The sequence below is a fragment of the Nocardia sp. NPDC059764 genome (assembly GCF_042732555.1).
Lineage (GTDB): Bacteria > Actinomycetota > Actinomycetes > Mycobacteriales > Mycobacteriaceae > Nocardia.
Genome location: NZ_JBHWHH010000004.1, coordinates 1 through 57671 on the forward strand (window position 1 = coordinate 1; position 57671 = coordinate 57671).

A 57671-nucleotide genomic window follows, 5' to 3' on the forward strand; every position below is an offset into this window, starting at 1 on the left:
CCCGCTCCCCCGCCGCCGCGCGCGGGGTCGGCCCCGGCGCGGCGGCGGACAACATCCCCATGGTGCTGCGGGTGACCGGCCCGCTGGCCGCGGCCGCCCTGCACGCCGCGCTGCGGGATGTGGTGGCGCGCCACGAGACCCTGCGCACCGTCTACCCCGACGGGCCGGACGGTCCCGTGCAGCGGGTGCTGGCGGAGGGCGATGCCCGCCTGGTCACCGCCCCGATCACCGCGGACGAACTGACCGCCCGGGTGGCCGAGGTCGTCGCCCGCCCGTTCGACCTGACCACCGAAACCCCGGTGCGCGCGGCCGTTTTCAGCCTGTCGCCCACCGATCACGTGCTGGTGCTGGTGGTCCACCACATCAGCTCGGACGGTTTCTCGATGGGCCCGCTGGCCGCGGACTTCATGACCGCCTACCAGGCCCACCGCGCCGGTGTGGCGCCCGCCTGGGCCCCGCTGCCGGTGCAGTACGCCGACTACACCCTGTGGCAGGCCGAGCGCCGCGGTGACGAGACCGATCCGGATTCGCTCGCGCACCGGCAGCTGGCGTTCTGGCGGCAGCGCCTGTCCGGGCTGCCCGAGCAGCTGGAGCTGCCCGCGGACCGCCCGCGTCCGGCGGTGGCCTCGCTGCGCGGCGGCACCCACCGCATGAGCGTGGACGCCGAATTGCACGGCGGCCTGGTCGATCTGGCGCGCGCCCACGACACCACCCTGTTCAGCACCGTGCACGCGGCGCTGGCCGTGCTGCTGGCCCGGATCTCGGGCAGCACCGACATCGCGATCGGCACCCCGGTCGCGGGCCGCGGCGAGCAGCAGCTCGACGCCCTGGTCGGCATGTTCGTCAACACCCTGGTGCTGCGCAGCGAGATCGATCCGCGCGCCGGCTTCGACACCGTGCTGAACGCGGTGCGCGCCGACGACATCGCGGCCCTCTCGCACGCCGAGGTGCCCTTCGAGCGCCTGGTCGAGGTGCTGTCCCCGGCCCGCTCGCAGGCCCGCCACCCGCTGTTCCAGGTGGCGCTGACCTTCCACAACTACGCGCTGCCCGCGGTGGAACTGCCGGAGCTGACGGTGCGCCCGGAGGCCCTGGACGCCGGGGTGTCGAAGTTCGATCTCCAGTTCACCGTGCTCGAGCAGCACGGCCCGGACGGCCGCCCGAACGGCATGGACATCGAGATCAGCTACGCCAGTGAGCTGTTCGACGCCGACACCATCGCCGCCCTCGCCGGTCGCTTCGACCGGGTGCTGGCGTCGGTGGCCGCCGACGACACCGTGGTGGTCGGCGACATCCCGCTGCTGACCATCGAGGAGAGCGCCCGCGTCCTGCACGAGTGGGCCGGCACCGGACCCGACATCGCCGAATTCACCACGCTGGCGGACCGTTTCGCCACCGCGGCGGCCATCGACCCGGCCGCCCCGGCGGTGCGCTCCGGCGACGTCACGCTCAGCTACGCCGAGCTCGACGCCCGCTCCAACCGCCTGGCCCGCTGCCTGATCGCGGCCGGCGTCGGACCGGAATCCCTGGTGGCCGTGGCCCTGCCGCGCACCGAGGAGCTGGCGGTGGCGCTGCTGGCCGTGGTCAAGGCGGGCGGCGGCTACCTGCCGATCGACCCCAACTACCCGGCCGACCGCATCGAGTACGTGATCGACGACGCCCGCCCGGTGTGCGCCATCAGCAGCGGTGCGGCCCAGCTGCCCGCCGGCTGGTTCGGCGGCCCGGTGGTCTGCCTCGACACCATCGACCTGGACGGCTACGACGCCGCCCCGGTCACCGACCGCGACCGGCGCGCCCCGCTGCGCCCGGCCGACACCGCCTACGTCATCTACACCTCGGGCTCCACCGGCCGCCCCAAGGGCGTGGTGATCCCGCACCGCAATGTGATCCGGCTGTTCGACAATGCCCAGGGCCACTACGGTTTCGGGCCCGGCGACGTGTGGACCATGTTCCACTCCTACGCCTTCGACTTCTCGGTGTGGGAGCTGTGGGGCGCGCTGCTGTACGGCGGCAGCGTCGTGGTGGTCGACTACTTCACCTCGCGGTCGCCGCAGCAGTTCCGGGAACTGCTGTCCACCGCGGGCGTGACCGTGCTCAACCAGACCCCGTCGGCCTTCTACCAGCTGATCACCGCCGACGCCGAGAGCGACTCCGAGCTCGCGCTGCGCTACGTGATCTTCGGCGGCGAAGCGCTGGAGCCGCAGCGGCTCTCGGGCTGGTTCGCCCGGCACCCGCAGGGCCCGGCCCTGATCAACATGTACGGCATCACCGAGACCACGGTGCACGTGTCCTACCGCCCGATCACCCCGGACACCGGTTCGGCCAGCGTGATCGGCGGCGCGCTCCCGGGTCTGACCGTGCGCGTGCTGGATTCGCGGCTGCGCCCGGTCCCGGTCGGCGTCCCCGGCGAGATCTACGTCTCCGGCGGTCAGCTGGCGCGCGGCTACCTGAACCGCGCGGCGCTCACCTCGGGCCGCTTCGTGGCCGATCCGTACGGCGCTCCCGGCGAATCCGCCTACCGCACCGGCGATCTGGCGCGTTGGACCGCCACCGGCGACCTCGAGTACCTGGGCCGCATCGACCAGCAGGTGAACCTGCACGGCTTCCGCGTGGAGCTGGGCGAGATCGAGGCGGCGCTGCTGCTGGATCCGGCGGTGCGCGAGGCCGCGGTCATCGTGCGCCACGACGAGGCCGCCGAGGTCTCCCGCATCATCGGCTACGTGGTGCCCGCGGCCGGTTCCGTGGTGTCCACCACCGACCTGCGCACCGCCCTGGCCCGGGAACTGCCTGAGCACATGGTCCCCGCCGCCGTGGTGGTCGTGGACCGGATCCCGTTGACCGTCAACGGCAAACTGGATCGCGCGGCGCTGCCCGCACCGGTCTTCGAGGGCACCGAGTACCGCCAGCCCGCCACCGTGGCCGAGGAACTCATCGCCAACGTGTACGCGGACCTGCTGGGCATCGAGCGGGTCGGCGCGGACGACGACTTCTTCGCCCTGGGCGGCAGCTCGCTGCTCGCGGCCAAGGCGGTCGCCCGCATCGGCGCGCTGTTCGACACCACCGTCGGCGTGCGCGCGCTGTTCGAGGCTCCGACCGTGACGGCGCTGGCCGCGCGGGTGCAGGCCGAGGCCGAGGGTCCGAAGCGGCCGGTGCTGGCCGCGGGCGCCCGTCCCGAGCACCTGCCGCTCTCGCCCGCCCAGCAGCGCATGTGGTTCCTGAACCGCTTCGACCGCTCGTCGACGGCCTACAACATCCCGGTGGCGTTGCGCCTGACCGGCGAGCTGGACGCCCCGGCGCTGGAGGCCGCGTTCGCGGCGGTGATCGAACGCCACGAGACCCTGCGCACCGTCTACCCGGAGCTGGCCGCGGGCCCCGCGCAGGTGATCCTGCCCGCCGCGGAGGTGATCTCGGAGCTCAAGCCGGTCGACCTCACCGAGGCCGAACTGGTCGGCAAGGTCACCGAGTTCGCCACGACCACCTTCGACGTGACGGTGGACGTGCCGGTGCGGGTGCTGCTGCTGCGCATCGTGGACGCCGACGGCGTGCCGACCGGTGATCACGTGCTCGCCGGTGTGCTGCACCACATCTCGGCCGACGGCTCCTCGGTGGTGCCGTTCGTGCGCGACCTGATGATCGCCTACAACGCCTGCCTGGGCGGCGCCAGGCCGTCCTGGACGCCGCTGGTCGTGCAGTACGCCGACTACGCGCTGTGGCAGCGCGCGCTGCTGGGCTCGGAGGACGATCCGGAGTCGGTGGCCGCGGGCCAGCTCGCCTACTGGCGCGAGACCCTGGCCGGGCTGCCCGATCAGCTGGACCTGCCCGCCGACCACCCGCGTCCGGCGCGACAGAGCCTGCGCGGCAGCTATATCCGGCTCCCGCTGGACGCCGAGCTGCATGCCGGCCTGACCGAACTGGGCCGCCGCCACGGCGCGACCCTGTTCATGGTGGTGCACGCGGCCTGGGCCGCCCTGCTGTCGCGGCTGTCGGGCACCTCCGACATCGCGGTCGGCACCCCGATCGCGGGCCGCGGCGACGCCGCCCTCGACGACGTGATCGGCATGTTCGTCAACACCCTGGTGCTGCGCACCGGAACCGATGGCGCCGAGCCGTTCACCGATCTGCTGGCCCGGGTCCGCACCGGCGACATCGCCGCCTTCGGCAATGCCGACGTGCCGTTCGAGCGCCTGGTCGAGGTGCTGAACCCGGCCCGGTCCACCGCCCGGCACCCGCTGGTCCAGGTGGGCCTGTCCTTCCAGAACCACGAGCGCGCGAGCCTCGAGCTGCCCGGTCTGACCGTGTCGGAGGTCGAATTCGACACCCACGTCGCGCAATTCGATCTGCACCTGTTCGCGGTGGACCACTACGCCGAGTCCGGCGCGCCCGCCGGTCTGGAGCTGACCCTCGGCTACGCCCACGACCTGTTCACCGAGGCCACCGCGCAGCGCTTCACCGCCGCGCTGGCCCGGCTGCTGGAAACCGTGGTGGCGCAGCCGGAGACGGCCATCGGCGATGTCGATCTGCTGGGCGCGGGCCTGCGTCAGCGCATCCTGCACGACTGGAACGCCACCGCGCGCCAGCTGGCCCCGGCCACCCTGGCCGACCTGGTGGACGAGCGGGCGGCCGTCGCCCCCGGCGCGGTCGCGCTGCTGGACGGCGCCGGAACCTCGCTCACCTACGGCGAATTCGACGCCCGGGTGAACCGCCTGGCGCGTCGCCTGATCGCCGCGGGCGTCGGCCCGGAGACCGGCGTGGTGCTGGCCATGCGCCGCGGCATCGACCTCGTGGTCGCCATGTACGCGGTGGTGAAGGCGGGCGGCGCGTACGTGCCGATCGACCCCGACCACCCGGCCGACCGCATCGCCTACATCGTCGAGACCGCCGCTCCCGCGGTGGTTCTCACCACCTCGGCGGACGGCGTGCCGTTCACCACCGAGGCGCCGGTGTTCGAGGTGGACCGGCTCGACCTGTCCGCGCTGTCCGCCGCCCCGGTCACCGACGCCGAGCGGGTGCGCCCGCTGCGCGAGCAGCACCCGGCCTACGTCATCTTCACCTCCGGCTCGACCGGCCTGCCCAAGGGCGTGGCGGTGCCGCACGCGGCCATCGTCAACCAGTTGCGCTGGCTGCGGGCCACATTCGAGCTGGGCGCGGGCGACCGCGCGCTGCTGAAGACCCCCGCCACCTTCGACCTGTCGGTCTGGGAGTTCTGGTCCACCCTGACCACCGGCGGCAGCCTGCTGGTCTCGGCCGCGGGCGAGGAGCGCGATCCGGACCGCCTGCGCGCCCTGATCGAGGGCCACGGCGTCACCGTCCTGCACCCGGTGCCCTCCCTGCTGGGCATGCTGCTGGCCGGCGGCCCGCTGCCCGAATCGGTGCGCGCGGTGCTGGCCATCGGTGAGGCGCTGCCCGCCGCCACGGCCGCCGAGTTCCTCGACCACCACGCCGAGAACGGTTCCGGCGCACGGCTGTTCAACCTGTACGGCCCGACCGAGGCGGCCGTCTCGATCACCGCCTTCGAGGTGACCGAGCGCCACCGGCAGGCCGTGCCGATCGGCTCGCCCGCCTGGAACAGCCGCGCGTACGTGCTCGACGCCCGGCTCTCGCCGGTCCCGGTCGGCGTGCCCGGCGAGCTGTACCTGTCGGGTGCGCAGCTGGCCCGCGGCTACTTCGGCCGCCCGGCCCTGACCGCCGACCGCTTCGTGGCCGACCCGTTCGCGGGCGGCCGCATGTACCGCACCGGCGACATCGTCCGCTGGCGTGAGGACGGGGCGCTCGAGTACATCGATCGCGCCGACTTCCAGGTCAAGATCGGCGGTTTCCGGATCGAGCTCGGTGAGGTCGAGACCGCGCTGCGCCGCCAGCCCGGCGTCACCGCCGCGGTCGCCGTCGCCCGCACCGCGGGTGACGCGGGATCGCGCCTGGTCGCCTACGCCGCGGTGCCCGGCACCGCCGACGAGAACCGCGACGAGGTGTCGGCCGCGCTGCGCGCCGCCCTGGGCGCGGAGCTGCCGAAGTACATGGTCCCGGCCGCGCTCGTGATCCTGGACGCCCTGCCGCTGAACGCCAACGGCAAGGTGGACCGGGCCCGGCTGCCGGAGCCGGTCTTCGCGGTCGCGGCCTACCGCGAGCCGACCACGGCCGTCGAGCAGGCGGTCGCGGCGGGCTTCGCCGAGGTGATCGGCGCGGCCGAGGACGTCCTCATCGGCCTGGACACCGACTTCTTCGCCCTCGGCGGCAACTCGCTGATGGCGACCCGCCTGGCCGCCCGGCTCGGCGCGGATCTCGGTGTGCGGGTGCCGGTCTCGGCCCTGTTCGAGGCGCCGACCGTGGACGGCCTGGCGACCTGGATCGCCACCGCCGACCACGCCGACGCGCTGCCGCCGCTGGTGCGCCGCACCGACGCGGGCCCGGCCCCGCTGTCGCTGGCGCAGCAGCGGATGTGGGTGCTCAACCGCCTGCAGCCGGAGTCGGGCGCCTACAACGTGCCGACCGCCATCCGGCTCACCGGACATCTCGATCGGGCCGCGCTGACGGCGGCCCTGCGGGATGTGCTGGAGCGCCACGAGATCCTGCGCACCCGCTACCCCGAGGTGGACGGCGAGGCCGTGCAGGTGGTGCTGGAGATCGGCGAGCTCGACGGTGAGCTGACCCCGGTTCCGGTGTCGGAGAACGACCTCCAGGCCGCGCTGGTCGAGGTGGCCGCGGCGGGCTTCGATGTGACCCTGGCCCCGCCGGTGCGGGTCGTGCTGTTCGAACTGGCTCCGGACGAGCACGTCCTCATGGTGGTGCTGCACCACATCAGCGCCGACGGCTACTCGGTGCTGCCCATGACCCGGGACCTGGTGCTGGCGTACACCTCCCGTACGTCCGGCGCCGCTCCCGCCTGGACCCCCCTCGAGGTCCAGTACGGCGATTACGCCGCCTGGCAGCGCACTGTGCTCGGCTCCGACGCCGATCCGCAGAGCCTGCTCTCGCGCCAGCTGGCCTTCTGGGTGGACGAACTGTCCTCCGCCCCGGACCAGCTGGAGCTGCCCACCGACCGGCCCCGGCCGGCGCGGCGGGAAATGCTGGGCAAGACGATCGATTTCGCGGTGGACTCCGACACCGTCGAACGACTGTCGACCCTGGCCCGCGCGCACGGCGCCACCCTGTTCGGGGTCGTGCACGCCGCCTTCACCGTGTTGCTGGCCAAACTGTCCGGCCAGCGCGACATCTCGATCGGCGTTCCCGTCGCCGGTCGCGGTGAGCGGGCACTGGACGACCTGATCGGCATGTTCGTCAACACCGTGGTGCTGCGCACCGAGGTGGACGGAAAACTGACCTTCACCGACCTGCTGAAGCAGGTGCGCGATCGCGATCTGGCCGCGTTCGACCACGGTGACGTCCCGTTCGAGCGGGTGGTGGAGGCCGTGCTGGCCGCCACCGGCCGGGGCCGTTCGGCCTCGGTGAACCCGTTGTTCCAGGTGGCCTTCGCCTTCCAGAACATGGCCCCGGTGTCGGTCGAACTGCCCGGGCTGACCGTGGCGGCGCTCGAACCCGAGCTGATCGAGGCCAAGTTCGACCTCCAGCTCACCGGCATCGAGCAGCACGACGCGGCCGGGAAGGTGACCGGCCTGGACATGCGATTCGGGTACGCGACAGACATTTTCGAGGCCGACTCCGTGCGTCTGCTGGCTCAGCGCCTGGGGACGGTCCTCGACACCGTCGTCGCGAACCCGGACGTGTCCTTGCGCGCCATCGACATCCGGACCGAGGCGGAGCGCACGCGCCGCCCCGGCGCCGGTGCTCCGAAGGCCGAATCGGTCGCACCGCAGCAGCATTCCTCCACCTCTGCCGCGGCCGACCTGCCGACCCTGATCGCCGCCGCCGCGGCCGCCGCTCCCGCGGCGGTCGCCGTCACGCACGGCGAGCACACGGTGACGTACCGGGATCTCGCCGAGAAGATCGCCGTCACCGCCCGCGCCATGGGCGCCGCCGCGAAGCCGGAGGCGCTGGTCAACGTGGCACTCGCCGGGCTGGTGCCCGGCATTCTGGCCGCCCTCGGCGCGGCCGGACTCCGTCAGGTCCTGAGCACGCTCACCGCGGACGCGCAGGCCCTGGTCCTCAGCACGGAAAGCACGTCGGAAGGAAGCCTCTGATGCACTACGCAGAGTCGATCGCCACCAACCGGACCGGACGGGTCACGGCCTTGCGCCGGGCCTACGGCGTGGGCGACCTACCATGTCTGATCGCCGTCGTGGCCGAGCTGGACGCCGACCGCGTCGCGCTGCGCTACGCGGGCGACACCGTCGCCTACGGTGTCCTGGCCGCCGAGATCGCCATGCTGAGCGAGGCCATGGGCGGCGCGCTCGAGCCCGAGGCGCTGATCCAGGTGGTGGTCTCCGGCCAGCTGCCCGGCCTCATGGACGGCGAGGCCGGCGGCCTGACCGCGGCGCTCGAAGCCCTGGTCGACGACGCCGTGCTCGCGGCGTCCGATGTCCTGGACCCCAAGCTGGCCCCGGTCGAGACGCTCAGCACCCAGTTCCGGGCGCAGGTCCAGCGCACCCCGGACGCCATCGCCGTGGACTACGAGGGCGAGACCCTCACCTACGCCGAATTCGCCACGCGCGTCACCGTTCTCGCGCGCCACCTGCGCACCCTGGGCGTCGGTCCGGACGTGCTGGTGGGCCTGGCGGTGCGCCGCTCCTTCGAACTGCTGGTCGGCATGTTCGCCATCCTGGAGGCGGGCGGCGCGTACGTGCCGATCGATCCGGACCACCCGGCCGAGCGCACCTCCTACGTGCTCGAGGTGGCCAAGCCCGCCGTCGTGCTCACCACCACCGCCGACCACCCGCCGTTCGAGATCGCCGCGCCGGTGCTGCGCATCGACGAATTCGAGGACAACGCACGGGAACTGGGCATCAACGGCGACCGGCTGCTGTCCCCGGCCGACGACCCGGAGCTGTCCCAGCCGGGCCCGGACAATCTGGCCTACGTCATCTTCACCTCCGGCTCCACCGGCCGCCCCAAGGGCGTGGCCATTCCGCACCGCGCGGTGATCGCCTTCCTGCGCTGGCAGCAGCGGCAGTTCCGGATCACCGACCAGGACGCGCTGCTGTTCAAGACCTCCACCACCTTCGACGCCTCGGTGTGGGAGATCTTCTGGCCCCTGACCACCGGCGCGCGGATCGCGATGACCCGCCCCGACGGTCACCTGGACCCGGCCTACCTGGTGCGGGTGATCCGCGAATCCCGGGTCACCACCGCGTTCTTCGTGACCTCCATGCTGGCCGCGCTGGTGGGCGAGGTGATGCGCAGCGGCGAGGAGATGCCCGACTCGCTGCGCTACCTGCTCACCGGTGGCGAGACCGTCCCCGTCGGAACCGCCGCTGACTTCCGCAGCGTCAGTGGCGCGACCCTCTTCGACGTGTACGGCCCGACCGAGTCCACCGTGCTGGCCACCTCGCACGAGGTCACCGCCGCCGACGTCGACTCCATCCCGATCGGCAGCCCCGGCGACGACGTGGAAGTGCTGGTCCTGGACGAGGATCTGCGTCCCGTGCCGGTCGGCGTGGTCGGCGAGCTCTACATCGCCGGCCCGCAGCTGGCCCGCGGCTACGCCGGTCGCTCCGGCCTGACCGCCGAGCGTTTCGTGGCCAACCCGGAAGGTCCCGCCGGCGATCGCATGTACCGCACCGGCGACCTGGTGCGCTGGGTGTCCAACCCCGACAACGGCCCCGACGAGCTGGAATACGTGGGCCGCAGCGACTTCCAGGTGAAGATGCGCGGTCTGCGCATCGAGCTCGGCGAGGTCGAGACCGCGCTGCGCCGCGACGCCGCCGTCGCGCAGGCGGCGGTGCTCATGCACACCCGCGCCGACGGCGAGCAGAACCTGGTCGGCTACGTGGTGGCCGCCGACGGACACGAGATCGACAGTGCCGCCGTGCTTTCCACCGCGCGCACCCACGTGCCCGAGTACATGGTGCCGTCGCTGCTGGTGCCGATGGAGCGGCTGCCGCTCAATGTGAACGGCAAGGTGGACCGCCGGGCGCTGCCCGAACCGGACTTCGCCGACGCCGTCACCGCCTACCGCGCCCCGGAGACCGCCGCGGAGGAGGCGGTCGCGGCCATCTTCGCCGACCTGCTCGACCTCGAGGTGGTCGGCGCGGACGACGACTTCTTCACCATCGGCGGCAACTCCCTGATCGCCACCCGTGCCATCGCCCGCATCCGCGAGACCCTCGGCGTCACCGTGGACGTGCGCGACTTCTTCGAGCGGCCGACGGTGTCCGCGCTGGCCGCGCTGGGCGACAATCCGGGCCCGGCCCGGCCGCCGCTGACCGCGGGCCCGCGCCCGGACCACATCCCGCTCTCGCCCGCCCAGCAGCGCATGTGGTTCCTCAACCACTACGCGCGCAGCGAATACGATCCGGCCGCCGACGAATTCGATCCGGCCGCGGTGGACAACATGCCGTTCGCGCTGCGGCTGCGCGGCGACCTCGACACCGCGGCGCTGGCGGCCGCCTTCGCCGATGTGGTGGAGCGCCACGAGTCGCTGCGCACCTACTACCCGGCCGCCGAGCAGGGCCCGGCCCAGATGGTGCTGCCCGCCGCCGCGGTCGACCTGACCCCGCGCGACGTGCCCGAGGACCAGCTGGTCGGCACCGTACTGGGTTTGGCCGCACAGGGTTTCGACGTCACCGCCGAGGTGCCGCTGCGGGCCCGGCTGCTGCGCTCGGGCCCCGGCGACCACACCCTGGTCGTGGTGGCCCACCACATCGCCGCCGACGGCGCCTCCATCGGCCCGCTGGTGCGCGACCTGGTGCTGGCCTACGTGGCCCGCCAGGCCGGGCAGCGCCCGCAGTTCGCGCCGCTGGCCGTGCAGTACGCCGACTACGCGCTGTGGCAGCGCGCCTGGATGGGCGACGAGTCCGACCCGGACTCGGTGTCCGCCCGCCAGATCTCCTTCTGGACGGACGAACTCGCCGAGCTGCCCGCCCAGCTGGACCTGCCCGCCGACCGCCCACGACCCGCCGCCTCCAGCGGCCGCGGCGCGACCTTCGAGACCGTGCTGGCCGCCGACCTGCGGGCCGCGGTGGACAAGCTGGCCGCCGCGCACCGCGCCACCCCGTTCATGGTGCTGCACGCCGCGCTGGCCGCCGTGCTGGCCCGGCTGTCCAACACCACCGACATCGCCATCGGCACCCCGGTGGCCGGACGCGGCGATCAGGCCCTCGACGACCTGGTCGGCATGTTCGTCAACACCCTGGTGCTGCGCACCGAGGTCCGCGGCGCGGACTCCTTCGGCGACCTCATCGCCCATGTGCGCGACCGCGATCTGCGCGCCTTCGCCCACCGCGACGTGCCGTTCGAGCGTCTGGTCGAGGTGCTCAACCCGCCGCGCGCCCGCAACCGCCACCCGTTGTTCCAGGTGGCCCTGTTCATGCAGAACCTGGGCGAGCTGACCGCCGGGCTGCCCGGCCTCACGGCCGAGGAACTGGACTTCGATCCGGGCATCGCCAAGTTCGACCTGCAGCTCACGGTGAACACCGCCGGTGACGGCTACCGGGTCGAATACACTTACGCCACCGACCTTTTCGACGACCACACGGTGCGCGAGCTGGCCGCCAAGTTCACCCGTCTGCTGACCGCCGTCACCGCGGACGCCACCGTCGCCGTCGGCGATATCGAACTGCTCGACGCCGGGGAGTACGACTACGTCACCTCCAGCTGGAACGCCACCGGCGCCCGCGTCCCGGATCTGTTCCTGCACCAGGGTTTCGACTCCCAGGTCGCGCGCACCCCGAAGAACCGCGCGCTGGTCTTCGGCGACACCGAGCTGACCTACACGGAGTTCTCCGAGCGGGCCAACCGCCTGGCGCGGCACCTCATCGCCGCCGGTGTCGGCCCGGAATCGCTGGTCGTGCTGGCCATGGCGCGCTCGGTGGAACTGGTCGTGGCCATGTACGCCGTGCTGCGCGCGGGCGGCGCCTACGTGCCGGTCGACCCCGCGCACCCGGCCGAGCGGATCGGCCACATCCTGGCCACCGCGGGCCCGCACTCGGTGCTCACCACCCGCCGTGATGGTTTCACGCTGCCCGCGACCATCGGCGTGCCCCTGCACCACCTCGACGAACTGAACCTCGAGGACTACTCCGCCGCCAAGATCGGCGACAAGGAGCGGCACGGGGTCCTGCACCCCGACCACCCCGCCTACGTGCTGTTCACCTCCGGCTCCACCGGCAAGCCCAAGGGCGTCGCGATCACCCACCGCGCCATCGCCAACCAGCTGGCCTGGATGCAGGCCGAGTACGGCGTCCGCGCCCAGGACGTCTACCTGCAGAAGACCGCCACCACCTTCGACGTCTCGCTGTGGGGCTACTTCCTGCCGCTGCGCGCGGGCGCGACCCTGGTGGTCGCCACCCCCGACGGCCACCGCGACCCGCGCTACATCGCGGAAACCATTGCCCGGCATCAGGTCACGCTGACCGACTTCGTGCCGTCCATGCTGTCGGTGTTCGCCGCGCACGCCGAGGCGGGCGAACTCGACTCGCTGCGCGACATCTTCGTCATCGGCGAGGCGCTGCCGCCCGAGACCGTGACCGCCTTCTGGGCGGTCAGCGACGCCGGCGTGCACAACCTGTACGGCCCCACCGAGGCCGCGGTGTCCATCACCTTCCGGGAGGCGCACCGCTCCGACACCCTCGCCGTCCCGATCGGCGAGCCGGAGTGGAACTCCCAGGTGTTCGTGCTGGATTCGCGTCTGCACCCGGTCGCCATCGGCGTGCCGGGCGAGCTGTACCTGGCCGGCGCCCAGCTGGCCCGCGGCTACCACAGCCGCTTCGACCTGACCTCGGATCGGTTCGTGGCCAACCCCTTCGGCCGGCCAGGCGAGCGCATGTACCGCACCGGCGACCTGGTGAAGTGGACCGAGGACGGCGAGCTGGTCTACCTCGAGCGCCTCGACTTCCAGATCAAGTTCCGCGGCCAGCGCATCGAACTGGCCGAGATCGAGAGCGCCCTGCTGCTGGCCCCCGAGGTGGCCCAGGCCGCGGTGCGCCTGGTCGGCGCCGACTCCGGCGACTTCCTGGCCGGATACGTGGTGCCCGCCCCCGGCGTCGAACTGGACCCGGAGACCCTGCGCGAGGGCCTGACCCGGGTGCTGCCGCCCTACATGGTGCCCACCGCCCTGATGGCGCTGCCCGAACTGCCGCTCAACTCCAGCGGCAAGCTGGACCGCAAGGCGCTGCCCGTTCCGCAGTTGCGCGCCAAGGCCTTCCGTGAGCCGGTCGACCCGGCCCAGCGCCTGGTGGCGGCCGTGTTCGCCGAGGTGCTGAACGCCGAGCGCGCCGGTCTCGACGACGACTTCTTCGCCCTGGGCGGCAGCTCCCTGGACGCCGCCCGGGTCACCTCCCGCATCGGCGCCGAGCTCGGCTCCCGGGTGCCGGTGCGCCTGCTGTTCGAGTTCTCCACCGTCGAGGGCCTGGCCGCCGCGCTGGTGGCCGCGAACCCCGATGCCGCCCGGCCGGTGCTGGCCGCGCGTCCGCGCCCGGAGCGCATTCCGCTCTCGCCCGCCCAGCAGCGCCTGTGGTTCCTCAACCGCATCGAGGCCGAGGACGGCGAGCACAGCGTCTACAACCTGCCGATCGTGCTGCGCCTGCGCGGCACCCTGGACATCGCCGCCCTCGAGCAGGCCACCCTGGACGTGCTGGCCCGCCACGAGTCGCTGCGCACCAGCTACCCGGACTCGGAAGCCGGTCCGTACCAGCAGATCCTGGACATCGCCGACATCGGCCTGAGCCTGAGCCCGGTGCCGGTCACCGCGGCCGAGGTGACCGGGGCGATCACCGCCTTCGCCACCGCCGGATTCGACGTCACCGCCGAACTGCCCTCCCGCATCGCGCTGTTCGTCCTCGACGACGAGGCCGCCGCGGAGACCGAGTACGTGCTGGCCGTGGTCGTGCACCACATCGCCGCCGACGCGCTGTCGCTGCAGCCCCTCATCGGCGACCTGATGCGCTCCTACCTGGCCCGGGTCGCGGGCCAGGAGCCCGGCTGGGAACCGCTGGCCGTGCAGTACGCCGACTACAGCCTCTGGCAGCACGAACTGCTCGGCGACGCCGAGGTCCCCGGCACCGTCGCCCACCAGCAGATCGAGTTCTGGCGCGAGACCCTGGCCGGCCTGCCGCCGCAGCTCGCCCTGCCGGCCGACCGCCCCCGCCCCGCCGTGGCCACCAATGCCGGTGCGGCCGTGCCGTTCTCGGTCGACGAGACCGTGGCCGCCGGACTGCGCGAGCTGGCGCGCGCGCACGGCGTCACCCTGTTCATGGTCGTGCACGCCGCCTTCGCGGCCCTGCTGGCCCGTGCCTCCGGCACCGCCGACATCCCGGTCGCCTCCCCGATCGGCGGCCGCGGCGAACGCGAACTCGACGCCCTCATCGGCATGTTCGTCAACACCCTGGTGCTGCGCACCCAGGTCGAGGCCGACCGGAGCTTCGCCGATCTGCTGGGCACGGTGCGCACCGCCGACCTGGCCGCCTTCGGCCACGCCGAACTGCCCTTCGAGCGCATCGTGGACGTGCTGGCCGTGGACCGCGCCACCGGCGCGCCGCCGTTGGCCCAGGTCATGCTGTCGTTCAACGACGCCCGGATGAGCGGCGGCACGGGCGCCTTCGAGCTGCCCGAACTGGCCGTCACCCCCGTCGAGATCGACGACCCCACAGTCAAGTTCGACCTGCACCTGGTCGTCGGCGAACTCGGCGAGCAGTCCGGTCTGACCGGCAACCTGCGCTACGCCACCGAGATGTTCGACGCCGCCACCGCGGCCTCGCTCACCGAGCAGTTCGGCCGCCTGCTGGCCGCCGTGGCCGCCGACGCCTCCGTCCTGGTCGGCGACATCGACCTGCTCGGCGAGGCCGAGCGCGACCTGGTCGTGCGCGGCTGGAACGACACCGCCTTCGACGTGGACGCCGCGCTGGGCCTGACCCCGGGCGCCGCCGCGGACGCCAAGACCCTGATCTCGCTGTTCGAGGACCAGGTCGCCCGCACCCCCGACGCGATCGCCGTCACCTTCGAGCACGCCGATACCTCCCAACCGGCTACCAGTCTGTCCTACGCCGAGTTCGCGGGCCGCGTCCGCCAGCTCGCGCGCTGGCTGATCAGCGAGGGCGTCGGCCCGGAATCGCTGGTCGCACTGGGCATGCGGCGCTCTCTGGACCTGGTGATCGGCATGTACGCGGTGTCCGCCGCCGGCGCCGGTTACCTGCCCCTGGACCCCGACCACCCGGCCGACCGCCTCGAGTACATCCTCGAGACCGCCGACCCGGTGACCGTGCTGACCTCCGGCGCGGACCTGCCGCTCGACACCGCCCAGGTGCGCATCGACCTGCTCGACCTGACCGGCATCGCCGACGCGCCGATCACCGACGCGGATCGCATTGCCCCGCTGCGGGATTCCAACACCGCGTACGTCATCTTCACCTCCGGCTCCACCGGCCGCCCCAAGGGCGTCGCGGTCAGCCACGCCGCGATCGTCAACCGCCTGGTCTGGGGCCGGTCGGCGCACGGCCTGACCGCCGCCGACGTGGTGCTGCAGAAGACCCCGATGACCTTCGACGTGTCGGTCCCGGAGTTCTTCCTGCCCTTGCAGATCGGCGCGCGCCTGGTGATCGCCAAGCCCGAGGGCCACAGCGATCCGGTGTACCTCGCCGAACTCATCGCCCGCGAGGGCATCACGGCCGCGCACTTCGTGCCGTCCATGATGACCGTCTTCGTCGCCGAGGAGGCCGCCGCGCGCTGCAGCTCGCTGCGGATCGTCTTCGCCTCCGGTGAGGCGCTGTCCTCGAAGCCCGCGCACCGGCTGCGCGAGCTGACCGGCGCGGAACTGCACAACCTCTACGGCCCGACCGAGGCCGCGGTCGAGGTGGCCTATCACCAGGTCACCGATGCCGACGTGGACGCCGTGCCGATCGGCCGGCCCACCTTCAACACCGAGCTCTATGTGCTGGACGCGCGCCTGCACCCGGTCCCGGTGGGCGTCGCGGGCGAGCTGTACCTCGCCGGTGACCAGCTGGCGGTCGGCTACGTGGCCCGCCCGGGCCTGACCGCGGATCGCTTCGTGGCCAACCCGTTCGGCGGGTCGGAGCGCATGTACCGCACCGGTGACCTGGTCAAGTGGAACCGGGACGGTGAGCTGGAGTACCTGGGCCGCACCGACTTCCAGGTGAAGCTGCGCGGTCTGCGCATCGAGCTGGGGGAGATCGAGGCCGCGCTGACCGCGCACCCCGAGGTCGCCCAGTCCGTGGTCGTGGTGCACGGCTCCGGCGCCGACGCGCAGCTGGTCGGCTACCTGGTGCCCGCGGCGGGTGCGGAGATCTCGGTGGCGGCGCTGAAAGCCGAACTGGCACAGCGACTACCGGTCTACATGGTGCCCGCCGTCCTGATGAGCCTGGACTCCTTCCCGGTCAACAGCTCCGGCAAGCTGGACCGCGGCGCGCTGCCCGCCCCGGCCGCCGCCACCACCGCCTTCCGCGCAGCCACCGGCCCCGAGGAGCGGATCGTCGCGGAGGTCTTCGCCTCTCTGCTCGGCGCGGCCCGGGTCGGCGCGGACGACGACTTCTTCTCCCTCGGCGGCAACTCGCTCATCGCCACCCAGCTGGTGGCGCGCTTGGGCAAGGCCGCGGGCGTGCGGATTCCGCTGCGCGCGGTGTTCGAGGACGCCACCGTCGCGGGCCTGGCCGCCAAGATCCGCGCGGCCGACGCCGAGACGCTGGTCGAGCTGCCGCCCGTGGTCGCGCAGGAACGCGGCGACCACATCCCGCTGTCCATCGCCCAGCAGCGGCTGTGGTTCCTCAACCGCTTCGACATTCGCGACGGCTACACCATTCCGTTCGCGCTGCGCCTCACCGGCGCGCTGAACATCGAGGCCCTGCGCGCGGCCGTGTCCGACGTGGTGGACCGTCACGAGACCCTGCGCACCATCTACCCCGAGCATGACGGCCAGGCGAGCCAGCTCATCCTGCCCACCGGCACCCGCCTGATCGACCTGGTCCCCGAGTCCGTCACCGCCGCGGAACTGCCCGGACTGGTGGAATCGGTGGCGCGCACCGCCTTCGACGTGACCGCCGAGGTGCCGTTCCGCATCCGGCTGCTCGAACTCGCCGACGAGCCGGGCGTCCACCTGCTGGTCCTGGTGGTGCACCACATCGCCGCCGACGGCTGGTCCTTCGGCCCGCTCACCCGCGACATCGCCACCGCCTACGTGGCGCGTTGCGCCGGTGAGGTCCCCAACCTGGCGCCGCTGCCGGTGCAGTACGCCGACTTCGCGCTGTGGCAGCGCGCCGCCCTCGGCGGCCCCGAAGACCCGGAATCCATACTGGCCCAGCAGCTCACGCACTGGACCCGCCGCCTGCACGGCGTCCCGGACGTGCTGCCCCTGCCCACCGACCGTCCCCGTCCCGCCGTGGCCAGCGGCCGCGGCGCGGGCTTCAGCGGCCGCTTCGACGCCGAATTGCACTCGGCCGTCCTGGCTTTCGCGGCCGAGCGCCGGGTCACCCCGTTCATGGTGCTGCACACCGCGCTGTCGGTGACGCTGGCCCGCCTGTCCGGCACCGCCGACATCGTGATCGGCACCCCGGTCGCGGGCCGCGGCGACGAGGCCCTCGACGACCTGGTCGGCATGTTCGTCAACACCCTGGTGCTGCGCACCGAGGTACGCCCGGACGCCGCCCTGGCCGAGCTGCTCACCCAGGTCCGCGACACCGACCTGACCGCCTTCGACCACGCCGTGGTGCCGTTCGAGATGCTGGTCGAAGCGGTGAATCCGGTGCGCTCCCAGGCGCACGCGCCGCTGGCCCAGGTGACGCTGACCCTGCAGAACCACGCCCGGCCCAGCATCAAGCTGAACCGCCTGGCCATCGAGGTGCTCACCGTGGACGCCACCGCCACCCAGTTCGATCTGGACTGGACGCTGGCCGAGACCACCGGCGCCGACGGCGCGCCCGGCGGCATCGACGTCTACATCACCTACGCCACCGACCTTTTCGACGCCGCCACCATCGGCGGCTTCCAGGAGACCTTCGAACGCGTGCTGCGGGCGCTGCTCGCCGATCCCCGCGTCGCCGCCGGTGACGTGGAGATCATGTCGCGCGCCGAACGCGGTGCGCTGCTGGTGGATCGCAATGCCACCACCCGGCCGCTGCCGGTCGAGACCCTGGCCGAACTGCTCGACGCGCGGGCCGCGCTGGATCCCGACGTGGACGCGCTGGTCTTCGAGGGCGAGCGGGTCGGCTACGCGGACCTGGCCCGGCGCGTGAACCGCCTGGGCCGCCTGCTGATCGCGCAGGGCGTCGGCCCGGACGCGATCGTCGGCGTCACCGCCCAGCGGTCGGTCGACATGGTGGTCGCGCTGTACGCGGTGGTGGCCGCCGGCGCCGCCTACGTGCCGGTCGACCCCTCCCATCCGGCCGACCGCATCGCGCATGTGCTCGGCACTTCGGACAGCACCCTGGTGCTGACCGTCGGCGGGGCCACGCTGCCCGAACTCGCGGGCGTGCGCGTGCTCGACCTCACCGCGCTGGCGGAATCCGCTGCGCTGGAGGAGTTCTCGGACGCGCCGATCACCGACGCGGACCGGCTCGGCGTCCTGCATCCGGACAACCTCGCCTACGTGCTGTACACCTCCGGCTCCACCGGCCTGCCCAAGGGCGTGGCCACCAGCCACCGCGCCATCATGAACCAGCTGCGCTGGCTCGAGGAGCGCTACGGCGTCACCCGCGAGGACAGCATCATGCAGCGGGCACCGCTGGCCTTCGACGTCTCGGTGTGGGAGTGCTTCCTGCCCGCCATGGTCGGTGCGCCCCTGGTGATTCCGCGTCCGGGCCCGCTGGACCTGGACTACCTGGCCGACCTGATGCGCGAATTCGGCGTCACCATCGCCGAACACGTGCCGTCGGTGCTGGCCGCGCTGATCGCCGAGGGCCACGGCGACGCCCTGAAGTCGTTCCGCCACCTGCACACCGGTGGCGAGGCGCTGCCCGTCGAACTGCTCGGCCGGCTGCGTGAGCTGGTCGGCGGTTCGGTGCACAACGCCTACGGTCCGACCGAGGCCGCGATCTCGACCATCTACCACGAGTTCTCCGACGCCGACCCGGATTTCGAGGTCGCCATCGGCCGCCCGAACTGGAACACCCGCGCCTACGTGCTCGACGCCCGCATGCGCCCGGTGCCGATGGGCGTCATCGGCGAGCTCTACCTGGCCGGCGCCCAGCTGGCCCGCGGCTATCAGGGCCGCGGCGCGCTCACCGCCGACCGGTTCGTGGCCGACCCGTTCGGCGTGCCCGGCGCGCGCATGTACCGCACCGGCGACCTGGTGCGCTGGAATCGGTCCGGCGACCTGGTCTACATGGGCCGCAACGACTTCCAGATCAAGCTGCGCGGTCAGCGCATCGAGCTCGGCGAGATCGAGGCCGCCCTGCTGTCCGCGCCCGGCGTGGCCAACGCGGTGGTGCTGCTGGCCCAGGACACCACCGGGGCGGACTGCCTGGTCGGCTACGTGTCCGGCGAGCAGCTCGACGCCGAGGCGGTGCTGGCCCACGCGCGCACCCAGCTGCCCTCGTACATGGTGCCCGCCCACGTGGCGGTGCTGGACACGATGCCGCTCACCACCGTCGGCAAGCTGGACCGGGCGGCCCTGCCCGCCATCGAGTTCACCGCGACCACCGTCGCCTTCCGGGCGCCCGCGCCCGGCGCGGAGGCCACCCTGGCCGCTCTCGCCGGGGACCTGCTCGGCGGCGTCACCCTCGGCGCGGACGACGACTTCTTCGCTCGCGGCGGCAACTCGCTGCTCGGTATGCGCCTGATCGCCCGCGCCAACGCGGCTCTCGGCGTGGAGCTCAGCGTGCGTCAGCTGTTCGAGGCCCCGACGGTCGCGGGCCTGGCCGCGCTGGCCACCGCGGCGGGCACCGGCCTGGCGCTGCGGCGCATGATCCGGCCGGAGCGAATCCCGTTGTCCCCGGTGCAGACCCGCATGTGGCTGCTCAACCGGCTGGACCCAGAATCCGCGGCCTACAACCTGCCCTCGGCGGTCCGGATCACCGGCGAGATCGACACCAGCGTCCTGCTGGCGGCCTTCGGTGACGTCGTCACCCGTCACGAGGCGCTGCGCACCATCTACCCGTCGGACGCGGACGGCGTCGGCTACCAGCTGATCCTGCCCGCCGAGACCGCGCCGCTCCCGCTCGAGATCCACACTGGCGCGAACGCCGTCGACCCGGCCTGGATCGCGGCCTTCGCGAACACCGGATTCGACGTCACCACCACCGTGCCGATCCGCGCCGCGCTGCTGCGCGAATCCGAGGACAGCCATGTGCTGGTCGTGGTGCAGCACCACATCGCGGGCGACGGCCAGTCGATGAACCCGCTGCTGCGCGACACCGTCACCGCCTACCTGTCCCGGGCGGCCGGACACGCGCCGGAGTGGACCGACCTGCCCGTGCAGTACGCCGACTTCGCGCTCTGGCAGCGGGCCACCCTCGAGCTCATCGGGGACCGCGAACTCGCGTTCTGGACCGAGACGCTGCGCGACCTGCCCGAGGAACTGTCCCTGCCCACCGACCGGCCCCGCCCGGAGGTGGCGTCCGGCCGCGGCGCGTACCTGCACACCAAGGTCGACGGCGAGCTGGCCGCCGCGATCAAGCGAATCGCGGAGGCGCACAACGTCACCCCGTTCATGGTGTGGCACGCCGCGCTGGCGCTGCTGCTGGCCCGCCTGTCGGCGAGCACCGACATCGCCATCGGCACCCCGATCGAGGGCCGCGGCAATGCCGCCCTCGACGACCTGGTCGGCATGTTCGTCAACACCCTGGTGCTGCGGACCCAGCCCGAGCTCGGCCGCGGTTTCGACGCGCTGCTGGCGCAGACCCGCGACGCCGACCTGGCCGCGTTCGACCACGCGACCGTGCCCTTCGATCAGGTCGTGGACGCGCTCGGGGTGTCCCGCACCCAGGCGCGGAACCCGCTGTTCACCGTGGCCCTGGCGTACATGAACCTGGACACCCCGACCTACTCGGCGCCCGGCCTGACCCTGGCCGGCGTCGACTACGAGGCCCCGGTGTCCCGCTTCGACCTCCAGGTCACCGTCTCCGACGAGCCGGACGCCGAGGGGCGGCTGGCGCTCGAATGGAACTACGCCACCGACCTTTTCGATGCCGGGACCATCGCGTCCTTCGCCGAACGCCTGGAGCGCGTGCTGCGCGCCGTGGCCGCCGACGCGACCGCGCCGATCGGTGACATCGAGCTGATGGAGGCGGCCGAGCGCCGCGATGTGCTCGAGCTGTGGAGCGATCCGGGCGCGGGCATCGGCGAGACCGGCGACACCATCACGAGCCTGTTCGAGAACGCGGTGGCACGCCACCCCGAGCGGATCGCCGTCGGTTTCGGCGACGAGCAGCTCACCTACGCCGAACTGGATCGGCGCGCGAACATGCTGGCGCGCAGGCTGATCAGCCAGGGCGCGGGCCCGGAATCCCTGGTCGCGGTGCTGCTGCCGCGCACCGCGGAGCTGGTCGTCGCCCTGCTGGCCGTGCTCAAGGCCGGCGCGGGCTACGTGCCGCTGGACCCGGCCTACCCGGCCGACCGCATCGGCTACGTGCTCGAGCACGCGAAGCCGACCAGCGTCATCACCGACTCCACCGTCGGCGTCGAACAAGCGCTGGGAGGTGCGGCGACCGCCGCGCTGAACATCATTCGCCTGGACGAGGATGCGCAGGACTGGCCGGGCACGCCGGTCACCGATGCCGACCGTCCCGCCCCGCTGCACCCGGACAACCTGGCCTACGTGCTCTACACCTCCGGCTCCACCGGCCGCCCCAAGGGCGTCGGCGTGACGCACCGGAACGTGGTGCAGCTCATGGAGAACATCGTTCCCGAGTTCGAGTTCAGCCAGGACGATGTGTGGGTTCTGTTCCACTCCTACGCCTTCGACTTCTCGGTGTGGGAGCTGTGGGGCCCGCTCTTCCACGGCGGCAAGGTCGTGGTGGTCGACTTCCTGCTCTCGCGCTCCCCGGAGCAGTTCCTCGAACTGCTCAGCCGGGAGCGGGTCACCGTGCTCAACCAGACCCCCTCGGCCTTCTACCAGCTCGACGAGGCGGACCGCCTCGCGGCGGCGGCCGGCACCGCGCACGACTTGTCGCTGCGATACCTGATCCTCGCCGGTGAGGCCCTGGAACTGCGCCGCCTCTCGGATTGGGTCGCCCGCCGCGGCGACGCCGAGCCGCGCCTGGTGAACATCTACGGCATCACCGAGACCACGGTGCACGTCACCCACCGGTCCCTGGACGCCGGAACCATCGCCGCCGCAACCGGTTCGGTGATCGGTGAGGCCATCCGCGGGCTGCGCACCTACGTGCTCGACGAGCGCCTGCGCCCGGTACCGGTCGGCGTCTCCGGCGAGCTCTACGTGGCCGGTGCGCAGTTGGCGCGCGGCTACATGAACCGCCCGGACCTGTCCGCGACCCGCTTCGTGGCCAGCCCCTTCGGCGCGCCGGGCGAGCGGCTCTACCGCTCCGGTGACGTGGCCCGCTGGAACCGCGACGGCGAACTCGAATACCTGGGCCGCGCCGATGATCAGGTCCAGGTGCGCGGCTTCCGCATCGAACTCGGCGAGATCGAAGCGGCCGTGCTCGCACAGCCGGGCGTCGCGCAGGCGGCGGTCATCGTGCGCGAGGACCAGCCGGGCGATCAGCGCATCGTGGCCTACCTGGTGCCGGAGGACGGCATCACGCCCGCCGTGGATGCCGTCCGCGACGGGGCCGCCGAGCGGCTGCCGTCCTACATGATCCCGTCGGCCTTCGTGGTGGTGGACGGAATCCCGTTGACCGTCAACGGCAAACTGGACCGCCGCGCCCTGCCCAAGCCCGAACTCCGCACCGCCGAGTTCGTCGCCCCGCGCACCGACGCCGAGCGCACCGTCGCCGGCATCGTGGCCGCGGTGCTGGGCATCGAGGACGCGGAGCGGGTCGGTCTGGCCGACGAGTTCTTCGCCCTCGGCGGCAACTCGCTGACCGCCACCCAGGTGGCCGTGCGGCTGTCCGCCGCGTTCGGCGCGCAGGTGCCGGTGCGCGCGGTGTTCGAGGCCCCGAACCTGGAGGCGCTGGCCGCCGCCGCGGTCGCGGCCGACCTGAACGCCGCGGTCCGCCCGCCGCTGCTTCCGCGCACCGGCGACGAGCCGGTGCCGGTATCGCCCGCGCAGCAGCGCATCTGGTTCCTCAACCGACTGGATCCGGATTCGACCGCCTACAACATCCCGCTCCCGATCCGCCTGACCGGACCGCTGGACGTGGCGGCGCTGCAGGCCGCGATCGCCGACGTGGTGGTCCGGCACGAGGTGCTGCGCACGGTCTACCCGGAGACGGCGACCGGCCCGGTGCAGGTCGTGCTGCCCGCCGCCGCGGTCGCGGAACTGCCCGCGCTGGAAGCGATTCCGGTGACCGAGGAGACCGTCGTCGCGGCGGTCACCGAACTGATCGGCCAGGGTTTCGACGTCACCGCGTCGGTGCCGCTGCGGGCCGCGCTGTACCGGCTGGCCCCCGAGGACCACGTGTTCGTGGTGGTCATGCACCACATCGCGGGTGACGGCGCCTCGCTGGCCCCGCTGGCCGGCGATGTCATGACCGCCTACGCGGCCCGCAAGTCCGGCGTCGCCCCGGCGTGGACGCCGCTGCCGGTGCAGTACTCGGACTTCGCGGTCTGGCAGCGCGATCTGCTGGGCGCCGAGGACGATCCGGATTCGCTGATCTCCCGTCAGCTGGGCTTCTGGACCGAGCGTCTGGCCGGGCTGCCCCCGCAGCTCGAGCTGCCGACCGACCGGCCGCGCCCGGTGGTGCTGGAGACCGCGGGCCGTCGCGTCGATTTCACCGTCGACGCCGAAACCCACGCCGCCCTCACCGATCTGGGCCGCGCGAACGGGGCCACCCTGTTCATGACGGTGCACGCCGCGTTCGCGACCCTGCTGTCGCGGCTCACCGGGTCGGCCGACATCGCGGTCGGCACCCCGATCGCGGGCCGCGAGGACGCCGCGCTCGACAACCTGGTCGGCATGTTCGTCAATACGCTGGTGCTGCGCACCGGCATCGACCCGGCCGAGGGCTTCGACGCGCTGCTGCGCCGGATCAAGACCGAGGACGTCGCCGCCTTCGGCAACCCGGACGTGCCGTTCGAGCGCCTGGTCGAGGTGCTGAAGCCGGAGCGCTCGACCGCGCGCCACCCGCTGGTGCAGGTCGGCTTCTCCTTCAACAACCAGCGTCCGGCCGCCTTCGACCTGGACGGGCTCACCGTCGCCGCCGTCGAATTCGACAGCGACGTCACACAGTTCGACCTGCACCTGGTCATCGTGGACAGCTACGACGCCGACGGAACTCCCGCCGGACTGACCGCCACCATGACCTACGCGACCGCCCTGTTCGACGCCGCCACCGTGGAGTCGTTCGTGCGCCGCTTCCAGCGGGTGCTCGACACGGTCATCGCCGACGCGTCGGTGCGGACCGGTGACATCGAGCTCCTCGACGCGGACGAGCGCACGCTCCTCCTCGAGGAGTGGAACGACTCGGCGGCGGTCTTCGGGGTCGAACCCGAACCCACCCTGGTCTCGCTGTTCGACGCGGCCGTGGCCGCCAACCCCTGGAACATCGCCCTGGTGGCCGAGGGCCTGGCGCTCACCTATGCCGACCTGGACGCGCGGGTGAACCGCCTGGCGCGCTTCCTCATCGAGCACGGCGTCGGCGCCCACGACACCGTGGCCCTGGCGCTGCCGCGCTCCGCCGACCTGGTGGTGGCCATCTACGCGGTGATCAAGACCGGCGCCGCCTACGTGCCCGTCGACCCGGCCCAGCCGGAGGAGCGGATCGCTCACATCCTCGACACCGCGCGGCCCGTCCTGGTGCTGACCGCCGCGGATCTCGAGCTGGACGAAGCGATTCCGGCCGTGCGACTGGACCGGCTCGAGCTCGGCGGCTACCCGTCCGAGCCGATCACCGCGCGGGAACGCCGGCACGGCCTGGTCGCGGGGAACACCGCGTACGTCATCTTCACCTCCGGCTCCACCGGCCGCCCCAAGGGCGTCGCGGTGTCGCATCAGGCGATCGTCAACCGCCTGGTGTGGATGCAGTCCGAGTACCGGCTCACCGCCGCGGACGTGGTGCTGCAGAAGACGCCCGCCACCTTCGACGTGTCGGTGTGGGAGTTCTTCTGGCCCTTGCAGGTCGGCGCACGCCTGGTGGTGGCCGCCCCCGAAGGCCATCGCGATCCGGCCTACCTGGCCCGCGTCATCGACGCCGAGGGCGTCACCACCGCGCACTTCGTGCCCTCGATGCTGGCGGCCTTCGTGGCCGAGCCGGCCGCGGCCGGATGCACCGGGCTGCGCCAGGTGTTCGCCTCCGGTGAGGCGCTGCCCGGTGGCGTGGCCCAGCGGCTGCGGGCGCTCACGGGCGCGGAGCTGCACAACCTGTACGGTCCCACCGAGGCCGCCGTCGATGTCACCTACCACCGGGTCGTCGACGCCGACGCGGACACCGTCCCGATCGGCCGCCCGGTGTTCAACACCCGGGTCTACGTGCTGGATTCGCGCCTGCGGCCGGTTCCGGCGGGTGTCGCCGGTGAGCTCTACCTGGCCGGCGACCAGCTCGCCACCGGGTACGTGGAACGCCCCGACCTGACCGCGGATCGCTTCGTGGCCAACCCGTTCGGCGGGTCGGAGCGCATGTACCGCACCGGTGACCTGGTCAAGTGGAACCGGGACGGTGAGCTGGAGTACCTGGGCCGCACCGACTTCCAGGTGAAGCTGCGCGGCCTGCGCATCGAGCTCGGCGAGGTCGAGACGGCGCTGACCGCGCTGCCCGAGATCGACCAGGCCGTGGTCGTGGTCTGGCCGGGTCAGGACAGCGGCGGCGAGCACCTGGTCGCCTACCTGGTGCCGGCGGACTCCGGCGCCCCGGACACCGACGCCGTCCGCCGCGCGCTGGCGCAGCGCCTGCCGTCGTACATGGTGCCCTCGGCCTTCGTGACCCTGGACGCCCTGCCGCTCAACACCTCCGGCAAGCTCGACCGCCGGGCGCTCCCGGCTCCCGAGTTCGCCGCCCGCGAATTCCGGGCTCCGGCAACGGAGCTGGAGACCACCGTGTGCGCCGCCTTCGCCGAGGTGCTCGGCCTCGAGCGGGTCGGCCTGGACGACAGCTTCTTCGAGCTCGGCGGCACCTCGCTGGTCGCGGCCCGGCTGGCGTCGCGACTGGGCGAACTGCTCGGCACCACGGTCCCGGTGCTGCTGCTGTTCACCGCGTTCACCCCGGGCGAGCTGGCCCGGGAACTGGAGGCGGCGAGCGGCGCCGACCCGGAGGCCGCGCTGGACGTGCTGCTGCCGCTGCGCCGCGAGGGCAGCGCGGAACCGCTGTTCTGCATCCACCCGGTCGGCGGCATCTCCTGGTCCTTCGCGGGCCTGGCCGCCCACCTGGACGCCGACCGGCCGATCTACGGTCTGCAGTCACCGGCCCTGAAAGCCGATGGCGTGCTGCCGGATTCGATCGAGGACTGGGCCGCCGACTACGTGGCCGCGATCCGGTCGGTGCAGCCGTCCGGGCCGTACCACCTGCTCGGCTGGTCGCTCGGCGGCGTCCTCGCCCACGCGGTCGCGGTGCGACTGCAGGGCGAGGGCGAGCAGGTCGTCACCCTGGCCATGCTCGACAGCCACCTGGCTCCGGCCGGGGCCGGGCCGGTGTCCGCCGACGCCGCCCTGGCGGAGGTGCGGGAACTGCTGGGCAGCCTGCTCGGTGACCGCGCCGGCGACCTGGACCTCGAGGCCGTCACCACGCCCGCCGACCTCGCGGCCCGTCTGGTCGCGCTGCCGGATCAGGGCGACGGCTGGAGCCTGGCCTCGCTCGGCGAGGACCGGATCGCCCGCATCCTCGCGTCGAGCCTGCGCTCGATGGAGCTGGCCCAGGCCTACCGTCCCGGCCGTTTCCACGGCGACCTCACGTATTTCACCGCAGCCCTGGAGGAACCGGCCGCCGCCGGCGCCGCCGGGTGGACCGCCGCCGTCGACGGCGCGGTGCGCGATCACGCGGTACCCGAAACCCATTGGCAGATGACATCGCCGACGGCGCTCGCGCTCATCGCGCGCTCGCTGAACGCACTGTGGCACTGAACTTCGCACTGTGGCACCGAACTTCCCAGGTGAGAAAGGCTGATCCACCATGAGCAATCCATTCGATGACGAGAATGCCCAGTTCTACGTGCTCGTCAACGAGGAGGCCCAGCATTCGCTGTGGCCGGTGTTCGCCGCCATCCCCGGTGGCTGGACCGCCGCGCACGGCCCGGCCCTGCGGCAGAGCTGCCTGGACTACGTCGAGGCGCACTGGACCGATATGCGACCGGCGTCACTGGTCCAGGCCATGGCGGTCGAGCCCGAATAGACCCGCGGAACACCGAGTTCCGCATCCCAGACCCGGGGTCACAACGACCCCGTGCGGCGGTCCCGAGAAAAAACACACATCGAGGGGGTCTGTCCGCGTCGTGAAAGAAAGGGAATCATCATGACCACCACTCCTCCGGATCCCGGCACCGCGCCCTCCGTCGACATCGGCGCCGTCGTGTCCCAGGTGCTGAAGTTCCTGGGCGCCGGTTCCACCGCGAGCTACAACCCCAAGGGCCCGAAGCTCAAGAACCACAGCGCGAAGTAATTCGCGCCGCACTCACAAAATTCTCGAAAGGAAATCGCTGTGGATTTCTACACTGGCAGCGGTATGACCGACCTGCTCATCGCGATCGCGAAGGTCGTCGGCTCCGGCTCCTCGACCTCGGTCACCCAGCCGGGCGGCACCACTACCCCTACCCCGACTCCGGTCGTCTAGGAGGCCTGCATGTTCAGCGGTAGTGCTGTGAACGACTTTTTCAGCTTCCTGGCGAAGTCGCTGGGCTCCGGCTCCTCCTTCACCTGGCCGCCGGCGACTACGTAGCAGCTTTCGGGCAGGTGTGTGAAGGCCGCCAGGACAACCCGTCCTGGCGGCCCCCGGGGCTCAGCGCCGCAACCGGTCCAGGACCCAGTTCGCGGTCTCGGCGCTGGATCGGATCAGTGAGTGGTCCACCGGCGCCGCGTCCGGGAACAGGTCCTCGTAGACCACGTTCTCGACGCCCGGTTCGTCGAGGGTCGAGCACTGCGGCGCGGGCGTGGCGAGCTGATCGCGGCGCGTCGCGATCACCGAATAGGTGACCCCGGGCTGGGTGACCCGCGTGTCGAAAATCGCCTTGTACACCGGCGAATCCGGTGTCATCTGCAGGGCTGTGGCCAGTTCCGGCGAGGCCGCGGCCAGCAGGGTGCTCAGCACGGGCAACTCGTGCAGCAGCTGCACGGGGGTGATGGGCGGATTCTGGATGCCGAGGACGCCCGCGCCGTCACAGCCGCGCACCTCGGGCGTGATGAACACGGCGTGGCTCACCGTCGGCGCTCCGCCCAGCAGCTTCAGGTAGTAGTTCGTCACGATGGTCCCCGCCGAGTGGGCCACGATCTCGATCTTCTCGGCCCCGGTGGTCTCCCGCACCTTCGCGATGAAATCCGCGATCTGCCCTGCCTCGGCGGGCATGTCGCCGTTCCACCGCTTCCCGTTCACCACACCGCCCTGGAACAGCAGCGCGCAGTATCCGGCCCCGCGCAGTGCGCCGACCATGGTCTCCCACTGCGCGGCGGTCTGATCCGTGGTGCCGTCCCCGCCGGGCAGCACCACCACGGGATACGGATGCGCGGCGGTCGGCCCGCAATCGATGACCGGTTCGATGGTGCTCCCGGCCGGCAGCGGCCGATCCGCGGACCCGGTTTCCGGCCCGGCGTGCGCGGGCGCGGCCGACCACAGGACGGCGGCGCTCACGGCGACCGCGACAGTGCTGATGATTCTCATGGGCAACAACGCCTTTCGGCCCTAGCCTTGCAATCCTCCCCGACCATGCGCTGTGCACGATACCGGCCGTCCGCGGGAATTCGGCGAAGCGAATTCGACTCGCGCGCGCCGCTTCCTGGGCGAGCGAACGATTGGCAAATATATTTGCTCCGAACGTAAACCCCGGTTACCGCGAAATAGTCCCGGAGCGCCCGCACTCGCGCAATCGCTGAAGATTAGCTATGAGAGGGAGATATGAGCCGGCCCGAGCCCCTGGAACCACACGTGATCGGTCTCTACTGGGACCGGGACGGCGATATCTGGCAGCGGGAGGACGGCGGCTGGCGGCTCATCCTGCAGAGCGGCGTGGCCGTCGACCCGGTCTCGCTGTGGGAGTGGGACAACGGGCACGTCTGCGACTACGCGCCGTTCGTCCCGCTGACCGCGCTGAAGGCCTAGCCCTCCGGCCGTCGAGGGTTCAGCGCTCCGGTGTGTCGGCGCCGAACAGGGTGACCTCCATCAGCCGGATCACCCTGGGCGGCGGGCAGATCGACGCGTGACCGCCGAACTCGCGCCCCAGATCCACCACCAGACCGAACCCGGCCTGCACCAGGATGCGAGCCTCGCTCTCGGACAGTTCCGGGCGCACCGCCACCAGCAGCCGCACCCACTCGGCCACGATGAGCCGCTGCACATTGCGCAGCATGGTGCGCTCCTCGGCCGAGACATGGCCGAACTCGGCGTAGTACACGAAGGTCAGCTCGCGCTCGGCGAACGATCCCGCGACATACAGATCCACCAGTTTGCGCAGCGCCTCGGCCGGAGTCGACGAGGTCGCCACCGCCGGGCCGATCGCCCCGGACACCCGGTCCGCCGCCCGGCGGAACGCGGCGGCCAGCAGATCGCCCTTGCTGCGGTAGTACCGGTACACCGCCGAGGCCGCCGACAGATCGGCCGCCGCCGCGATGTCCTCCACGCTCACATTGGGATACCCGCGCTGGTGGAACAGCTCCACCGCCTTCTTCAACAGCAGTTCGTGCTTGAAACTGCGCGGGATCTCCACCGCCCGCGGCGGCTCCGCCGCGGTGCCCTCCGGCGGCAGCTCGGTGTCGAGGATGGCATCGCAGGCCGAATGCAGCAGGGCCGTCAGCGATTTCGCGGGCAGCGTGGCGTGGTGGTCGCCGATGCTGGAGATGACGCTGAGCATCGACACCGCCCGCACCGCGCGGTCGTGCCCGTCGAGTTCGGGCCGCACGTCCGCGATGAGCGCGCGCAACGTGGTCAGCGCCACGATGAACTGCTCCTCCAGGATCTGCCGATCGGTGTCGTCGAGATAGCGGCGCTCCCAGCGCACCAGGGTGACGGTGGCGCGATTGGCGATGGTCTCGGCGATCATCCGATCCAGCACCCGGTTCAGCCGGGCGCGCGGGGACAGGCCCTCGGACTCGTCGGGCAGCGTGGCCGCCTCGGCGGTGAGCCGCGACAAGCGGAGCAGTTCCTCCCGGAACAGCGCGTACTTGCTCGGATAGTGCCGGTACAGGGCGGCCGACGAAATACCCAGCCGGGTGGCGATGTCCTCCATGCTCACGCCGTGGTAGCCGAGCGATCCGAAGGCGGCGGCCGAAGTGGCGGCGATCTGCGCGCGCCGATTCTTCGGGCGGCGGCGGATCACGCGCTGCGGCTGCTCCTCGACGGTCATATCGCAATGGTAATCACCAGGCATTTCGGCCGACGTCCCGCCGCCGATCTGGGTAGTCTGCCGGGATGCGCACGGTCGACGTCGAACGCACCATCGCCGCCCCGCCCGCGGATGTCTTCGATTGGCTCACCGATGTCGCGAATTATCAACGGGTTCCGTTCGTCCGCCGCGTCACCCTGGTCCGCCCCGGCAATACCGCGGGCAACGGCGTGGGCGCGGTGCGGCTGGTGGTGACCCCGCTCATGCGGCTCACCCAGGAGATCACCGAATACGATCCGCCCCGGCTGATGCGGTATCGCGGGCTGAAATCCGTTCCGCGCCTGCGGCATCAGGAGGGTTCCATCAGCTGCGACCCGGTCGGCGGCGGCACCCTGGTGCGCTGGTCGACGACCTTCGAGATCGCCGCGCCCGTGCTCGCGCCGATGTGGACCTTCCTGGCGGCCCCGGTGGTGAGCCTCAGCTTCGACATGGTGTTGCGGACCGCCGCGCGCGAACTGCGCGGTGCGTGAACGCGGCGCCCCGCGCGCCGTTACCATCTGGGGCCATGGCCGAGATCAAGGTGGAGCGCCTGAACTCCGTGGCGCTGGTGACGGTGCACGACCCCGACAAGCGGAATGCGTTGACGCTGGATCTGTCCGCTGATCTCGCGGACGCGGTGGCGGACGCGGAAGCCGACGAATCGGTGCACGCCCTGGTGGTCACCGGCACACCCCCCGCCTTCTGCGCGGGTGCCAATCTGACCGCCCTGGGCGAGGCGAAGGAAGAGGGCCTGCGGGCCATCTACGAAGGCTTCCTCGCCGTGGCCCGCTGCAAACTCCCGACCATCGCCGCTGTCGGCGGCCCAGCCGTCGGAGCGGGCCTGAACCTGGCCCTGGCCGCCGACCTGCGCTTCGCGAACCCCAACGCCCGCTTCGACGCCCGCTTCCTGCGCCTGGGCATCCACCCCGGCGGCGGCATGACCTGGATGCTGCAGCGCGCCGTCGGCCCCCAACAGGCAGCCGCCATGACCCTGTTCGGCGAAGTCCTCGACGCCCACGACGCAGCAGCCGCCGGCCTGGTACACCGAGTAGTCGACGGCGACCACGCCGCCCTGGTCGACGCCGCCGTCGAATACGCCTCCGCCACAGCAGAACTCCCCCGAGACCTACTCATCACCACCAAACGCACCATGCGCGCCACCCGCACCCTCCCCACCCACGCCGAAGCGGTCAGCACCGAGGTAATCCCGCAACTCGCGTCGCTGGAATCCCCAGAGTTCACCGCCCGCCTCACCGCCGCTCAAAACCGGATCAGCGGCTCTTCGAAGAACTGAAAATGCTTGGTCCGTACCGTGTTTCCGCGCCATTCGCATGATCCAGCCGGGTCTGCCGCGCGGATCCGCCACGTCGGCAACTTGTCGTACGGAACACACCCCCCATCACTTCTCGCTGCCCCGGCCTGAACCAGGCCGGGGCAGCGGCCTCGGCCGTGACTTGCTCAGTGAGCCACCGTGCGCCAACTTGTGCAACGCGGGGGCCCGCCGCGGTCGCACACGCTGATCCCGGTTGCATCGCTCCGCGTGAACTAGCCTGGGCGTGGTGAGTGGTCGTCCCGCGTGACTGCTGTAGGAGGGAAGATGCCGGCTGCGGATGCCCGCGGCGAACAGCGGCTGACGGCCGAGGAGTTCCTGGCCGCGGACCCCCGAGACCTTGCCGCGCGGTTCGGCGGGCCATTCGAGTTGGTGGATGGTCTCGTGGTGCGCTGTCAGGCGCAGAGCCGAGCCCATGACCGGGTGATCCACAGACTCCGCCGAGCGCTCGAGAACGCGCACACGCCGAACAATCCGTGCCTCGATACCGAGTCGGACACTCCTGTTCGCTTCCCCGACGCGGACAACGCGAGCGCGGATCGGCGAGTGAACTTCCGGTTCCCGGACCTCCTGGTGGTCGACTGCGGCCGATGGGATGCGACGACGGTCCTGCCGCATATCCGCATGGTCGTGGAAGTGGTCTCCCCCGACAGCATCGGCGACGACACCGAATACAAGCGGAAACTCTACGCCCGCACAGGGATTCCCGTGTATCTCGTCGTTCACTTCGCCGATGACTGGGAAGCCGTCGAGCGCATCGACGAGTTCCGTCTCGACTGGTCCAACAAGCGGTACGCGCTGCGCCGTGAGCATTGGGACGAGCTCGTCCTGGAGGAGCCGATCAAGATGCAGCTGTCGTTCACCGACCTCGATGGTGTGCGCCGCGAGAAATGATCCCGCTGCCCGAGGACCCAGAGGTGGGTGCCCGGCCGAGCTCGGTTGGCGGCGTCCGATGATCGCGGCCGCTCCACCTCCCAGCGGCAACGAATCAACTGCGGATCATGCGGTCGACTTATCGACAAAAGCTCCGGGCGGTGCTGGTCGACGGGCCGGACGTGATGATTCGGCCCGTGAATGCCCGGCAAGCAACGGGATCGCGACGGCTGGTCGGAGTACAATCTAGTCTGTCTAGACAGAGTAGCAATCAAAGGGAGCCGAACCGATGAGCTGGCAGATTCAGGAAGCCAAGCAGCGCTTCAGCGAGCTGCTCCGGAGTGTCACCACCGACGGCCCGCAGGTGGTGACGCGGCACGGCGAGGCGATCGCAGTGGTGATCGACATTGCCGAATACCGAAGGCTCCGTGGTGAAGTCACCGATTTCAAGGACTTCCTACGCGCCGGTCCGAGTCTCGAGGATCTCGATCTGACCCGTAGCCGCGAAACACCGCGCGAGATTGATTGGACGGCCTGAGTTGGGCTTTCTACTCGACACCAACATCGTGTCCGAACTGCGCAAGAAGAACCCCAACCACAAGGTGCTGGCCTGGTACGAAACCGTGCACTCCCATCAACTCCACCTCAGCGCCATCACCCTTGGCGAAATCCGGTTGGGTATCGAGCGTCTGCGCGTCCGGGACACGCCGCAGGCCGAGATCCTCGAATCGTGGCTCGGCACCCTGCGCACCACCTATCGCGATCGTATTGTCCCCGTCGACGCGGACATCGCCGAGGAATGGGCTCGAATGAACGTCCCCAAGACCGTTCCGATACTGGACGGCCTGCTCGCCGCGACCGCCAAGGTCCACGACTGGACCTTCGTCACCCGCAATGTCGCGGACGTGGCCGGCACCGGCATACCCGTACTCAACCCATTCGACTGATGCGAGATGGACTCGTACCGATCGCGCTGCGACCGAATCCAGCAACGCTGCAATCACACTCGGCTGCGGATGTCGGCGGTTCAGTCACCCTGCGGGCAGCACAGCGCACCCATCGGGTTCGCGCATTGCCGGGTTACAACAGAGCCGCAGGTTGATCACCTGCGGCTCTGTGATTCTGTGGAGCTGACGGACCAGCCTACGAACCGCACGGTGCTGGTCGACGGACCGGACATCGCGATCAGGGCCGCCCGGGGCCGAGGATGAACACCAGACGAGGTTATCACATCAATGTGATAACCTCGTCTGGTGCTGTATGCGATTGAGATCGAGCCAGAGGTACGCGAGTTCCTCGCCGGATTATCGCCTACCGACCTTGCCCGCGCCGACTTCGCGGCTGGCTTACTCGCCACCTACGGTCCTGAACTATCCGAACCCTATTGCCGATACCTCGGGGAAGGTGTCCGCGAACTCCGGTTCACACTCAGTCGCAACCGGGCTACACGCATCACATACTGGTTCCCCGGCGGTCGAAAAGCAGTGCTGCTGACCGTGTTCCACAAAACCCGCCAGCGTGAGACGGCCCAGATCGATCGCGCGAAAATGGCCCGAAAAGTCTGCGAAACCAACCACACCGACCCGGCCCACCTCACGTTCGACCCGATGGGAGACCCCGAATCATGAATGCGCAGAAAGATTTCGACACCACCCTGGCCGCCAAGCGTGCCACCCCCGAATACCAGGCAGCTATGAAGGCATACGCACTGGCACACGAACTGGGCCGCCAGGTACGCGCAGTCCGGGAAGCGCGGGGCTGGACACAAACCGAGCTAGCCCGGCGAACCGGACTGAAACCGCATGCGATCAGCCGCCTCGAAGCCGGAGACGTGGTACCGACGTTGACGACCCTCGAACGAGTTGCCGCCGCCCTCGATGCCGAACTGTCGGTATCTCTGGCCGCGTGACCGCGACACAGGGCATCAGACGCGAAAGGCCAGGTTCCGACAACATCGTCTCGACAACATAACTACGTCACGAGAGGTAGTGGTGAGTTTGAACAAGACCACCACGAGCGGTTCGCGCACCGTCACAAATGCCACAAAGCCGCCGGTCGATGACCGTCGGCTTTGCCATGAAGTGGAGCTAAGGGGAATCGAACCCCCACGCACCATACGGTCATGTTGCCGGAAAACTCAGCTCAAGGCCGCGAGGGCCATGCGGCGCAGGATCGGGCGCGCCTTGGTGGCGCTGGCCGGTGCGCTGTGCGGGGTCGAGTTGATCAGGCCGAAGGTGGCGTGCGCTTGGACGCGCGCGGCCTGCTCGGGTAAGTCGGGGCGTAGTTCGCGCAGCACCGCCACCCACACCTCCACGTACTGCCGCTGCGTGCGCCGCACCTGACGGCGCGCCGACTCCGGCAGATTCTCCAGGTCGCGATCCTGGATGCGGATCAGCTCGGGCTCGCCGAGCGCGAAGTCGAGGTGGAAGTCCACCAGGCCGCCGAGTGCCTCGCGTGGGGAACCCGCCGCGAGCGCCACGGACCGGCCGCCGTCGAGCAGCCGCTGACTGATGCCGACCAGCAGCTCGACCAGCAGCGCCTCCTTGTTGGGGAAGTGCCGGTACACGGCGGGCCCGCTGATGCCGGCCGCCGCGCCGAGATCGTCGAGCCGCATGCCGAGGAATCCGCGGTCCGCGATGAGTCGCGCACCCGCCTCCAGCAGCTGCTCGCGACGTTGCGCCTTGAGCTGCTCGCGCCGGGTCAGCCCCACGGGTTCCGTCGCACTGTTCACCGTGGCTCCTTTCAGCGGTGCTGGACAACTCAGTTAGTGAAGATTATCTTATTTTCCAGTTATTGGTGACTAACCGAGCGGACCGGATCGGACGCACGGGGAGGCGGAGCGGATGACGCTGAGCGAACAGACGCGGACCGGGAACCGGGACGCGCACCTGGCGTTGGTCGAGGAGCTGCGGGAGCGATTGGCCGTCAGTGCGCTGGGTGGGCCCGAGAAGTCCCGGGAACGGCACCTGGCCCGCGGCAAGCTGCTGCCACGTCAGCGGGTGGACCAGCTGCTCGACACCGGCAGCCCGTTCCTGGAGCTGTCGCCGCTGGCGGCCAACGGCATGTACGACGACGAATGCCCGGGTGCGGGCGTGATCGGCGGCATCGGCCGGGTCTCCGGGCGCGAGTGCGTGATCCTCGCCAACGACGCGACGGTCAAGGGCGGCACCTACTACCCGATGTCGGTCAAGAAGCATCTGCGCGCCCAGGAAGTCGCGCTGCAGAACAATCTGCCGTGCGTCTACCTGGTCGACTCCGGCGGCGCGTACCTGCCGCGCCAGGACGAGGTGTTCCCCGACCGCGAGCACTTCGGCCGCATCTTCTTCAATCAGGCGAACATGAGCGCCAAGGGGATCGCGCAGATCTCCGCGGTCATGGGCTCGTGCACGGCGGGCGGCGCGTACGTCCCGGCCATGAGCGACGAGACCGTCATCGTGCGCAATCAGGGCACCATCTTCCTGGGCGGCCCGCCGCTGGTGAAGGCGGCCACCGGCGAGGTGGTCACCGCCGAGGAGCTGGGCGGCGGCGACCTGCACTCGCGCACCTCCGGCGTCACCGACCACTTGGCCGAGAGCGATCAGGACGCGCTGCGCATCGTGCGCAATATCGTGGCCACGCTGGGCCCGAAGACGCCGACGCCGTGGGATGTCGCGCCGACCGTGGAACCGATCGCGCCGCAGGACGAGCTGTACGACGTGGTGCCGGTGGACCTGCGCACCCCCTACGACGTCCGCGAGGTCATCACCCGCGTCGTCGACGGCGGCGAATTCCAGGAATTCAAAGCCGAATACGGCAAGACCCTGGTCACCGGCTTCGCCCGGATCCACGGCCACCCGGTCGGCATCGTCGCCAACAATGGCGTGCTGTTCAGCGAATCCGCCATGAAGGGCGCGCATTTCATCGAACTGTGCGACAAGCGCAAGATCCCGCTGCTGTTCCTGCAGAACATCACCGGCTTCATGGTCGGGCGCGACTACGAGGCGGGCGGCATCGCCAAGCACGGCGCGAAGATGGTGACCGCGGTGGCGTGCGCCCGGGTGCCGAAGTTGACCGTGGTGATCGGCGGCTCCTACGGCGCGGGCAACTACTCCATGTGCGGGCGCGCGTATTCGCCGCGCTTCCTGTGGATGTGGCCGAACGCCCGCATCTCCGTCATGGGCGGCGAGCAGGCGGCCTCGGTGCTGGCCACCGTGCGCGGTGACCAGTCGGAGGAGGATCTGGAGAAGTTCAAGGCCCCGATCCGCGAGCAGTACGAGGCCCAGGGCAATCCGTACTACTCCACGGCCCGGCTCTGGGACGATGGCGTCATCGACCCCGCCGACACCAGAACCGTTGTCGGCCTGGCCCTCTCGGCCTGCGCGCAGGCCCCGCTCGAGCCCGTCTCCTACGGCGTCTTCCGGATGTGATGACCATGATGAACAAGACAACCCCCGTCGTCTTCGACACCGTGCTGGTGGCCAATCGCGGCGAGATCGCGGTCCGCGTCATCCGCACCCTGCGCGACATGGGAATTCGATCGGTCGCGGTCTACAGCGACGCCGACGCCGACGCCCGCCACGTGCGCGAGGCCGACACCGCGGTTCATCTCGGCCCGGCCGCCGCGCGTGAGTCGTACCTGAACATCGACAAGGTGGTCGCCGCCGCTGTGCGCTCCGGTGCGCAGGCCGTGCACCCGGGATACGGCTTCCTGTCGGAGAATTCGACCTTCGCGGCGGCGTTGGAGAAGGCGGGCATTGCGTTCCTGGGCCCGTCCGCCCGCGCCATCGAGATCATGGGCGACAAGATCACCGCCAAGAACGCGGTCGCCGAATACGGCGTGCCCGTGGTGCCCGGCATCGCCAAGCCCGGTCTCACCGACGCCGAATTGATCGACGCCGCAACCGAGATCGGCTACCCCGTGCTGGTGAAGCCGTCCGCCGGTGGCGGCGGCAAGGGCATGCGCCGCGTCGACGATCCCTCCGACCTGCCCGCCGCCCTGGTCAGCGCCCGCCGCGAGGCCGGGGCCGCCTTCGGCGACGACACCCTGTTCCTGGAGCGCTTCGTCACCAACCCCCGCCACATCGAGGTGCAGATCCTGGCCGACCAGTTCGGTCACGTCCTGCACCTGGGCGAACGCGAATGCAGCCTGCAACGCCGCCACCAGAAGGTGATCGAGGAAGCGCCCTCGCCACTGCTGGACGCGCAGACTCGCGCCCGCATCGGCGCGGCGGCCTGCAATACCGCGCGCAGTGTCGACTACGTCGGCGCGGGCACGGTCGAGTTCATCGTCTCCGCCGACCAGCCGGACGAGTTCTTCTTCATGGAGATGAACACCCGCCTGCAGGTGGAGCATCCGGTCACCGAACTGGTCACCGGCGTCGACCTGGTGGAATGCCAGGTCCGCATCGCGGCCGGACAGAAACTGTCCGCCGCGCAGGAGGACGTCCGGCTCACCGGGCACGCCATCGAGGCGCGCGTGTACGCCGAGGACCCGGGCCGCGACTTCCTGCCCACCGGCGGCACCGTGCTCGCCCTGTCCGAGCCGGAAGGCCCGGGCGTCCGGGTGGATTCGGGCCTGCGCACCGGCACCGTGGTCGGCTCCGACTACGACCCGATGCTGTCCAAGGTCATCGCGCACGCCGCCGACCGCGGCGCGGCCATCACCGCACTCGATGCGGCCCTGCGGGACACACAGATCCTCGGCGTCCGCACCAATACCGATTTCGCGCGCTTCCTGCTCGCCGACCCGGACGTCCTCGCCGGACGGCTCGACACCGGCCTGCTGGACCGCCGCGCCGCCGACTTCGCCCCCGCCGCCGTCACCGACGAGCAGTTCATCGCGGCCGCCGCGCGGCTGTGGCTGCGGCACTGGCCGGACGGCCCGGCCGATCCGTGGCAGCTGCCCACCGGCTGGCGGGTCGGCGCGCACGCGCCCTTCGGCATCCGCTTGATCGGCGGCGACCGCACCGCGCACGTGTTCTTCTCCGGCACCCCGGACCGGGCCACCACCTGGATCGAGGACGGCGAGCGGCGCACCCTCACCGTCGATTCCGGCGGCGACACGCTCACCCTCGCCATCGACGGCGTGCGCGGCCGCTACCGGGTCGCCACCGCGCCCGGGCACATCTGGGTCGCCGACGGCACCGGCACCGCCCTGCTGCGCGAGGTCGCCGAGGCCGACGTCCGCGGCGGCGACGCCCACGTCGGCGACGCCGAGATCCAGAGCCCCATGCCGGGTTCGGTCATCGCCACCCCCGCCGCCGACGGCGATGTCGTCGCGGCGGGCGCCCCCATCGTGGTCGTGGAGGCCATGAAGATGGAACACACCCTCACCGCCCCCATCGCCGGCCGCGTCGAACTGCTGGTCGAGCCGGGCGCGCAGGTGAAACTCGAACAGCCGTTGGCTCGCATCATCGCCGAGGAGAACACCCAGTCATGACCGATTTCCTGTCCACCGGAACGCTTCCGGACGAGTACCGCGAACTCGCCCTCACCGTCCGCGACTTCGCCAACCAGGTGGTGGCCCCGGTCGCCGCCAAGCACGACGCCGAGCACAGCTTCCCGTACGAGGTCGTCTCCGGCATGGCCGACATGGGCCTGTTCGGCCTGCCGTTCCCCGAGGAGTTCGGCGGCATGGGCGGCGACTACTTCGCGCTCTGCCTGGCGCTCGAGGAGCTCGGCAAGGTCGACCAGAGCGTCGCCATCACCCTGGAGGCCGGTGTCTCGCTGGGCGCCATGCCGATCTATCGCTTCGGCAACGACAAGCAGAAGGCGGAGTGGCTGCCGCTGCTGGCCAGCGGGCGCGCGCTGGGCGCGTTCGGACTCACCGAGCCGGGCGCGGGCAGTGACGCGGGCGGCACCCGCACCACCGCCGTGCTCGACGGCGACAGCTGGATCATCAACGGCTCCAAGCAGTTCATCACCAACTCCGGCACCGATATCACCCGGCTGGTGACGGTCACCGCGGTCACCGGGGGAGTGGACGGCAAGAAGGAGATCTCCACGATCATCGTTCCCGCCGACACCCCGGGCTTCACCGCCGAGCCCGCCTACAACAAGGTCGGCTGGAACGCCTCCGACACCCATCCGCTCAGCTTCGTCGACGTCCGGGTGCCGGAGGAGAACCTGCTCGGCGAGCGCGGCCGCGGCTACGCCAACTTCCTGCGCATCCTCGACGAGGGCCGGATCGCCATCGCCGCGCTGTCGGTCGGCGCGGCCCAGGGCTGCGTGGACGAGAGCGTCCGCTACGCCAAGGACCGCGAGGCCTTCGGCCGCCCGATCGGCAGCAACCAGGCCATCGCCTTCAAGATCGCCCGCATGGAGGCGCGCGCCCACATGGCCCGCACCGCCTACTACGACGCGGCCGCGCTCATGCTGTCCGGAAAGCCGTTCAAGAAGCAGGCCGCCATCGCCAAGCTGGTCGCCAGCGAGGCCGCCATGGACAATGCCCGCGACGCCACGCAGATCTTCGGCGGCTACGGGTTCATGAACGAATATGCTGTGGCCCGGCACTATCGCGACAGCAAGATCCTGGAAATCGGTGAGGGCACCACGGAGGTGCAGTTGATGCTGATCGGTCGGGAGCTCGGCCTGTGAGCGAGCGCAGCGAGCGTCCATCGGACACAGTCGAGGTGAAGCGGGTCGTTCAGCGCGGCTTGTGGTTCGACGAGTTCGAGATCGGTGTGGTCTATGAGCACCGGCCGGGGCGGACCATCACCGAGGCCGACAATGTGCTGTTCACGACGTTGACCATGAACACCCAGGCCCTGCACCTGGACGCGGCGTTCTCCGACGCGCTGCCGCCGTTCCATCAGCGTCTGGTGAACTCCATGTTCACGCTCTCGACGCTGGTCGGTCTGTCGGTCGCGCAGCTGACGCAGGGCACCATCGTGGCCAACCTCGGCTTCTCCGATATCGCGTTCCCCAAGCCGCTGTTCCACGGCGACACGCTGTACGCGGAAACCGTGGTCACCGAGCTGCGCGAGTCCAAGAGCCGTCCGGGCGAGGGCATCGTGACCTTCGCGCACACCGGCCGCAATCAACACGGTGACGTCGTCGCCACCGCCATCCGTAAGACCCTCGTGAGGCGGAATCCACTGTCCAGCTCGCTGGAGGAACCGTCATGAGTTGGGAAATGCCCGGCCCCGCTTGGCTTTTCTGCCCCGCCGACCGCCCCGAGCGCTACGGTAAAGCGCTCGCCGCGGCCGACGTGGTCATCATCGACCTCGAGGACGGCGTCGCCGAGGCCGACAAGGCCGCGGCCCGCGAGTCGCTGATCGCCAACCCGCTCGACCCCGAGCGGACCGTCGTCCGCGTGAACGCCGCGGGCACCCTCGAGCACATGCTCGACCTGGACGCCCTGGTGCGCACCGAGTACCGCCGCATCATGCTGCCGAAATGCGAATCGGCCGAGCAGATCACGCGGCTGAGCGACTACGAGGTGATCGCGCTCATCGAATCCCCGCTGGGCGCGCTCGCCGTCGGCCGGGCGGTCATGGTGCGCAATGCCATCGGCGTCATGTGGGGCGCGGAGGACCTGGTCGCCGCGCTGGGCGGCAATTCCAGCCGGCACGCGCACGGCGGCTACCGCGATGTGGCCCGGCACGTGCGGTCGCAGTCGCTGCTGGCGGCCAAGGCGTACGGCAAGTTCGCGCTGGACTCGGTGTATCTCGACATCGCGGATCTGACCGGGCTGGCCGCCGAGTCCGAGGACGCGGTGGCCATCGGCTTCGACGCCAAGGTGGCCATCCACCCCAGTCAGCTGCCGGTCATCCGGACCGCCTACGCGCCCGCCGCCACGGAGGTCGACTGGGCGCAAAGGCTTTTGGTGGAAGCACCCAACCATCGGGGTGTCTTCACCTTCGAAGGGCGCATGGTGGATATGCCGGTCATCCGGCACGCCGAGCGCATCGTGCAGCGGGCCGACGCGGCCGGCAGCGCGGGATACGCGTCGTAGGAGGTATGGCGGTGGAACCACAGTGGGTGCCGAGCGACGACGATCTCGCCGAGGCCCAGGTGACCAGCTTCGCGCTGTTCGCCGAGAAGCGGACAGGACTGTCCTTTCCGGACTATCAGGCCTTGTGGCAGTGGTCGATCGACGACCTGGAAGGGTTCTGGGGCGCGCTCTGGGACTACTTCGACCTCGGCGACCGGACCGGCGACGTGCTCGGCTCCATGGAAATGCCGGGCGCGCAGTGGTTCCCGGGGGCGCGGCTGAATTATGTCGAGCAGGTGCTGCGGCAGGTTCGTGACGACCGGCCCGCGATCCTGTCGGTCGACGAGACCGGCGAGGTCACCGAGATCTCCTGGGCCGCGCTGGTCGCCACCGCCGCCGCGTTCGCGCGCACCCTGCGCGAACTGGGCGTCGGCCCCGGCGACCGGGTCGCCGGATACCTGCCGAACATCGCCGAAGCCGTGATCGCGTTCCTGGCCACCGCCGGTATCGGAGCCATCTGGAGCGCTTGCGGGCAGGACTATTCCGCGCAGGCCGCCCTCGACCGGCTCGGCCAACTCGAACCGAAGGTGCTGGTCACGGCCGACGGGTACCGCTTCGGCGGCAAGGTGCACGACAAGACCGCCGATATCGCGGCGCTGCGCGCGGGCCTGCCGTCGCTGGCCGGGACCGTGGTGGTGTCGCGCATCGGCGCGACCGTGCCGGACGCGATCGCCTGGGAGAACGTCGATCCGGGCGACGCGGAGGTCGACTTCGACATCGAAGCCGTGGATTTCGCGCACCCGCTGTGGGTGCTGTACTCGTCCGGCACCACCGGCAAGCCCAAGGGCATCGTGCACGGACACGGCGGCGTGCTGCTGGAGCACCTGAAAGCCGTTGCCCTGCAATCCGATATCGGGCCCGACGACACGTTCTTCTGGTACACCAGCCCCAGCTGGATGATGTGGAACTTCCAGGTCGCCGGACTGCTGGTCGGCGCCACCATCGTCTGCTATGACGGCAGCCCCGCCGCGCCCGCCCCGGACGCGCTGTGGCGGCTGGCCGCCCGCACCCGCGCCACCGTCCTCGGCACCAGCCCCGGCTACGTGCTGGCCTGCGCCAAGGCCGGATCCGTGCCGCGCACCGATCACGATCTGTCCGCGCTGCGGCTGGTCGGCATCACCGGCTCGTCGCTGCCGCCGTCGTCCTCGCTGTGGCTGCGCGACAATGTCGGCGAGCGGGTGCCGGTGGCCTCGATCAGCGGCGGCACCGACGTGGTGTCGGCGTTCATCGGCGGCGTCCGCACCGTGCCGGTGTGGCCGGGTGAACTGTCGGCCCCGTATCTCGGTGTGGCCCTGGACGCCTGGGACGAACAGGGCAATCCGGTTCGGGACGAGGTCGGTGAGCTGGTCATCACCAAGCCGATGCCGTCCATGCCGGTGTCGTTCTGGAACGACGCCGACGGCTCCCGCTACCGTGACGCCTACTTCGAGATGTTCCCCGGCGTCTGGCGGCACGGCGACTGGATCACCATCACCGGCCACGGCAGCATCGTCGTGCACGGGCGCTCGGATTCCACCCTGAATCGGCAGGGCATCCGGATGGGCAGCGCCGACATCTACCAGGCGGTGGAACGTATTCCGGAGATCGCCGAGGCGCTGGTCATCGGTGCCGAACAGCCCGACGGCGGCTACTGGATGCCATTGTTCGTGGTGCTCACCCCCGGCGTCGAATTGACCGACGAATTGCGCGGCCGGATCAATGCGACCATTCGCGCCGAGGTGTCCCCGCGGCATGTCCCCGACGAAATCATCGCCGCCCCCGGCATTCCGCACACCCGCACCGGCAAGAAGCTGGAAGTGCCGATCAAGAAGCTCTTCCAGGGCGCGGAAGCCGCCACCGTGGTGGCCCCCACCGCCGTCGACGTGCCCGAACTGCTCGATTGGTACGCCGCCCAGCAGCCTCGCGGATAATCGGAAACCCGCGGCTGCGCGGGTTGCTCAGTGTGCACCGGGCAGGCGCCGCCGCCCGGTGCACACCTCCGACGCCAAATCCTCGTAGCCGACGGCCAATTCGGCCAGATGCTCCCAGGCCACGGTGAGGTCCCGGCCGGATTCGCGCGACAGGGCGGCATAGGCGGCGGCGGTGAGCCGGGCCAGCCGGTCGATGACCGCGCCGAGCGTCTCGGTGTGCACGCGGGCCGCGCCGTGCGACGGTGGCAATTGCGCCGTCACCCAGCAGTCGATCTCGTGCACCAAATTCGAACGGCGCGTGTCGAGTTCGGTGAGCTGCTCCGGCCGGGCGCTGAGCAGGCGCTCGTGCAGCCCGGTCAGATCGTGCGCGGCGCGCAATAGTGGATGTCCGGGAAATCCTGTCCCACGGCAAGCCTGAAGGACTTGGTTCTTGGATGGCAGTGTGTCCCTCATCGCTACTGCTCCTAATACCGCTCCCTGCGAATTCCAAGCACAGTAGTCAGCGCAGATGACAGGGACGTGTCTGCCGGTTCAACAGCCCACTGCCATTCCGCTAGGGGAACCTCCCCATAACCGACGATCAATCGGTGAGCCTGTTCTATATGGAACGATCGGTCTCGAATCCGGTCGGTCGTGAAAACTGTGGATGAATCGGAAATCCGTTCAGGCGAGCACGGATACGGCTGTCCGCGCCGCATCGCGCAGGCGCGCAGCGGAATCCGGCGTTCGCTCCAGAACTCGGACACCCTGGAGGAAAACCAGGAGGAATCGGGCAAGTGAACGCGGATCCGAATCCGCGGCCAGTTCTCCCTGCGCGCGAGCCCGCAGCAGTGCCGAAGTCAACGTCGTTTCCAGGTGTGCCCAGCTGGACTCCACCAGCCGCGCCACCGCCTCGTCGGTGCGGGCCCGTTCGACCGCGCTGTTCACCACCATGCAACCCAGATACGAATCGGGACTGGAGGCTTCGCGCACGAACCGCTCGACCAGTCCGCGCACCGCCGGCAGTACCGGACCGGGCTGCGACAGCTCCGCCATGATGGCCGGATCAGTGGTCTCGAGATAGCGCCGCAGAGCCTTCAGATACAAGTCGCGCTTACCGCCGAAGGTGCCGTAGATGCTCGCCTTGGCAATCCCAAGATGCTCAACCAGATCCGCCATCGAGGTCGCCTCATAGCCCTGCTCCCAGAACAATTCGAGAGCGCGGTGCAAGGCGGTGCCGGGGTCGAACTCCTTGGTCCTCGCCATGACGAGCACCCTACGTCTTTCGGGACCGCTCGGTCCGCTAACGCTGCCGTGACACGAGGTCGAAGAAGGTCTGGATATCGGCCGCGTGCGCCCTGGGCACATCCATGGCGAGGAAATGGTTACCGGTGTTGCCCTCGGGCCAGTACGCGATGGTGTTATCGCGTTCCGCGAGGCGGCGCATGAGCGGCGATCCGCCGGAATACACGCCGATCGGGACCAGTTTCTGGCCCGCCGGCCAGGCGAATCCGTCGTCGCCGAGGCCGTTGTACATGGGCCACGACGAGGTGGCGGCGGTATCGGTGAACCAGAAGACGCTCGCGTTGGCCAGCAGCTGATCGCGATCCACCGCCTCCTCCAGGTGATCGGCCAGCGGTGAGAACTCGTTGAACTTGTGCACCAGCCAACCCAGCAGCCCGACCGGCGAATCGGCCCACCCGTGCGCGAAAGTCTGCGGCGCCTGCCGCAACAGCACGTGGTGGTTCACCCCGGACTGCCACTTCTGCATGAGATCCCATTCGGCGCGCTCCTCGGCCGTCATGGTCGGCACGTCCGCCGCGGTCGGCATCCCGATACCGCCGTCGATGTGCACGCCGATCAGATGAGCCGGATCGGCGATCGCCATCTCCTGCACCACGTACGCGCCCAGATCCCCGCCCTGCGCGCCGTACCGGTCGTAACCGAGCCGCGCCATCAGCTCCACCCACATCCGGGCGACCCGGCGCGGCTTCATCCCCGGCTCACGCGGCGCCTCGGAGAACCCGAACCCGGGTACCGACGGAATCACCACATGGAAAGCCCGCGCCGATTCCATGCCGTGCGCCCGGGGATTCGTCAGCAGCGGAATGGTTTTCGTGAACTCGACGAAACTGTTCGGCCACCCGTGCGTGAGGATCAGCGGCACCGCGTCCGGATCCTCGGAACGCACATGCAGGAAATGCACATCCAGCCCGTCGATCTCGGTCAGGAACTGCGGGAACGCATTGTGCGCCGCTTCCTGTGCGCGCCAGTCGAATCCGGTACGCCAATACTCGGCCAGCTCGCGCAGATAGTCCACCGGCACACCGCGCTCCCAGCCCTGCCCCGGCAGCTGCCCGCTCCAGCGGGCCCGCGCCAGGCGGTCGTGGAGGTCGTCGAGCTCGGACTGCGGCACGGCGATGCGGAACGGGCGAATATCGGTGCTGGTCATCGTGGCTCCCCTTGGTATTCGGTGAACGGTTCGCCGACCAGGTTACGAAGCATGTAGGACTATTCTTGTCCTACTTCGAGCGCAGGATGGAATTCATGAGCGATACGTCGGCCCGGCTGCTCCGTTTGCTGTCCCTCCTGCAGACCCCGCGCGAATGGCCCGGCAGCGAACTGGCGGACCGTCTCGGCGTCACCGACCGCACGGTGCGCCGCGATATCGACCGGCTCCGCGACCTCGGCTACCCGGTCGAGGCCACCATGGGCGCGACCGGCGGCTATCGCCTGGTGGCCGGCGCCGCCATGCCGCCGCTGCTCCTCGACGACGACGAGGCCGTGGCCATCGCCGTCGGCCTGCGCGGCGCCGCGGGATCCGCCATCGCCGGCATCGAGGAGGCCTCGGTCCGTGCGCTCGCCAAACTCGAACAGGTCCTGCCCGCCAAACTGCGCCGCCGAGTGCGGGTGCTGGGTGTCGCCACCATCGCCCCGGGCGCGGGAGCGAACATCGTGGACCCGGAACTACTCACCGCACTGGCGGCGGCGATCTCCAACACCGAACGCGTCCGTTTCGGGTACGAGGCGGCGAATGGCGCCGAGACCCGTCGCCATGTCGAACCGGTCGGCCTCGTGCCGTACAGGCACCGCTGGTACCTGGTCGGGTTCGACCTCGACCGCGGTGATTGGCGGAGTTTTCGAGCCGACCGGGTCAGTCGAGTGCTCGCCACCGGGGCTCGGTTCGTGCCCCGGGAGCTTCCCGCGGCCGACCCCGCCGCCTACATCATCGGCGATCGAACCGACTGGGGGACGTCGTCCTTGCGCTTCCAGGTGGATATCGCCGCTCCGGCCTCGGCCGTGATCGGTCGGCTGGGGGAGGGGCCGGGCGATATCGTCGAACGGGGGCCGGAGGCTTGTGCGCTGGACATGCGGCGCGATGATCTGCCGGAGTGGGTGGCGCATCGCTTGCTGCAGTTGGAGGTCGAGATCACGGTGCACGGTCCGGCCGAGCTGGTGGAAGAGATGCGGAAGATTCGTGACCGTGCGGCGCGTGCGGTCGAAGGCAAGAGCTGAAGAGCGCACGACGCCGGACCGAAAGCGGGATACCGGACGTAGTCGTGGCGACCCCGTCCGGTATCCCTGGGCAATTCAGGCGGCAATCGCCGATTTCTGCTGTGTAAGAACGCCATCCACCATCTGGTAAACGCTGTCCATCTGATCCAGATGCGAAAGATCGTGCGTGACGAGCAGAGTGGCCGCACCGTGCTCGCGCACGATCCCGACGATCAGATCGATGATCGCGGCCCCGCGTTCCTGATCCAGCGCACTGGTCGGTTCGTCGATCACCAGCAACGACGGATCATTCATCAGCGCCCGCGCGATATTGACCCGCTGCCGCTGCCCACCGGAAAGCTGAGCCGGTCTCTTGTTCTCGTGGCCGCTCAACCCCACCGCGTGCAGCAGATCCCGCGCCCGCGCGCGAACTTCACGCCGCTTGCCGGGCGAAACGAACCAACTCTGCCCCAGATGCACCATCGCCTCGAGCTGCTCGATGGTCGTCAGCGCGGGAATCAGATTGGACTGCTGGAACACGATCCCGATCGAATCCCGCCGCATCGTCGCCGCATCCCGACGGCTCAGCTCCGCGAGATTCACGGTCCCGGAGGCGGTGTCGAGTTCTACGCGCCCCGATTCCGGGCGCAGCAGCGTCGACACCGTGGCCAGCAGCGTGGACTTGCCGGATCCCGACGGCCCGGTGATGGCGGCGATCTCGCCGCCGCCCACGCGCAGGTTCACGCGGTCGAGCGCGGTGATGCGCTCCGCGCCGTCCGGGAAGGTGAGGGTGAGGTCGGAGACGGTCAGTGTGTTGGTCATCGCGATGCTCCTGGGAGGCAAAGGGATCGTGGTCATCAGCGGGCCTGGTTGAGCGCGGTCAGCGGATCGGTGGTGACGAGGAAGCGCAGCGCGAACGCGGCGCCGAGCAGGCCGAGCGCGATCAGGGCGGCCGCCGGGAACAGCGTGGTGCCCGCGCTGAGGATGAACGGCACCGCGCCGCCCATGAACAGTCCGGCCACGACGGTGATTCCGACACCCACGCCGACGCCGAGCAGCAGCACGATCAGGGCCTGGCTCAAGGCATCCCGGATCAGCGATCCGGTGGTCGCGCCCAAGGCCTTCAGGGTCGCGATATCGGGCTGCCGCTGCACGGTCCACACGGTGAAGAACGCGCCGATCACGAGCGCCGAGATGGCGAACAGCATGACGGTCATCAGTGTCAGCGACCCGTTCTCGGCCTGGTACGAGGCCATGGCGGACAGTGAGTCCTTGCTGCTGGTCGTGGTGGTGTGCGCGGTCGAGTTCAGCGCCTTCTGTTCGCTCACCCCCGAGACCGCGAGGATGGTGGCCGCGCCCGAATGCGGGTTCAGCGCCTGCCAGTCCGACAGCGTCATCCACACCACCGGGGTGTGCGCGTACCAGTCGTCGTCGGTCACGCCCGCGACGTTGTAGCGCGCCGAGCCCAGCTCGACCGTGTCACCGGTCTTGGCTTCGAGGTTCTTCGCGGCCGCCTTGGACAGGATCACCGTGCCCGGTTCGGTAGCTGTGCGCTTGCCGAAGGGGGTGCCCTGCACGCCGAACAGGGCCACCTGGGTGGGGGACGCCCCGTTGACGGTGGCGCGGGTGCGGCTGATGCCGATCGGGTCGACGGTGCCGCCCGCGCGCTCCCAGGTCTGTACCTGTTCGGTGCTCAGCGTGGAGGCGTCGAAGGAGGGGGAGGAGCCGGTGTCGGAGAAGACGACGGTGTCGGTCCTCAGCGATTCGATGGCGGAGATGTTCTGGTGCGCCAGACCGGCCGTGAGACCGCTGAGAAAACTGACCAGCAGCGCGACCAGCGTGACCACCAGGGTAATCAGGAGGAAGCGGCCGCGGGCCGCCCGCAGATCTCTGAATGCGACGAACATACTTACACCCTCGCCGGGAAAGCCCGTCCCGCCATCGCGCCGCGGAACGAATCCCGGTCCGCCAACGGCACGGCGGCGTTTCCTACTTTCGATGGATGCCGGGGTAATTGCCCGGCATAAGCTGGTCGCGTGCACCGGTCCCCCCTGACTCCCGTCTTCTCCGCACTGCAGCTCGGGCTGCACGTGCTGGTCGTGGCGTTGACCGTGGTGGTGGCGGTGCAGGAGGTCGTCTCCGGGGCCCACCAGGTGCTGGTGGTCGTGCTGGCCGGGGTCTTCCTCGGCGTCTACTTCACCGGGGGACGGTTCCGCCGGAACCTGGTGGGAGCGCGGATCTGGCTCGGTGCGCTGACCCTGCTCTGGCTGGCCCTGGTGCTCGTCGCCCCGCTGGCCGTCTACCTGGTCTTCGGCCTCTTCTTCCTCTATCTGCATCTGCTGCCGCGCTATTGGGGCGTGCTGGCGGTGATCGCCGCGACCGTGGTCGCCGTCGTCGGGTTCGCCGCGCACCGCGGCTGGACGGTCGCCGGTGTGATCGGCCCGCTGCTGGGCGCGCTGGTCGCGGTCGCCATCGGGCTCGGCTACGAGGCGCTGTTCCGGGAGGCCGCGGAACGGCAGCGGCTGATCGACGAATTGCTCGCCACCCGAGAGACTCTCGCCGAACAGGAACGCACCGCGGGCAAGATGGCCGAACGCGAGCGGCTGGCGCAGGAGATCCACGACACCGTCGCGCAGGGGCTCAGCAGTATTCAGCTGCTGCTGCACGCCGTCGAGCGGGCCGCCCCCGATCATCCGGCGCTGGAACGGATTCGGCTGGCCCGGGAGACCGCCGCCGACAGTCTCGTCGAAACCCGCCATCTCATCGCCGAACTCACGCCGGCCGCGCTGGAGGGCCAGTCCCTCGCGGGCGCGCTCACCCGGATCGCGGAGCGGGCCGCCGCGCCCGGACTGGACGCGGAGGTTCTCGTCGAGGGCGATCCGCAGGCGCTGCCCATGCCGATCGAGGCCGCGCTGGTCCGCATCGCGCAGGGCGCGGTGTCGAATGTGGTGCGGCACGCGCAGGCTCAACGCATGCGGGTGACCCTCACCTACGGCGATGACGCCGTCCACCTCGACGTGGTCGACGACGGGGTGGGCATCGATCCGGCCGTGCTGGCCGAATCCCCGTCGGGCAGCTTCGGTTTGAACGCCATGCGCAATCGGGTGGAGCAGCAGGGCGGCACCATGGATGTCGAATCCGAACCCGGCCACACCGCGGTCACCGTCTACTTCCCCCTGGAGGACCAATGATCCGCATCCTCCTCGCCGACGACCACGCCATCGTCCGCGCGGGCCTGCGCGCCCTCCTCGACTCCAGCGTCGCCGAAACCGATTCCGACGACATCGAAGTCGTGGGGGAGGTCGCCACCGCCGAGGATTCGGTGGCCTTCTGCTCAACGACCGAGGTCGACCTGGTCCTGATGGACCTCCGCTTCGGTCCCGGCAAGTCCGGCGCCGACGCCACCGCCGCCCTGCGTGGCCTCCCGAACCCGCCGAACGTCCTGGTGGTCACCAACTACGACACCGACGCCGACATCCTCGGCGCCATCGAGGCGGGCGCCGTCGGCTACATCCTCAAGGACACCCCGCCGGCCGAACTCCTCGCCGCCGTCCGCTCCGCCGCCGAAGGCGAGAGCGTCCTCTCCCCGTCGGTCGCCTCCCGCCTCATGACCCGGGTCCGCAAACCCGACACCACCCTGAGCCCCCGCGAGATCGAAGTCCTGCGCCTGGTCGCCGACGGCCACTCCAACCGCGAGATCGGCAAGCGCCTCTTCCTCTCCGAGACCACCGTCAAATCCCACCTGGTCCACATCTATTCGAAGCTCGGCGTGAAATCCCGAACCTCCGCCGTGGCCAGGGCTCGAGAGCGCGGAGCCATCTGAGGTCGTAGCGTGTCGCCCATGGCCTCACTGTCCGATCAGCGCGTCCGCGATTTCCTCACCGAGGGCACCCGCACCGGCAAGCTGGCCTTCGTGGCCGCCGACGGCCGGCCCCTGGTCGCCCCGATCTGGTTCATCGTCGAGGACGACCACATCGTCTTCAATACCGGCAAGGACACCGCCAAGGGCCGGTCGATCCTGCGCGACGGCCGCGTCACCCTCTGCGTGGATGTGGCCGCGCCCCCGTACTCCTTCGTCCAGGTGCAGGGCGTGACCGAGGTCTCGGAGGATCAGGACGAGCTGATCCGCACGGCCACCGACATCGCCGCCCGCTATATGGGCGCGGACCGGGCCGAGGAGTTCGGGAAGCGCAACGGCGTCCCCGGGGAGCTCGTCGTCCGGCTCTTCCCGACGAAGGTTCTGGTCGAGTTCGAGGTCAGCGGCTGATCACTCTGCGGACCGTGTTCGAGGACGTGGTGCTGTTCGTGGTGGCGGTGCTGGTGGCGGTCGGACGGTTCGCCTGAGCGGGTGTGCGAGACTCGCCCGATGACAGTGCACTTCATCGGGGCCGGGCCCGGGGCGGCGGATCTGCTGACCGTGCGCGCGGTCGAACTGCTGCGCCGATCCCCGGTGTGCCTGTACGCGGGGACGTATCTGGACCCGGAAGTGCTGGCGTACTGCGCGCCCGACGCCGAGTTGATCGATACCCAGAAGCTGGATCTGGACGAGATCGTGGCGCATTGCGCGCGGGCGCACGCCGAGGGCAAGGAGGTCGCGCGGCTGTGCTCGGGCGATCCCTCCATATATTCGGCCCTCACCGAACAGAAGCGGCGACTGGATGCGCTGGGGATTCCGTGGGACGTGACGCCCGGGGTGCCCGCGTACGCCGCCGCCGCGGCCCTGCTCGGGGCGGAACTGACTGTGCCCGAACAGGTGCAGTCGGTGGTGTTGACTCGGACACACGCGCGCTCGACGGCTATGCCCGATTCGGAGGCGCTGGCCAATTTCGCCCGCACCCGGGCCACGCTGGTGCTGCACCTGGCCATCACCCGGATCCGCGCCCTCGCACAGGAGCTGACCGCCGACTACGGCAGTGCCTGCCCGGTGGCCGTGGTGTACCGGGCGACCCAGCCCGAGCAGCAGGTTCTCCGTGGAACCTTGGCCGACATCGCGGACCGCGTGGAGGCGGCCGGGCTGCGGCAGGCCGCGGTCATTCTGGTGGGCCGGGCACTGGCCGAAAGTATCGATTGCGCGCAGTCTCACCTGTACGACCCTGGTCGCGATAGGTCGCATATCACTGGCTGAAACAGTGAAATGGGAAGATAGCCGACGGCTATGGCCCTTTCGGATTCCCGCTTGCGCGCTGCCGGTAGATTGGACCGAGTGTCCGTCACCAGAATCACGACTGTGACCCGGCGTTGGCCGGTGGGTGTGGTCGCGCCCATGTAACAAGATCGGCCAGCTGGGGGGATACCTCCCAGGGAGTCTCGACAACAAAAACAAGACGGTGAAGTAAGCCCCGAACGCCGGACGTCACGCTGACCGCAGCGATGGCGTCCTGTTCGGGTTTTTCGGCGGGGAACGCTGCGGTCGTGGTGTTCCGGAAGCGAGGTTTGGGTTGGACCGGCTGGATTTCGGCGGCATCGGCGAAGCTGGCAGCGAAATCGCACCGGGGTCGGGCGAACTTTTCCCGCTGTCGCCGGCGCAGCTCGGCATCTGGTATGCCCAGCACCTGGACCCGCAGGTTCCGATCAATATCGCCCAGTTCGTCGAGCTGCGCGGGGAACTCGACATGGCGCTGCTCGAGGCCGCCATGGTGCGCGGCTCGGAGGAGTTCGGTTCCGGGTTCCTGCGCATCGTCGAGCGTGACGGCGAGCCCATGCAGATGGTGGACCACTCGCTGGACCGCACCATCTACCACGTCGATCTGAGCGCCGAGGCCGATCCGGCCGCCGCCGCCCACGCCTGGATGCGCGCCGACTACAGCGCGCCCCTGGAACTCACCCGCGACCGCCTCATCCGCACCTGCATGCTGAAACTGGCCGACGGCCATTACTACTGGTATGCGCGCATCCACCACATCGTGCTGGACGGTCTCGGCGCGGTGACCTACATGACCCGGGTCGCCGAGGTCTACACCGCGTTCGTCAATGGCGTCGAGCCTCCGCCGCACAAGCTGACCGACCTGCCCACCCTGGTCGAGCAGGAGTTCGCCTACCGCGACTCGAGCCGCTTCAAGTCCGACAAGGAGTACTGGGCCGAGCGGATCGCCGGTGTCGAGGACGGCACCAGCCTGGCCGGACGTTCCGCGCCGCCGGCGGCGATCAACCGGATCGCCACGGCCGCGCTCACCGAGAGCCAGACCTCGCTGCTGGACCAGGCCGTGGCCCGCCACGAGTCCTCGCCCGCGGGTCTGCTCATCGCCGGTTTCGCCGCCTACCTCGCGCAGTGGACCGGCAGTCAGGACGTCGTCCTCAGCCTCCCGGTGACCGCGCGCACCACCGCGATCATGCGCCGCTCCGGTGGCGCGGCCTCGAACATCGTGCCGCTGCGCCTGAAGGTAGGCCACGACTCGACGGTGACCGATCTGCTCGCGCAGGTGACGGTGGCCGTCTCGGGCGCCCTGCGTCACCAGCGCTACCGCGCCGAGGACATCAAGCGCGACGCCACGGCGAGCCGTGAATCGGGCTCCGCCTCCGGCGATTTCTCCGGTGGCGAGGTCGGGTCGCAGTTCTTCGGCCCGTGGGTCAACATCATGTTGTTCCACAACGAGGTCGTGCTCGGCGACATCACCGGTGAGTACAGCGTGCTGTCCACCGGTTCCATCGAGGACCTGGGCGTCAACTTCTACCAGTCGGTGAAGGGCACCCGGAACCACATCGACTTCGAGACCAACCCGAACCTGTACTCCGACCAGGAGACCCGCAGTCACCACGCGCGTTTCCTGGAGTTCTTCGACCGCTTCCTGGCGGCCGAGGCGGAGCAGCCGGTCTGGGGCCTGCCCATCACCACCGCGGCCGAGCGCACCCGCACCCTGGTGGAGTGGAACTCCGCCGCGCACGAGGTGCCGGTCACCACGCTGCCGGCGTTGCTGGACAAGCAGATTCCGCTGACCCCGGACCATGTGGCCGTCGAGTTCGAGGGCGAGCAGCTCACCTACGCCGAGTTCGGTGAGCGGGTCAACCGCCTGGCCCGCTTCCTGATCGAGGACGGCGTCGGCCCGGAATCGCTGGTGGCCCTGGGCATGCGGCGTTCGCTGGAACTGGTCGTGGGCATGCACGCGGTGCTGCGCGCCGGTGGCGCGTACGTGCCGATCGACCCCGATCATCCGGCCGACCGCACGGCCTACATCCTGGAGTCCGCGGCACCGGTCTGCGTGCTGACCACCGCCCGCGACGAGCTCGAGCTGCCGGAGTCGGTGCGGCGCTTGGAGATCGACACCCTCGATGTCTCCGGGTTCTCCGCCGAGCCGGTGACCGACGCGGACCGCCGCGCGCCGCTGCGCCCGGACAACACCGCCTACGTCATCTACACCTCGGGTTCGACCGGCCGCCCCAAGGGCGTCGCGGTCACCCACCACGCCATCGTCAACCAGGAACTGTGGATGCTCGACGAGTATCCGATGACCGAAGACGATGTGTACCTGCAGAAGACGGCCACCACCTTCGACGTGTCGCTGTGGGGCTACTTCATGCCGCTGCTGGTCGGCGCGAAGCTGATCGTGGCCACCCCGGACGGTCACCGCGATCCGCTGTACGTGGCGGAGATGATCGAGCGCCACGGCGTCACGGTCACCGACTTCGTGCCGTCCATGCTGACGGTGTTCGTCGCGCACGCCACCCGCGCCCAGTGCGCCACGCTGAAGTACGTCTTCGTGATCGGCGAGGCGCTGCCGCCGGAGACCGGCGCGGGCTTCCGCGAGATCACCTCGGCCGGCCTGCACAACCTGTACGGCCCCACCGAGGCCGCGGTCTCGGTCACCTACTGGGAGAACACCGCCGCCGACACCGTCACGGTGCCGATCGGTGTGCCCGAGTGGAATGTCGAAGTCTACGTTCTGGATTCGCATCTGCGGCCGGCCGCCATCGGTGCCGCGGGTGAGCTCTATCTGGCGGGCCGCCAGCTGGCGCGCGGCTACAAGGGCCGCCCGGACCTGACCTCGGACCGCTTCGTCGCGAATCCGTTGTCGCTGACCGGCGAACGCATGTACCGCACCGGTGACCTGGTGCGCTGGAGTGGTTCCGGTGCGCTGGAGTACATCGGCCGCACCGACTTCCAGGTGAAGTTCCGCGGTCAGCGCATCGAGCTCGGCGAGATCGAGACCGACCTGCTGGCCCACCCGTCGGTCAGTCAGGCCGCCGTGCTGGTGATGGACACCGCCACCGGTCAGCAGCTGGTCGCCTACGTGGTGCCGGTCCCGGGCCAGAGCATCGACCCGGCCGAGCTGACCCGCTTCGCCGCCGAGAAGCTGCCGACCTACATGGTCCCGGCCTCGATCATGGTGCTGGAGGCGTTCCCGCTCAACACCTCCGGCAAGCTGGACCGCAAGGGCCTGCCGGAGCCGGTGTTCAGCGCCGACGCCGCCGGATACCGCGCCCCGCGCACCGCCGCCGAGGAGATCGTGGCGGGCGTGTTCGCCGACGTGCTCGGTCACGACCGGGTCGGCGTGGACGACAACTTCTTCGATCTGGGCGGCAACTCGCTGGTCGCCACCCAGGTGGTGGCCCGTATCTCGGCCGCGTTCAGCACCCGCCTGGGTGTGCGCGCGCTGTTCGAGACCCCGACCGTGGCCGGGCTGGCCGCGCGCGTGGAAGCCGCTGGGCCCGCGGATGTCTCGCGGCCGCCGCTGGTGGCGCAGCCGCGTCCGGAACGAGTGCCGCTGTCGCTGGCGCAGCAGCGCATGTGGTTCCTCAACCAGTTCGACCCGAACGTCCCGACCTACAACCTGCCGTTCGTGGTGCGGTTGCGCGGACAGGTCGACATCGAGGCGCTGCAGCTGGCGCTGACCGACGTGGTGGCGCGCCAGGAGTCGCTGCGCACCATCTTCCCGGAGTCCGGGGACGGCGGCTTCCAGCAGGTGCTGCCCATGGACGAGGTGGATCTCGGCATCGAGGTGCACGACCTCGCCGAGGCCGAATTGCGCTCCGCGCTGGCGCAGTTCGCGTCCGCGGGCTTCGACGTCTCCACCCAGCTGCCGATCCGGGTGCGCGTGTACCGGGTCGCCGCCGGGGCCGAGACCGGCCGCCATGCCGTCGCCGACGACAGCGAGCTGGATCTCGCGGTCGCGTTCGTGGTGCATCACATCGCAGCCGACGGTTTCTCGTTCGGTCCGCTCTCGCGCGACATGACCGCCGCCTACCTGGCCCGGGTCGCCGGTCAGGAGCCCGCGTGGGCGCCGCTGCCGGTGCAGTACCAGGACTTCAGCCTGTGGCAGCGCGAGGTGCTCGGCTCGGAATCCGACGCCGACTCCATGGCCGCGCGCCAGAACGACTACTGGCGCACGGCCCTGGCCGGGCTGCCGGATCAGCTGGACCTGCCCGCGGATCGCCCGCGGCCGCCGGTGCAGAGCTTCCACGGCTCCCGCGTCACCTTCGAGGTCCCGGCCGAGCTGCACGTCCGGCTCGCGGGATTGGCTCGCGCCCAGGGCGTCTCGCTGTTCATGGTCATGCACAGCGCGCTGGCCGTGCTGCTGGCGCGCCTGTCGGGCACCAGCGACATCGCCATCGGCACCCCGGTCGCCGGTCGCGGTGAGCAGGCGCTCGACGACCTGATCGGCATGTTCGTCAACACCCTGGTGCTGCGCTCGGAAGTGGATGGGGCGGAACGCTTCACCGATTTCCTGGCCCGCACCCGGGAGACCGACCTGGCGGCCTTCGCCAATACCGATGTCCCGTTCGAGCGACTGGTCGAGGTGCTCAACCCGACCCGTTCGCAGGCCCGGCACCCGCTGTTCCAGGTCATGCTGTCGTTCCAGGAGATGTCGCACGGCTCCATGGAGCTGCCCGGCCTAACCGTCTCCGCGGACGAGCTCGAGGTCGACATCGCCAAGTTCGACCTGCAGTGGACCCTGACCGAGCAGCGCGGCCTGGGCGGCGAGACCGCCGGGCTGTCGGTGATCCTGTCCTACGCCACCGACCTGTTCGACGCGTCGACCGTCGCCGAGTTCGGGCAGCGCTACCTGCGTGTGCTCGAGACCGCCGTGGCCGCCCCGGACACCGTGGTCCGCGATATCGACGTCCTCGACGCCGGTGAGCGCGAGACCGTCCTGCACGCCTGGAACCACACCGCCCGCGAACTGCGCGGCGCGGCAACCGTTCTGGATTTGTTCGAGCGGCAGGTCCGCATCCGCCCGGACGCCACCGCCCTGATCTTCGATCCGGGCGAGCGCAGCGGCAGCATGTTCGGCCCCGCCGAGGAGCTGACCTACGCCGAGTTCTCGGCCCGGGTGAACCGCCTGGCGCGCAAGCTCGTCGACACTGGCGTCGGCCCGGAATCCCTGGTGGCGGTGGGCATCCGCCGCTCGGTGGACATGCTGGTCGCCATCTACGCCACCCTCACCGCGGGCGGCGGCTACGTGCCGATCGATCCGGACCACCCGGCCGAGCGCACCGACTACGTGCTGCGCACCGCCGAGCCGGTGGTGCTGCTCACCACCGTCGACGACGCCGTGGAATCCTCGGATTG

The 57671-nt window shown here is 70.3% G+C and carries 33 protein-coding genes (1 of these 33 running past the window's edge); 25 read left to right on the forward strand and 8 right to left on the reverse strand.

The genetic code is table 11. The features are described from left to right. Positions 1-59: 59 nt before the first annotated feature. From ACFV4K_RS01410 to ACFV4K_RS01430, 5 genes are all read left to right on the forward strand, one after another. On the forward strand, positions 60-8132 hold the full coding sequence (locus ACFV4K_RS01410; protein WP_379271119.1) for an amino acid adenylation domain-containing protein: 8073 nt from the start codon (positions 60-62) through the stop codon (positions 8130-8132). Then, positions 8132-27163 carry a non-ribosomal peptide synthase/polyketide synthase gene (locus tag ACFV4K_RS01415; RefSeq protein ID WP_379271120.1) on the forward strand — a complete coding sequence of 6344 codons (19032 nt, stop codon included), beginning with the start codon at positions 8132-8134 and terminating at the stop codon, positions 27161-27163. Before ACFV4K_RS01410 ends, ACFV4K_RS01415 begins: the two co-directional genes overlap by 1 nt. Before the next feature lie 49 nt (positions 27164-27212). Next, complete coding sequence (locus ACFV4K_RS01420) at positions 27213-27431, forward strand: MbtH family protein (RefSeq protein ID WP_357091190.1); 219 nt, start codon at positions 27213-27215, stop codon at positions 27429-27431. A 120-nt stretch (positions 27432-27551) separates the two neighbouring features. After that, positions 27552-27698 carry a hypothetical protein gene (locus ACFV4K_RS01425; protein ID WP_379271121.1) on the forward strand — a complete coding sequence of 49 codons (147 nt, stop codon included), beginning with the start codon at positions 27552-27554 and terminating at the stop codon, positions 27696-27698. Positions 27699-27737: 39 nt separating this feature from the next. After that, positions 27738-27869, forward strand: a complete 132-nt coding sequence (locus tag ACFV4K_RS01430; RefSeq protein WP_379271122.1) for a hypothetical protein — start codon at positions 27738-27740, stop codon at positions 27867-27869. A 165-nt stretch (positions 27870-28034) separates the two neighbouring features. On the opposite strand, the gene ACFV4K_RS01435 is transcribed toward ACFV4K_RS01430, so the two are convergent. Continuing rightward, entirely contained in the window at positions 28035-28910 is an 876-nt protein-coding gene (locus tag ACFV4K_RS01435) for an esterase/lipase family protein (RefSeq protein WP_379271123.1), read from the reverse strand. Positions 28911-29144: 234 nt separating this feature from the next. Here ACFV4K_RS01435 and ACFV4K_RS01440 point away from each other — a divergent pair, with 234 nt between their 5' ends. Continuing rightward, a complete protein-coding gene (locus tag ACFV4K_RS01440) occupies positions 29145-29348 on the forward strand; it encodes a hypothetical protein (RefSeq protein ID WP_357091198.1) in 204 nt (67 codons plus the stop codon). Positions 29349-29367: 19 nt separating this feature from the next. Here ACFV4K_RS01440 and ACFV4K_RS01445 read toward each other — a convergent pair whose 3' ends face one another. Beyond that, complete coding sequence (locus ACFV4K_RS01445) at positions 29368-30588, reverse strand: TetR/AcrR family transcriptional regulator (protein ID WP_379271124.1); 1221 nt, start codon at positions 30586-30588, stop codon at positions 29368-29370. Between the two features lie 65 nt (positions 30589-30653). Between ACFV4K_RS01445 and ACFV4K_RS01450 the strand changes: the two genes are divergently transcribed. The 7 genes from ACFV4K_RS01450 to ACFV4K_RS01480 all read left to right on the forward strand — a co-directional run bounded on the left by ACFV4K_RS01450 (position 30654) and on the right by ACFV4K_RS01480 (position 34718). Then, positions 30654-31097 carry an SRPBCC family protein gene (locus tag ACFV4K_RS01450; protein ID WP_379271125.1) on the forward strand — a complete coding sequence of 148 codons (444 nt, stop codon included), beginning with the start codon at positions 30654-30656 and terminating at the stop codon, positions 31095-31097. A 35-nt stretch (positions 31098-31132) separates the two neighbouring features. Further along, the gene (locus tag ACFV4K_RS01455) at positions 31133-31900 is read left to right on the forward strand and encodes an enoyl-CoA hydratase (RefSeq protein ID WP_379271126.1); all 768 of its coding nucleotides are present in this window, start codon (positions 31133-31135) and stop codon (positions 31898-31900) included. 303 nt (positions 31901-32203) lie between these two features. Further along, positions 32204-32830 carry a Uma2 family endonuclease gene (locus ACFV4K_RS01460; RefSeq protein WP_379271127.1) on the forward strand — a complete coding sequence of 209 codons (627 nt, stop codon included), beginning with the start codon at positions 32204-32206 and terminating at the stop codon, positions 32828-32830. Between the two features lie 268 nt (positions 32831-33098). Further along, a complete protein-coding gene (locus tag ACFV4K_RS01465; protein WP_379271128.1) occupies positions 33099-33347 on the forward strand; it encodes a type II toxin-antitoxin system Phd/YefM family antitoxin in 249 nt (82 codons plus the stop codon). Between the two features lies 1 nt (position 33348). Further along, a complete protein-coding gene (locus ACFV4K_RS01470) occupies positions 33349-33756 on the forward strand; it encodes a type II toxin-antitoxin system VapC family toxin (protein ID WP_379271129.1) in 408 nt (135 codons plus the stop codon). Positions 33757-34062: 306 nt separating this feature from the next. Beyond that, on the forward strand, positions 34063-34437 hold the full coding sequence (locus ACFV4K_RS01475; RefSeq protein WP_379271130.1) for a type II toxin-antitoxin system RelE/ParE family toxin: 375 nt from the start codon (positions 34063-34065) through the stop codon (positions 34435-34437). Beyond that, positions 34434-34718 (forward strand): multiprotein-bridging factor 1 family protein, encoded by a 285-nt coding sequence (locus ACFV4K_RS01480; protein ID WP_379271131.1) that lies wholly within the window; start codon positions 34434-34436, stop codon positions 34716-34718. Before ACFV4K_RS01475 ends, ACFV4K_RS01480 begins: the two co-directional genes overlap by 4 nt. 228 nt (positions 34719-34946) lie before the next feature. On the opposite strand, the gene ACFV4K_RS01485 is transcribed toward ACFV4K_RS01480, so the two are convergent. Then, a complete protein-coding gene (locus ACFV4K_RS01485) occupies positions 34947-35540 on the reverse strand; it encodes a TetR/AcrR family transcriptional regulator (RefSeq protein WP_379271132.1) in 594 nt (197 codons plus the stop codon). Between the two features lie 112 nt (positions 35541-35652). On the opposite strand from ACFV4K_RS01485, the gene ACFV4K_RS01490 reads away from it, so the two are divergent. From ACFV4K_RS01490 to ACFV4K_RS01515, 6 genes are read left to right on the forward strand one after another with little or no spacing between them, the layout of a single operon-like run. Next, the gene (locus tag ACFV4K_RS01490) at positions 35653-37215 is read left to right on the forward strand and encodes a carboxyl transferase domain-containing protein (protein WP_379271133.1); all 1563 of its coding nucleotides are present in this window, start codon (positions 35653-35655) and stop codon (positions 37213-37215) included. Between the two features lie 5 nt (positions 37216-37220). Next, positions 37221-39227, forward strand: coding sequence for a biotin carboxylase N-terminal domain-containing protein (locus tag ACFV4K_RS01495; RefSeq protein WP_379271134.1), 2007 nt, complete (start codon positions 37221-37223; stop codon positions 39225-39227). Beyond that, positions 39224-40384, forward strand: coding sequence for an acyl-CoA dehydrogenase family protein (locus tag ACFV4K_RS01500; protein WP_379271135.1), 1161 nt, complete (start codon positions 39224-39226; stop codon positions 40382-40384). Before ACFV4K_RS01495 ends, ACFV4K_RS01500 begins: the two co-directional genes overlap by 4 nt. A gap of 35 nt (positions 40385-40419) precedes the next feature. Continuing rightward, positions 40420-40914: a MaoC family dehydratase gene (locus ACFV4K_RS01505; RefSeq protein ID WP_379271136.1), complete on the forward strand. Its 495-nt coding sequence runs from the start codon at positions 40420-40422 to the stop codon at positions 40912-40914. Further along, positions 40911-41744, forward strand: a complete 834-nt coding sequence (locus ACFV4K_RS01510) for an HpcH/HpaI aldolase/citrate lyase family protein (protein ID WP_379271137.1) — start codon at positions 40911-40913, stop codon at positions 41742-41744. The genes ACFV4K_RS01505 and ACFV4K_RS01510 overlap by 4 nt, the downstream gene beginning before the upstream one ends. A gap of 5 nt (positions 41745-41749) precedes the next feature. Next, positions 41750-43693 carry an acetoacetate--CoA ligase gene (locus tag ACFV4K_RS01515; RefSeq protein ID WP_379271138.1) on the forward strand — a complete coding sequence of 648 codons (1944 nt, stop codon included), beginning with the start codon at positions 41750-41752 and terminating at the stop codon, positions 43691-43693. A 27-nt stretch (positions 43694-43720) separates the two neighbouring features. Here the strand turns inward: ACFV4K_RS01515 and ACFV4K_RS01520 are convergent, their stop codons facing one another. The 3 genes from ACFV4K_RS01520 to ACFV4K_RS01530 all read right to left on the reverse strand — a co-directional run bounded on the left by ACFV4K_RS01520 (position 43721) and on the right by ACFV4K_RS01530 (position 46124). Next, positions 43721-44146 carry a DUF4254 domain-containing protein gene (locus tag ACFV4K_RS01520; protein WP_379271139.1) on the reverse strand — a complete coding sequence of 142 codons (426 nt, stop codon included), beginning with the start codon at positions 44144-44146 and terminating at the stop codon, positions 43721-43723. A gap of 210 nt (positions 44147-44356) precedes the next feature. Continuing rightward, complete coding sequence (locus ACFV4K_RS01525; RefSeq protein WP_379271140.1) at positions 44357-44938, reverse strand: TetR/AcrR family transcriptional regulator; 582 nt, start codon at positions 44936-44938, stop codon at positions 44357-44359. Between the two features lie 37 nt (positions 44939-44975). Beyond that, on the reverse strand, positions 44976-46124 hold the full coding sequence (locus ACFV4K_RS01530; RefSeq protein WP_379271141.1) for an epoxide hydrolase family protein: 1149 nt from the start codon (positions 46122-46124) through the stop codon (positions 44976-44978). A 95-nt stretch (positions 46125-46219) separates the two neighbouring features. Here ACFV4K_RS01530 and ACFV4K_RS01535 point away from each other — a divergent pair, with 95 nt between their 5' ends. Beyond that, complete coding sequence (locus ACFV4K_RS01535; protein WP_379271142.1) at positions 46220-47188, forward strand: helix-turn-helix transcriptional regulator; 969 nt, start codon at positions 46220-46222, stop codon at positions 47186-47188. 75 nt (positions 47189-47263) lie between these two features. Here ACFV4K_RS01535 and ACFV4K_RS01540 read toward each other — a convergent pair whose 3' ends face one another. Then, positions 47264-47989: an ABC transporter ATP-binding protein gene (locus ACFV4K_RS01540; protein WP_379271143.1), complete on the reverse strand. Its 726-nt coding sequence runs from the start codon at positions 47987-47989 to the stop codon at positions 47264-47266. 35 nt (positions 47990-48024) lie between these two features. Then, complete coding sequence (locus ACFV4K_RS01545; RefSeq protein ID WP_379271144.1) at positions 48025-49074, reverse strand: ABC transporter permease; 1050 nt, start codon at positions 49072-49074, stop codon at positions 48025-48027. Positions 49075-49203: 129 nt separating this feature from the next. On the opposite strand from ACFV4K_RS01545, the gene ACFV4K_RS01550 reads away from it, so the two are divergent. The 5 genes from ACFV4K_RS01550 to ACFV4K_RS01570 form a co-directional block, all read left to right on the forward strand. Next, positions 49204-50358: a sensor histidine kinase gene (locus ACFV4K_RS01550; RefSeq protein ID WP_379271146.1), complete on the forward strand. Its 1155-nt coding sequence runs from the start codon at positions 49204-49206 to the stop codon at positions 50356-50358. Next, positions 50355-50990, forward strand: a complete 636-nt coding sequence (locus tag ACFV4K_RS01555) for a LuxR C-terminal-related transcriptional regulator (protein ID WP_379271148.1) — start codon at positions 50355-50357, stop codon at positions 50988-50990. Before ACFV4K_RS01550 ends, ACFV4K_RS01555 begins: the two co-directional genes overlap by 4 nt. 18 nt (positions 50991-51008) lie before the next feature. Further along, entirely contained in the window at positions 51009-51434 is a 426-nt protein-coding gene (locus ACFV4K_RS01560) for a PPOX class F420-dependent oxidoreductase (protein WP_379271149.1), read from the forward strand. Between the two features lie 99 nt (positions 51435-51533). Then, complete coding sequence (cobM, locus tag ACFV4K_RS01565; protein ID WP_379271151.1) at positions 51534-52292, forward strand: precorrin-4 C(11)-methyltransferase; 759 nt, start codon at positions 51534-51536, stop codon at positions 52290-52292. 313 nt (positions 52293-52605) lie between these two features. Beyond that, positions 52606-57671 carry part of the coding region annotated (locus ACFV4K_RS01570) for a non-ribosomal peptide synthase/polyketide synthase (protein ID WP_379271153.1) on the forward strand (this coding region is incomplete at its 3' end). The annotated region continues 39390 nt past the right edge of the window, so 5066 of the 44456 annotated nt are shown.

Bases quoted from the DNA above. Each gene is read 5' to 3' on its own strand.
- ACFV4K_RS01410 (WP_379271119.1), top strand. From the start codon at position 60: ATGGTGCTGCGGGTGACCGGCCCGCTGGCCGCGGCCGCCCTGCACGCC.
- ACFV4K_RS01415 (WP_379271120.1), top strand. From the start codon at position 8,132: ATGCACTACGCAGAGTCGATCGCCACCAACCGGACCGGACGGGTCACG.
- ACFV4K_RS01420 (WP_357091190.1), top strand. From the start codon at position 27,213: ATGAGCAATCCATTCGATGACGAGAATGCCCAGTTCTACGTGCTCGTC.
- ACFV4K_RS01425 (WP_379271121.1), top strand. From the start codon at position 27,552: ATGACCACCACTCCTCCGGATCCCGGCACCGCGCCCTCCGTCGACATC.
- ACFV4K_RS01435 (WP_379271123.1), bottom strand. From the start codon at position 28,910: ATGAGAATCATCAGCACTGTCGCGGTCGCCGTGAGCGCCGCCGTCCTG.
- ACFV4K_RS01440 (WP_357091198.1), top strand. From the start codon at position 29,145: ATGAGCCGGCCCGAGCCCCTGGAACCACACGTGATCGGTCTCTACTGG.
- ACFV4K_RS01445 (WP_379271124.1), bottom strand. From the start codon at position 30,588: ATGACCGTCGAGGAGCAGCCGCAGCGCGTGATCCGCCGCCGCCCGAAG.
- ACFV4K_RS01450 (WP_379271125.1), top strand. From the start codon at position 30,654: ATGCGCACGGTCGACGTCGAACGCACCATCGCCGCCCCGCCCGCGGAT.
- ACFV4K_RS01455 (WP_379271126.1), top strand. From the start codon at position 31,133: ATGGCCGAGATCAAGGTGGAGCGCCTGAACTCCGTGGCGCTGGTGACG.
- ACFV4K_RS01460 (WP_379271127.1), top strand. From the start codon at position 32,204: ATGCCGGCTGCGGATGCCCGCGGCGAACAGCGGCTGACGGCCGAGGAG.
- ACFV4K_RS01465 (WP_379271128.1), top strand. From the start codon at position 33,099: ATGAGCTGGCAGATTCAGGAAGCCAAGCAGCGCTTCAGCGAGCTGCTC.
- ACFV4K_RS01480 (WP_379271131.1), top strand. From the start codon at position 34,434: ATGAATGCGCAGAAAGATTTCGACACCACCCTGGCCGCCAAGCGTGCC.
- ACFV4K_RS01490 (WP_379271133.1), top strand. From the start codon at position 35,653: ATGACGCTGAGCGAACAGACGCGGACCGGGAACCGGGACGCGCACCTG.
- ACFV4K_RS01495 (WP_379271134.1), top strand. From the start codon at position 37,221: ATGATGAACAAGACAACCCCCGTCGTCTTCGACACCGTGCTGGTGGCC.
- ACFV4K_RS01500 (WP_379271135.1), top strand. From the start codon at position 39,224: ATGACCGATTTCCTGTCCACCGGAACGCTTCCGGACGAGTACCGCGAA.
- ACFV4K_RS01510 (WP_379271137.1), top strand. From the start codon at position 40,911: ATGAGTTGGGAAATGCCCGGCCCCGCTTGGCTTTTCTGCCCCGCCGAC.
- ACFV4K_RS01515 (WP_379271138.1), top strand. From the start codon at position 41,750: ATGGCGGTGGAACCACAGTGGGTGCCGAGCGACGACGATCTCGCCGAG.
- ACFV4K_RS01520 (WP_379271139.1), bottom strand. From the start codon at position 44,146: ATGAGGGACACACTGCCATCCAAGAACCAAGTCCTTCAGGCTTGCCGT.
- ACFV4K_RS01525 (WP_379271140.1), bottom strand. From the start codon at position 44,938: ATGGCGAGGACCAAGGAGTTCGACCCCGGCACCGCCTTGCACCGCGCT.
- ACFV4K_RS01530 (WP_379271141.1), bottom strand. From the start codon at position 46,124: ATGACCAGCACCGATATTCGCCCGTTCCGCATCGCCGTGCCGCAGTCC.
- ACFV4K_RS01535 (WP_379271142.1), top strand. From the start codon at position 46,220: ATGAGCGATACGTCGGCCCGGCTGCTCCGTTTGCTGTCCCTCCTGCAG.
- ACFV4K_RS01540 (WP_379271143.1), bottom strand. From the start codon at position 47,989: ATGACCAACACACTGACCGTCTCCGACCTCACCCTCACCTTCCCGGAC.
- ACFV4K_RS01545 (WP_379271144.1), bottom strand. From the start codon at position 49,074: ATGTTCGTCGCATTCAGAGATCTGCGGGCGGCCCGCGGCCGCTTCCTC.
- ACFV4K_RS01555 (WP_379271148.1), top strand. From the start codon at position 50,355: ATGATCCGCATCCTCCTCGCCGACGACCACGCCATCGTCCGCGCGGGC.
- ACFV4K_RS01560 (WP_379271149.1), top strand. From the start codon at position 51,009: ATGGCCTCACTGTCCGATCAGCGCGTCCGCGATTTCCTCACCGAGGGC.
- cobM (WP_379271151.1), top strand. From the start codon at position 51,534: ATGACAGTGCACTTCATCGGGGCCGGGCCCGGGGCGGCGGATCTGCTG.